Source organism: Polaribacter sp. Z022, assembly GCF_023555495.1.
GTDB lineage: Bacteria > Bacteroidota > Bacteroidia > Flavobacteriales > Flavobacteriaceae > Polaribacter.
Window position 1 is genome coordinate 1 of the sequence record NZ_JALCZO010000004.1, and the last position, 57,671, is coordinate 57,671.

52 protein-coding genes (1 of these 52 running past the window's edge) are annotated in these 57,671 nt (G+C 28.2%); 15 read left to right on the forward strand and 37 right to left on the reverse strand.

Going from position 1 to position 57,671, the window contains the following annotated elements:
• Positions 1–513 precede the first annotated feature (513 nt).
• Together MPF13_RS09755 and MPF13_RS09760 are read right to left on the reverse strand one after the other, a co-directional pair.
• On the reverse strand, positions 514–1,827 hold the full coding sequence (locus tag MPF13_RS09755; protein ID WP_249982330.1) for a DEAD/DEAH box helicase: 1,314 nt from the start codon (positions 1,825–1,827) through the stop codon (positions 514–516).
• Between the two features lie 27 nt (positions 1,828–1,854).
• Positions 1,855–3,180, reverse strand: a complete 1,326-nt coding sequence (locus MPF13_RS09760; RefSeq protein ID WP_249982331.1) for a DEAD/DEAH box helicase — start codon at positions 3,178–3,180, stop codon at positions 1,855–1,857.
• 343 nt (positions 3,181–3,523) lie between these two features.
• Between MPF13_RS09760 and MPF13_RS09765 the strand changes: the two genes are divergently transcribed.
• The 3 genes from MPF13_RS09765 to MPF13_RS09775 all read left to right on the forward strand — a co-directional run bounded on the left by MPF13_RS09765 (position 3,524) and on the right by MPF13_RS09775 (position 6,541).
• On the forward strand, positions 3,524–4,366 hold the full coding sequence (locus tag MPF13_RS09765; RefSeq protein WP_249982332.1) for an outer membrane beta-barrel protein: 843 nt from the start codon (positions 3,524–3,526) through the stop codon (positions 4,364–4,366).
• A 219-nt stretch (positions 4,367–4,585) separates the two neighbouring features.
• Positions 4,586–5,488 carry an EamA family transporter gene (locus MPF13_RS09770; RefSeq protein WP_249982333.1) on the forward strand — a complete coding sequence of 301 codons (903 nt, stop codon included), beginning with the start codon at positions 4,586–4,588 and terminating at the stop codon, positions 5,486–5,488.
• 84 nt (positions 5,489–5,572) lie between these two features.
• Positions 5,573–6,541, forward strand: a complete 969-nt coding sequence (locus MPF13_RS09775) for a sugar phosphate isomerase/epimerase family protein (RefSeq protein WP_249982334.1) — start codon at positions 5,573–5,575, stop codon at positions 6,539–6,541.
• Between the two features lie 80 nt (positions 6,542–6,621).
• Here the strand turns inward: MPF13_RS09775 and fabG are convergent, their stop codons facing one another.
• The 9 genes from fabG to MPF13_RS09820 all read right to left on the reverse strand — a co-directional run bounded on the left by fabG (position 6,622) and on the right by MPF13_RS09820 (position 17,457).
• Positions 6,622–7,365 carry a 3-oxoacyl-[acyl-carrier-protein] reductase gene (fabG, locus tag MPF13_RS09780; protein WP_249982335.1) on the reverse strand — a complete coding sequence of 248 codons (744 nt, stop codon included), beginning with the start codon at positions 7,363–7,365 and terminating at the stop codon, positions 6,622–6,624.
• A gap of 97 nt (positions 7,366–7,462) precedes the next feature.
• Complete coding sequence (locus tag MPF13_RS09785) at positions 7,463–10,426, reverse strand: M16 family metallopeptidase (protein ID WP_249982336.1); 2,964 nt, start codon at positions 10,424–10,426, stop codon at positions 7,463–7,465.
• Positions 10,427–10,530: 104 nt separating this feature from the next.
• A complete protein-coding gene (gene sucD, locus MPF13_RS09790; RefSeq protein WP_249982337.1) occupies positions 10,531–11,403 on the reverse strand; it encodes a succinate--CoA ligase subunit alpha in 873 nt (290 codons plus the stop codon).
• A gap of 62 nt (positions 11,404–11,465) precedes the next feature.
• Positions 11,466–12,392 (reverse strand): UDP-3-O-(3-hydroxymyristoyl)glucosamine N-acyltransferase, encoded by a 927-nt coding sequence (locus MPF13_RS09795; protein WP_249982338.1) that lies wholly within the window; start codon positions 12,390–12,392, stop codon positions 11,466–11,468.
• A gap of 2 nt (positions 12,393–12,394) precedes the next feature.
• Complete coding sequence (gene efp, locus MPF13_RS09800) at positions 12,395–12,961, reverse strand: elongation factor P (protein WP_249982339.1); 567 nt, start codon at positions 12,959–12,961, stop codon at positions 12,395–12,397.
• 10 nt (positions 12,962–12,971) lie between these two features.
• Positions 12,972–13,757: an acyl-ACP--UDP-N-acetylglucosamine O-acyltransferase gene (lpxA, locus tag MPF13_RS09805; RefSeq protein WP_249982340.1), complete on the reverse strand. Its 786-nt coding sequence runs from the start codon at positions 13,755–13,757 to the stop codon at positions 12,972–12,974.
• Between the two features lie 2 nt (positions 13,758–13,759).
• Positions 13,760–15,151 (reverse strand): bifunctional UDP-3-O-[3-hydroxymyristoyl] N-acetylglucosamine deacetylase/3-hydroxyacyl-ACP dehydratase, encoded by a 1,392-nt coding sequence (locus MPF13_RS09810; protein WP_249982341.1) that lies wholly within the window; start codon positions 15,149–15,151, stop codon positions 13,760–13,762.
• Complete coding sequence (gene lpxD, locus MPF13_RS09815; RefSeq protein WP_249982342.1) at positions 15,144–16,187, reverse strand: UDP-3-O-(3-hydroxymyristoyl)glucosamine N-acyltransferase; 1,044 nt, start codon at positions 16,185–16,187, stop codon at positions 15,144–15,146. Before lpxD ends, MPF13_RS09810 begins: the two co-directional genes overlap by 8 nt.
• Positions 16,188–16,221: 34 nt before the next feature.
• The gene (locus MPF13_RS09820; RefSeq protein WP_249982343.1) at positions 16,222–17,457 is read right to left on the reverse strand and encodes an HD domain-containing protein; all 1,236 of its coding nucleotides are present in this window, start codon (positions 17,455–17,457) and stop codon (positions 16,222–16,224) included.
• 221 nt (positions 17,458–17,678) lie between these two features.
• Between MPF13_RS09820 and porX the strand changes: the two genes are divergently transcribed.
• The 5 genes from porX (at position 17,679) to MPF13_RS09845 (ending at position 21,930) form a co-directional block, all read left to right on the forward strand.
• Positions 17,679–19,226, forward strand: coding sequence for a T9SS response regulator signal transducer PorX (gene porX / locus MPF13_RS09825; RefSeq protein WP_249982344.1), 1,548 nt, complete (start codon positions 17,679–17,681; stop codon positions 19,224–19,226).
• A 114-nt stretch (positions 19,227–19,340) separates the two neighbouring features.
• Positions 19,341–19,880, forward strand: coding sequence for a DUF1287 domain-containing protein (locus MPF13_RS09830; RefSeq protein WP_502924398.1), 540 nt, complete (start codon positions 19,341–19,343; stop codon positions 19,878–19,880).
• Between the two features lie 22 nt (positions 19,881–19,902).
• On the forward strand, positions 19,903–20,310 hold the full coding sequence (gene tsaE / locus MPF13_RS09835) for a tRNA (adenosine(37)-N6)-threonylcarbamoyltransferase complex ATPase subunit type 1 TsaE (RefSeq protein WP_249982346.1): 408 nt from the start codon (positions 19,903–19,905) through the stop codon (positions 20,308–20,310).
• Positions 20,311–20,316: 6 nt separating this feature from the next.
• The gene (locus tag MPF13_RS09840) at positions 20,317–21,513 is read left to right on the forward strand and encodes an alanine dehydrogenase (protein ID WP_249982347.1); all 1,197 of its coding nucleotides are present in this window, start codon (positions 20,317–20,319) and stop codon (positions 21,511–21,513) included.
• 48 nt (positions 21,514–21,561) lie between these two features.
• Positions 21,562–21,930 (forward strand): DUF4258 domain-containing protein, encoded by a 369-nt coding sequence (locus MPF13_RS09845; RefSeq protein WP_249982348.1) that lies wholly within the window; start codon positions 21,562–21,564, stop codon positions 21,928–21,930.
• Here MPF13_RS09845 and MPF13_RS09850 read toward each other — a convergent pair.
• Both MPF13_RS09850 and MPF13_RS09855 read right to left on the reverse strand, forming a co-directional pair.
• A complete protein-coding gene (locus MPF13_RS09850) occupies positions 21,927–22,520 on the reverse strand; it encodes a YdeI/OmpD-associated family protein (protein WP_249982349.1) in 594 nt (197 codons plus the stop codon). The two genes, MPF13_RS09845 and MPF13_RS09850, sit on opposite strands and share 4 nt — an antisense overlap.
• Positions 22,510–23,196, reverse strand: coding sequence for a TrmH family RNA methyltransferase (locus MPF13_RS09855; protein WP_249982350.1), 687 nt, complete (start codon positions 23,194–23,196; stop codon positions 22,510–22,512). The genes MPF13_RS09850 and MPF13_RS09855 overlap by 11 nt, the downstream gene beginning before the upstream one ends.
• Before the next feature lie 70 nt (positions 23,197–23,266).
• Between MPF13_RS09855 and MPF13_RS09860 the strand changes: the two genes are divergently transcribed.
• Positions 23,267–23,950, forward strand: coding sequence for an SIR2 family NAD-dependent protein deacylase (locus tag MPF13_RS09860; RefSeq protein WP_249982351.1), 684 nt, complete (start codon positions 23,267–23,269; stop codon positions 23,948–23,950).
• Between the two features lie 2 nt (positions 23,951–23,952).
• Here MPF13_RS09860 and manA read toward each other — a convergent pair whose 3' ends face one another.
• Together manA and MPF13_RS09870 are read right to left on the reverse strand one after the other, a co-directional pair.
• A complete protein-coding gene (gene manA, locus MPF13_RS09865; RefSeq protein WP_249982352.1) occupies positions 23,953–25,170 on the reverse strand; it encodes a mannose-6-phosphate isomerase, class I in 1,218 nt (405 codons plus the stop codon).
• A gap of 61 nt (positions 25,171–25,231) precedes the next feature.
• The gene (locus MPF13_RS09870; RefSeq protein ID WP_249982353.1) at positions 25,232–26,389 is read right to left on the reverse strand and encodes a response regulator; all 1,158 of its coding nucleotides are present in this window, start codon (positions 26,387–26,389) and stop codon (positions 25,232–25,234) included.
• Between the two features lie 179 nt (positions 26,390–26,568).
• Between MPF13_RS09870 and MPF13_RS09875 the strand changes: the two genes are divergently transcribed.
• The 3 genes from MPF13_RS09875 to MPF13_RS09885 are packed head-to-tail and all read left to right on the forward strand — an operon-like array spanning position 26,569 to position 32,386.
• Complete coding sequence (locus MPF13_RS09875) at positions 26,569–29,658, forward strand: putative glycosyltransferase family protein (protein WP_249982354.1); 3,090 nt, start codon at positions 26,569–26,571, stop codon at positions 29,656–29,658.
• Positions 29,658–30,872 (forward strand): hypothetical protein, encoded by a 1,215-nt coding sequence (locus MPF13_RS09880; protein ID WP_249982355.1) that lies wholly within the window; start codon positions 29,658–29,660, stop codon positions 30,870–30,872. The genes MPF13_RS09875 and MPF13_RS09880 overlap by 1 nt, the downstream gene beginning before the upstream one ends.
• A complete protein-coding gene (locus tag MPF13_RS09885) occupies positions 30,869–32,386 on the forward strand; it encodes a glycoside hydrolase family 2 TIM barrel-domain containing protein (RefSeq protein WP_249982356.1) in 1,518 nt (505 codons plus the stop codon). Before MPF13_RS09880 ends, MPF13_RS09885 begins: the two co-directional genes overlap by 4 nt.
• A gap of 1 nt (position 32,387) precedes the next feature.
• Here the strand turns inward: MPF13_RS09885 and MPF13_RS09890 are convergent, their stop codons facing one another.
• Both MPF13_RS09890 and MPF13_RS09895 read right to left on the reverse strand, forming a co-directional pair.
• On the reverse strand, positions 32,388–33,569 hold the full coding sequence (locus tag MPF13_RS09890; protein ID WP_249982357.1) for a glycosyltransferase: 1,182 nt from the start codon (positions 33,567–33,569) through the stop codon (positions 32,388–32,390).
• 119 nt (positions 33,570–33,688) lie between these two features.
• Complete coding sequence (locus MPF13_RS09895; protein WP_249982358.1) at positions 33,689–34,954, reverse strand: oligosaccharide flippase family protein; 1,266 nt, start codon at positions 34,952–34,954, stop codon at positions 33,689–33,691.
• Positions 34,955–35,266: 312 nt separating this feature from the next.
• On the opposite strand from MPF13_RS09895, the gene MPF13_RS09900 reads away from it, so the two are divergent.
• On the forward strand, positions 35,267–37,342 hold the full coding sequence (locus MPF13_RS09900) for a tetratricopeptide repeat protein (RefSeq protein ID WP_249982359.1): 2,076 nt from the start codon (positions 35,267–35,269) through the stop codon (positions 37,340–37,342).
• A 53-nt stretch (positions 37,343–37,395) separates the two neighbouring features.
• On the opposite strand, the gene MPF13_RS09905 is transcribed toward MPF13_RS09900, so the two are convergent.
• The 16 genes from MPF13_RS09905 to MPF13_RS09980 form a co-directional block, all read right to left on the reverse strand.
• Positions 37,396–39,834, reverse strand: coding sequence for a DUF4114 domain-containing protein (locus MPF13_RS09905; RefSeq protein WP_249982360.1), 2,439 nt, complete (start codon positions 39,832–39,834; stop codon positions 37,396–37,398).
• 117 nt (positions 39,835–39,951) lie between these two features.
• Positions 39,952–40,665 carry a LytR/AlgR family response regulator transcription factor gene (locus tag MPF13_RS09910; protein WP_249982361.1) on the reverse strand — a complete coding sequence of 238 codons (714 nt, stop codon included), beginning with the start codon at positions 40,663–40,665 and terminating at the stop codon, positions 39,952–39,954.
• 5 nt (positions 40,666–40,670) lie between these two features.
• Complete coding sequence (locus tag MPF13_RS09915; protein WP_249982362.1) at positions 40,671–40,988, reverse strand: Hpt domain-containing protein; 318 nt, start codon at positions 40,986–40,988, stop codon at positions 40,671–40,673.
• A gap of 2 nt (positions 40,989–40,990) precedes the next feature.
• Positions 40,991–42,034: a sensor histidine kinase gene (locus MPF13_RS09920; protein WP_249982363.1), complete on the reverse strand. Its 1,044-nt coding sequence runs from the start codon at positions 42,032–42,034 to the stop codon at positions 40,991–40,993.
• Positions 42,034–43,179, reverse strand: coding sequence for an FIST signal transduction protein (locus tag MPF13_RS09925; RefSeq protein ID WP_249982364.1), 1,146 nt, complete (start codon positions 43,177–43,179; stop codon positions 42,034–42,036). Before MPF13_RS09925 ends, MPF13_RS09920 begins: the two co-directional genes overlap by 1 nt.
• Positions 43,176–45,146 carry a PAS domain-containing sensor histidine kinase gene (locus tag MPF13_RS09930; protein ID WP_249982365.1) on the reverse strand — a complete coding sequence of 657 codons (1,971 nt, stop codon included), beginning with the start codon at positions 45,144–45,146 and terminating at the stop codon, positions 43,176–43,178. The genes MPF13_RS09925 and MPF13_RS09930 overlap by 4 nt, the downstream gene beginning before the upstream one ends.
• On the reverse strand, positions 45,146–45,685 hold the full coding sequence (locus MPF13_RS09935) for a heme NO-binding domain-containing protein (RefSeq protein ID WP_249982366.1): 540 nt from the start codon (positions 45,683–45,685) through the stop codon (positions 45,146–45,148). Before MPF13_RS09935 ends, MPF13_RS09930 begins: the two co-directional genes overlap by 1 nt.
• A 1-nt stretch (position 45,686) precedes the next feature.
• Positions 45,687–46,100, reverse strand: coding sequence for a response regulator (locus MPF13_RS09940; protein WP_249982367.1), 414 nt, complete (start codon positions 46,098–46,100; stop codon positions 45,687–45,689).
• A 137-nt stretch (positions 46,101–46,237) separates the two neighbouring features.
• Entirely contained in the window at positions 46,238–46,705 is a 468-nt protein-coding gene (locus tag MPF13_RS09945) for a DUF6495 family protein (RefSeq protein WP_249982368.1), read from the reverse strand.
• Positions 46,706–46,784: 79 nt separating this feature from the next.
• On the reverse strand, positions 46,785–47,231 hold the full coding sequence (gene rplI / locus MPF13_RS09950) for a 50S ribosomal protein L9 (protein WP_249982369.1): 447 nt from the start codon (positions 47,229–47,231) through the stop codon (positions 46,785–46,787).
• Positions 47,232–47,246: 15 nt separating this feature from the next.
• Positions 47,247–47,543 carry a 30S ribosomal protein S18 gene (gene rpsR / locus MPF13_RS09955; RefSeq protein ID WP_091893627.1) on the reverse strand — a complete coding sequence of 99 codons (297 nt, stop codon included), beginning with the start codon at positions 47,541–47,543 and terminating at the stop codon, positions 47,247–47,249.
• A gap of 3 nt (positions 47,544–47,546) precedes the next feature.
• Positions 47,547–47,888, reverse strand: coding sequence for a 30S ribosomal protein S6 (gene rpsF / locus MPF13_RS09960; protein ID WP_249982370.1), 342 nt, complete (start codon positions 47,886–47,888; stop codon positions 47,547–47,549).
• A gap of 221 nt (positions 47,889–48,109) precedes the next feature.
• Complete coding sequence (ald, locus tag MPF13_RS09965) at positions 48,110–49,210, reverse strand: alanine dehydrogenase (RefSeq protein WP_249982371.1); 1,101 nt, start codon at positions 49,208–49,210, stop codon at positions 48,110–48,112.
• A 206-nt stretch (positions 49,211–49,416) separates the two neighbouring features.
• Positions 49,417–50,535: a hypothetical protein gene (locus tag MPF13_RS09970; protein WP_249982372.1), complete on the reverse strand. Its 1,119-nt coding sequence runs from the start codon at positions 50,533–50,535 to the stop codon at positions 49,417–49,419.
• 30 nt (positions 50,536–50,565) lie between these two features.
• Positions 50,566–51,360 carry a hypothetical protein gene (locus MPF13_RS09975; protein WP_249982373.1) on the reverse strand — a complete coding sequence of 265 codons (795 nt, stop codon included), beginning with the start codon at positions 51,358–51,360 and terminating at the stop codon, positions 50,566–50,568.
• On the reverse strand, positions 51,347–51,907 hold the full coding sequence (locus MPF13_RS09980; RefSeq protein WP_249982374.1) for an RNA polymerase sigma factor: 561 nt from the start codon (positions 51,905–51,907) through the stop codon (positions 51,347–51,349). Before MPF13_RS09980 ends, MPF13_RS09975 begins: the two co-directional genes overlap by 14 nt.
• A gap of 121 nt (positions 51,908–52,028) precedes the next feature.
• Here MPF13_RS09980 and MPF13_RS09985 point away from each other — a divergent pair, with 121 nt between their 5' ends.
• The gene (locus MPF13_RS09985; protein ID WP_249982375.1) at positions 52,029–53,174 is read left to right on the forward strand and encodes an NAD-dependent epimerase/dehydratase family protein; all 1,146 of its coding nucleotides are present in this window, start codon (positions 52,029–52,031) and stop codon (positions 53,172–53,174) included.
• The gene (locus MPF13_RS09990; RefSeq protein WP_249982376.1) at positions 53,174–53,713 is read left to right on the forward strand and encodes a hypothetical protein; all 540 of its coding nucleotides are present in this window, start codon (positions 53,174–53,176) and stop codon (positions 53,711–53,713) included. The genes MPF13_RS09985 and MPF13_RS09990 overlap by 1 nt, the downstream gene beginning before the upstream one ends.
• Before the next feature lie 54 nt (positions 53,714–53,767).
• Here MPF13_RS09990 and MPF13_RS09995 read toward each other — a convergent pair whose 3' ends face one another.
• The 4 genes in view from MPF13_RS09995 to MPF13_RS10010 are tightly spaced (at most 16 nt apart) and all read right to left on the reverse strand, a layout consistent with a single transcriptional unit that may run on beyond the window.
• Positions 53,768–54,880: an efflux RND transporter periplasmic adaptor subunit gene (locus MPF13_RS09995; RefSeq protein ID WP_249982377.1), complete on the reverse strand. Its 1,113-nt coding sequence runs from the start codon at positions 54,878–54,880 to the stop codon at positions 53,768–53,770.
• A gap of 16 nt (positions 54,881–54,896) precedes the next feature.
• Positions 54,897–56,141: an ABC transporter permease gene (locus MPF13_RS10000; RefSeq protein WP_249982378.1), complete on the reverse strand. Its 1,245-nt coding sequence runs from the start codon at positions 56,139–56,141 to the stop codon at positions 54,897–54,899.
• 2 nt (positions 56,142–56,143) lie between these two features.
• Positions 56,144–57,376, reverse strand: coding sequence for an ABC transporter permease (locus MPF13_RS10005; protein ID WP_249982379.1), 1,233 nt, complete (start codon positions 57,374–57,376; stop codon positions 56,144–56,146).
• A gap of 2 nt (positions 57,377–57,378) precedes the next feature.
• Positions 57,379–57,671: the 3' end of an ABC transporter ATP-binding protein gene (locus tag MPF13_RS10010; RefSeq protein WP_249982380.1), read on the reverse strand. 400 nt of this gene lie beyond the right edge of the window; only the last 293 of its 693 coding nucleotides appear in the window; the start codon falls outside the window, past its right edge — the gene reads right to left on this strand; it ends in the stop codon at positions 57,379–57,381.

The window sequence follows — 57,671 nt, forward strand, 5'->3', positions numbered from 1 at the left end:
ATTTCGATGAGTGAAGTATGAACGATTGAGAAATCTATTATTGACAGTGTGTGTTGTTGAGATTGCCACGTCGTTCCTCCTCGCAATGACAATTGGTACGTTAAAGGCAAGTATTATCCTGCATGTCAGTTCGAGTGATTTTTGATAAAAAATTGTATCGAGAACTTGTGATAATGGTTAAAAACCTATTCTCAATACAAATTTTACTCATTACAATCGTTAAATTCACTCGAATTGACAGTATGTGTTTGATTATTATGATAGATTTCTCCACAAGGTCGAAATGACAAATATTTGCTTGTCATTTCGATGAGTGAAGCATGAACGATAGAGAAATCTCTTATTGACAATGTGTGTTTGAGATTACCACGTCGTTCCTCCTCGCAATGACATTAGTATTCGTCATTGGTAGGAAGTATGACGAAGCAGTTTGTAAAAGAGATTGTGTTTGCTTCGTACCTCGCAACAGGCTAAACCTCGCAATGACAATTGGGTGTTGAAAAGCATTAAAAACTACAACAGCGTAACTCTTACTTTCTTTTTCTTTAAACGGCGGTTATTTAATTTAGCAACCAAACCGTCTGCTAAGGCCAAAGGAATGGCTACAAAAGCACAATCTGGTTTTAGCTCAATAACCCCCAGTTCTTCTTTTTTAATGCCTCCTTGCTTTAAAAATAAGCCTGCTATATCTCCTTTTGATATTTTATCCTTTCGTCCTCCAGAAATAAATAAGGTTTCCCAATATTGTGGCTTGTAATGGGCTTTTTTAGCAATAGAAACACCCTTACTTTCTTTTATAAACGCTGGTAAATATTCTTTTTCCCATCTTAAAATATAAGCAGTTCCTTTTTCATTAACTCTGGCTGTTCGTCCGTTTCTATGAATAAATTCTTCTTGATGTTTTGGCAATTCGTAATGAATTATATACTTCATTTCTGGAATATCTATCCCTCTTGCTGCCAAATCAGTTGCTATTAATAACTGACAGGTTCCGTTTCTAAACTTAATCAAAGAGCGTTCTCTGTCTTTTTGCTCCATTCCACCAGAAAAACAAGCATGACTAATGTTTTTGCTTTCTAAAAAATGATGTACTTCTGCAATACTATCTTTAAAATTACAGAACACAATTCCGGGTTCATTCCCAATATGCTGTATCAACTGTAAAAGGGTATTCAGTTTATTTTTACTTGGAGAAACTACCGTTTTAAAACTTAGTTGAGAGGTTCTTTTTTCTTGTAAGAAATTAACCGTTTTAGGATTTTTAAAATTTACAAAATCAGGAATCTCAACTCCTTGTGTTGCAGAGGTTAAAATACGTTTATTTAAAGAAGTAATTTGATTGATAATTCCGCGCATTTCATATTCAAAACCAACCTCTAAAGACTTGTCGAACTCATCTAAAATTAAGGTTTTGATATGGTCTTTAGAAAAACGATTGTTGCTAAAATGATCTGCAATTCTACCTGGTGTTCCTATTAAAATAGCAGGGGTATGTTTCAATTCTATTTTGTCTTTAGACATGGGTCTACCACCATAAACAGCATTGACTTTGTACCCAGATCCCATAGTACGAATTACTTGTTCTATTTGTATGGCCAACTCTCTAGAAGGAACCAATATCAATGCTTGTACTTCTTTAGAATTTGGATTTAAAGTTTGTAACAAAGGCAATGAAAAACCTAAAGTTTTTCCGGTTCCTGTTGGCGACAAAAGCAAGGTATTTTCTGTTTGTTCTATAACCTTTATGGCTTCTTCTTGCATCGGATTCAATGCCTTAATTTGTAGTTTTGCTAATATATCAGCTTGATTTTTAATGGTATTTGCCATAATGCTATGTTTTACAAGATGAATATACTACTTCTTCTTTTTAGTAATTACTTTTGGTTGAGAGGTTTGTGCCAAATAATTTGCCAATACCTTATCTATCAATTCTTCTTTGGTTAAATGATGAAATACCGTTTTTACTTTGGCTTTTACATCTTCTGATATGTTTTTGTTGGGTTTTGTTTTAAAAATTTTCTTAGCCCATAATATTGTATTGTTATCTTCAATACTTTGTGCATCTGCTTTTTTATATTGGGTAAATACCAAACCTAAATCTTCTTCAAACTCTGGTATTTCTTCAACTTCTTCTTGTTGTATTACACTTAACGATAGTCCGCTTGCTCCTGCCCTTGCAGTTCTACCACTTCTATGAATATAGGTTTCGTATTTATCTGGTAAATGGTAATTTACCACATACGAAACTTCTTTTACATCGATACCCCTAGCAGCTAAATCTGTAGCTACCAATATGTTGATGTTGCCTTCTCTAAATTGCCCCATTACACGATCTCTAATTCCTTGAGACAAGCTACCATGTATAGCACCAGATGAAAATTTGTTGATGGCTAAGTTTTTTGCCAATTTATTTACTGCAGCTTTGGTTTTACAAAAAATAATACCACGTTCTCTTTCTTTGGTACTTAAAAAATGCATTAAAACATTCAATTTTTCTATAGCCTCCACTACCACATATTGATGCTCAATACCTTTATGCCCCATCGTATCCATATCGGTTTCAATATATTCAATATGTTTAGACATGTAGTTTTGTACCAATTGCTTAATAGTACCTGGCATGGTGGCAGTAAACAGCAAGGTTCTTCTGTTTTCTGGAATTTCTTTGATGATGGTTGCAACTTCTTCTTTTAAAGCAGTCATCATTTCATCGGCTTCATCTAAGATAAAATACTGTATTTTTTGAATGTCTATGGCTTTTCTTTCTATAAAATCTACCAAACGACCCGGAGTTGCTACCACAATATTAGGCTGCTTCTTAAGACTTTCTAACTGTGTTTTTATAGGTGCTCCCCCACATAAAGCTACTATTTTATCTTGTTGTTCTTCTGAAGCAAAAGAAATTAAATTCTCATAAATTTGACGCCCTAACTCTCTTGTAGGTGCTAAAATTAAGACTTGTACAGTAGCACTGTTTACATCTATTTTTTGCAACATAGGCAAACCAAAAGCCGCTGTTTTACCAGTTCCTGTTTTGGCTAAAACCACCATGTCTTTCTTTTTAAACAATGCAAAAGGAATGGTTTTTTCTTGCACCTGTGTAGGTTGAGTAATCTCTAATTTAGCTAAACGAGTTACGGTTTCTTTAGAAATACCTAAATCTGAAAATGTTTTTGACATCTATTCTTAATTTTATGCAAAGGTAGTTATAAACCTTCTTGTAACTTCTACAAATAGTAAACAGTATCTTATTATTTAGATGTGTATTTTTTTCAGCTTTTAAAAGTCTTTTTTTAATGAATAAAACACGTCGTTTTAAAAGGTTAAAAAAGAGTCCTTTTTGGGGATGTAAATAGGTTGAATACGTAGTGTTTAACAGAGTTAAATTATAATGATTTTAAATTAGCTTTTTTAACACAAAAACGGTTTAAAAACGAACCTAAAAACATCCTTTAAACTCTTTAATAGATTACCTTTATAGTGATTTTTAAACAAAATAAATTACATTATAAATTAAACAACTATGAAACAATTATTTACGTTCATTTGTATGCTTGTTTTAACAACAATAACTTATGGTCAATTTCAGGTTTCTGTAAGTACAGGGTATGCTTTAGAAAGTGCTGGTATGAAATTAGGTGAAACGATAAATATTACAGAAACTAAAAACACTTATGGAAGTTATGGAGAAGGTGTTAATTTTCAACTAAGAGGAACTTACTTTTTTAATGAAACGTTTGGGCTGGATGTTGGAATTGGGTATTTAAACGGTTCAAATCAAACTGTTTCTAAAGTTTCTTTTCCAGGTACTGAAATAGACGCCATTGCCAGAGCACGTGCTTTTGGAGCTTCTACTTCTGTGGTTTATAAATTTACAAATAACATTTACGGACGTTTTGGTGCTTTAATTAAAGTAGGAGGAAAAACTGAAGCTGTTGTTTATAAAAAATCGGTTTTTTCTAATGCAGAAGCGACTGCTTTAGGACTGCCAAATGGCGCTTATTCTGAAACAAACTATATAGAAGATTATCATGGTCATTTTCCTTTAGGATTTGTTGGTGCTTTAGGTTATAAATACGATTTAAACTCAAATTTTAGTCTTTTTGTAGAAGCTGAATATTTTGGAATTAGCTTAAAAAGAAAAGATTCTGAAATTACTGAGTTTAACACAAATATTGTTTTACAAGATGGTACAGTTGCCATAGAAGGCTTTTATTCTTTAGATAATTTACCAAGTGATGTGGTATTAAAAACAACGTATGAAGATGAATTATCGAATACGAATACAGACAGTACTAAAAAACTATCTCAAAAAGTACCTTATTCTTCTTTTGGATTTAATTTTGGAGTAACTTATCTTTTTTAAGGACTCCAAAAAGCACAAAAACTCTATTCAATTTTAGAAAGCCACAATTATATTGTGGCTTTTTTTCTGTTTTAAAAACACTCAAAACCTAAAGTAAAACACTTAAAACAAATCATTTAACTATAACTAAACCCAATAATACATTCAATTAATAGGGTCGAAAAAAATCATATTTTTTTCTGTTGCTATTTTTTCGATTAGAGTATCTTCGCGCGCATTATGTGGATGTACTTAGGACTTTTAGCGGCATTATTTTTAGGATTACACAACTTATGTAAAAAACATGCAGTACAAGGCAATGAAGTGTTTCCTGTACTCTTAGGAACTATTTCTGCTGGTTTTTTATTTTTACTCCCACTCTATTTGGGTTCGCTTTGGTATCCAGAGAAAATGCAAGCAATGGGTTTGATGATAAAAGACATCTCATTAAAAACACATGGATTTATCATTATAAAATCGATGATTATGGCATCTTCATGGGTATTGGCGTATCAAGCATTAAAACATTTGCCAATAACTATTGTAACTCCCATACGTTCTGCAGGGCCTTTTTTTACCTTTATAGGAGCTATTGTAATTTATAAAGAAAGTCCTAATTTTTGGCAATGGATTGGTTTCTTTTTGATTATTCTTTCTGTGCTTTTATATTCTAAAATAGGAAAAAAAGAAGGCATCAATTTTAAAAGAAACAAATGGATTTTTGCCATTATTGGCGCTACATTTTTAGGTGCTTCTAGTGGTTTGTATGATAAGTTTTTAATTCAGCAATTAACCTTGAATCCGCAAACATTACAGTTTTGGTTTTGCTTTTACACCATTGTTATATTGCTAATTATATTAGCCATAACTTGGTTTCCTTATCCTGCCAAAAGAAAAGCCTTTACCTTTAGATGGTCTATACCCGCAGTTGGTGTTTTGTTGCAAGCTGCAGATTATTTTTACTTTAAGGCTTTAGAAGACCCTGAAGCATTAATCATGTTACTTTCTGCCATAAAAAGAAGTCAAATTTTAATTGCAGTTGTGTTAGGTGGTTTGTTATTTAAAGAACAAAATAAACGCAAGAAATTAGTGCCCTTATTTGGAATCTTATTAGGCGTATTTTTAATCTTGTATACTAACTAATTATATTTTATTCTCTTTAAATTAGGTTGATTTAGATAGAAAAGAGCCTTATCTTTGGTTTACTTCATTTAAAACTAGGAAATCATGTCAGAAAAAAGTTCAAAACTATCAAGAAGAGATTTTACCAAGTTGTCTGCTACAGCACTTGCCTCAATTCCATTTTTATCTTTTCAAAATCCGTTCTTATCAACCTTAAATGAAAGTTCTAATGAATTGAGTGTGCATCTTTTTTCGAAGCATTTGCAGTTTTTAAATTACAATGATATGGCAGAAGCAGCAGCCAACATTGGTTTTAATGGGTTGGATTTAACTGTTAGAAGAAAAGGACATGTATTACCAAATAATGTAGAAGAAGATTTGCCAAAAGCTGTGGAAGCTATGAATAATTTTGGGTTACCACCAGTAATGATGAGTACAAATATTTGGGATGCCAATAAAAAGTTAAATGATACTGTTTTAAAAACAGCGAGCCAATTAGGTTTTACACATTATAGAACAGATTGGTTAAAATATGCAGAAGATAAAACCATTGTAGAAGCTCAGAAAGAATATGCACAACAAGCAGTAGCATTAGAAGAGCTCAATAAAAAATATGGTTTAATTGGTGGATATCAAAACCATGCTGGAAAACACGTAGGTGCTCCTGTTTGGGATTTGCTACCTATTTTAACACCTACTAAAGGTAAAAATATAGGTGCCCAATATGATATTAGACACGCTGTTGTTGAAGGTGGAGAAAGTTGGGAATTAGGGTTAAAAAGGGTTAAACCTTACATCAATTCTATTGTAATTAAAGATTTTAAATGGGGAAAAGTCAATGGTAAGTGGAAACCCGTAAATGTGCCTTTAGGTGAAGGAATGGTAGACTTTAAAAGATATTTTACTTTGCTTAAAAAATATAAAATTAATGTACCTGTATCTTTACATATAGAACATGATTTAGGAGGTGCTGAAAAGGGAAAAAACAAAATTACCATCCCTCAAAAAGAAGTATTTACTAAAATGAAAAACGATTTAACATTTTTAAGAAATGCATGGAAAAATATAGAATAACAGTAATTTCTAAAAAGAAATACAATAAAAAAGAGCTTACTAATTAGTAAGCTCTTTTTTATTGTATATATACGTAATGATTAGTTCATTCCTCCATCTACAGATAATGTTTGTCCTGTAATATAAGCAGACATATCTGATGCTAAAAACACACAAGCATTGGCAATATCAATTGGCTGTCCTCCTCTTTTTAAAGGAATTCCATCTCTCCAACTTTGTACGGTTGCTTCATCTAATTTTGCTGTCATTTCAGTTTCTATAAAACCAGGAGCAACTACGTTACTTCTAATATTTCTAGAACCTAACTCTAAAGCAACTGATTTAGAAAAACCAATAATACCAGATTTAGAAGCTGCATAGTTAGTTTGACCTGCATTTCCTTTAATTCCTACTACAGAACTCATGTTAATAATAGAACCCGCTCTTTGTTTCATCATTGGACGAATTACGGCTTTGGTTAAATTAAAAACAGATTTTAAGTTTACTTCAATAACTTTATCGAAATCATCTTCTGAAATTCGCATTAGTAAATTATCTTTTGTAATACCTGCATTGTTTATTAAAATATCGATAGCACCAAACTCTTTTAAAACGTCTTTTGCTAATTCTTGAGCAGCATCAAAATCAGCAGCATTAGATTGATATCCTTTAGCAGAAACACCAAACGCTTTTAATTCTTCTTCTAAAGCTTTGGCAGCATCTACAGAAGAACTGTAAGTAAAAGCAACATTTGCTCCTTGTTTGGCAAATTCAATTGCAATTCCACGACCAATACCTCTTGTAGCACCCGTAATTATTGCTGATTTATTTTCTAATAATTTCATGTTTTGTAGTTGTTTTAAGGCCACAAAGATACTAAAATAAAAAAACTCGTAAAACAAAATTGCTTTACGAGTTTTAGGCTTTTAAAAGGATTAACTATTAAAGCTTTACCTCTTTTTTATCTACATAATTAAATAAGTAATCGATATCTAATTCCTTGATTTTTCCAAGTTTTTGTAAAGATTTTACATCTAAATCTTTTTTGTTACCAATAACCATAACATTGTAAGACTCTCCTTTAATATTTTTATTAAAGAACTCTTTTAAATCTTTCATAGTCATTCCTTTAATGGTATTGTACATTAACTCTCTATTGTCATTATCAATTCCTAATTTTTGCAATCTTTCATAAGACCAAAAGATATTAGACTTTGTAATTCTTTGAGCTGCTAATTTTTTTAAGGTTGCTTCTTTGGCTGCATTAAACTGCTTTTCTGCCTCTGGCATATTGTTCATTAACTCCATCATTGCATCTACAGCTTGTTCTAATTTGTTAGCTTGTGTACCTACATAAGCCATTACATAATTTGGAGAGTCTTTTTTTGATGCTCCTTGATAAGAAGCAAAAGCAGAATATGCTAAAGATTTAGATTCTCTAATTTCTTGAAAAACTATAGATGATAATCCACTACCAAAATACGTATTGAATAAAGTTGAAGCTGCCATGTTTTCTGGCTTAAAAGGGGCTCCTTTTGCTAAAAACATTAATTCGGTTTGCACCATATCATAATTAGTAAAGAATACATTACCTCCTGTTTCTGTTTCTTTGTATTCTTTTGCAACAGGATATTCTTTTAATTCTCCAAATATTTTATGATGCGTATTTAATGAAGAAACAGCAGTAGAAACATCTTTTCCATAATAGAAAACACGTTGTTTGTAGTTTTTCATGTCTTTTACCAATGCTACTAAATCTTCTGGATTTATAGCTTTTAATTCATCTATTTGCATGATGTCTCTTAAAGGAGAGTTTTCACCATATTTACCATAATTCATTAAACCATTCCAAAGAATATTTCCTTTTTGGGTTTTTCCATCTTGACGCCCTTTGTAGATTTTTTCTACATATTTAGCATATGCTTCTTTATCTGCTTTGGCATTGTCCCATAAATGCTCTAACAACTCTAATCCTTTAGGTAAGTTTTCTTTTAATCCGTTTAAACCTACATAAGTTTTTTCTTTTGCAGTACTTACATAATAAGAGATCCCTAACTTGTAAAACTCTTTTTTTAATGCTTCGTTTGTATATTTATCAGTACCTACATACTCTAAATATCCTGCAGCTAAAGATAATTTTTTATCATTATCACTACCCATATCAAAAATGATATTCATATCAAATAAATCATTCTTTTCATTTAAAACATAAGAAACTTTAATTCCGTTTTCTGTAGTAGTTTCTTTAATAGCTGTTTTATAATCTACAAATTTTGGTTGTAAAGGTTTAGATTGTTTTTTGTTAAACTCGTTAATATAATCTGAACTTTTATCTCTATTTAAGTTTACTGGAGTAATACCAGGATTAGCCACTTTTACAATATTTTTATCTACACCTTTTCTTTTGTAGGTAATCACATAATTATTCTGATAAAAATCGTTTGCAAATTTTACCAACTGTTCTTTAGATATTTTCTTTAAATCGTCTAAAAACGTTACTCTTTCTACCCAGTTTTGTTGGTAAATAAAAGCATTTACATAGGTATCTGCCAAAGCAGAATTGTTTTCATACTGACGTGTTTGACTCAATTTTAAATCATTAACAACAGCAGTAATCATCCAATCTTCAAACTCACCATTTTTTAATTTTTCTATTTGTGCTAATAATAATTCTTTAACTTCATCTAATGTTTGCCCCGATTTTGGAGAACCTGTAAAAGAATGATATCCATAATCATTTAAAAAAGTAGGTGAACAACTAGCTCTTTGTACCAATTGCTTCTGATTTAAGTTTAAATCGATAATACCTGCATTACCATTGGCCATTATCATATCACATAAAGTAACAAACTTTTCTTCTTCTGTATTTACTCCTGCAGATCTAAATGCAATAGAAACGGACTCTGATGTAGGTCCAAAAACCTCATTTACAACAGGTGCAGTAATCTTATCTTCTTTTGGTAAAGTTGGATGGGTTAAATCTTTTCTTTTAAATTTACCAAAAGTATCATTCACCTTTTTAATAGTAGGTTCAAACTCAAAATCACCAACTAAAATTACAGCCATATTATTAGGCACATAATACTTATTAAAATAGTTATGAATATCTACCATAGAAGGATTTTTTAAATGCTCTCCTGTACCAATGGTAGTTTGTTGTCCATAAGGATGCTTTGGAAATAAACCATCTAACATTGCAGCATAACGTTTTCTAAAATCGTTATCCTGTCCTCTATTAAATTCTTCAAAAACAGCTTCTAACTCTGTATGAAATAAACGCAATACCAAAGTACTAAAACGTTCTGCTTCTAAATCTACCCATTTTTCAAATTCATTTGCAGGAATTTTATTAGTGTAAACTGTTTGCTCAAACCATGTATATGCATTTGTACCTGTTGCTCCTAAAGAAGCCGTCATTTTATCGTATTCGTTGGCAATAGAATAATTAGAAGCTTCTAAAGAAACCTTATCTATTTCTTTGTACAATGCTAATTTTTTATCAGCATCTTTTTCTGCTCTGTGTTGCTCGTATAAAGATGAAATTTTATCTAAATACGTTTTTTCTTTTTCCCAATTTGCAGTACCTACTTTATGAGTACCTTTAAAAACCATGTGCTCTAAGTAATGTGCCAATCCTGTAGATTCTTTAGGATCGTAGTTAGAACCTGCCCTTACTGCAATATAGGTTTGTATTTTTGGTTCATCCGAATTTTGACTTAAATATACTTTTAAACCATTGTCTAATGTATATAAACGCAACCCTGTTGGATCGTTTTCTACAGTTTCAAACGTTAATCCATTTGAATCATTTTGTGAAGTAACTTTGTAGCTTGTTTCTTTATCGGTTTTACAACTTATAGCTGTAATCAACAAAAAGCTAATACATAGTATTTTAAATTGTTTCATAATTATTATTTTGGTTGATATAAAAAATCCGTTGAATTTACGAATTCAACGGATTTTATGTATAATAATTATAAAACTTTAACAGTTTTTTAAAAATATCCTTTTTATTTTAAAACTTCTGCAATCATTTCTCCAATTTTAGCTGGCGAACTTACAACGTGTACTCCATTTTCTGCTAAAATTTTCATTTTTGCTTGTGCAGTATCATCTGCTCCTCCAACAATAGCTCCTGCATGTCCCATTGTTCTACCTGCTGGTGCTGTTTGACCTGCAATAAAACCAACAACAGGTTTTCTGTTTCCATCAGCTTTAATCCATTGAGCAGCTTCTGCTTCTAAATTACCACCAATTTCACCAATCATTACAATTGCTTCTGTATCTTCATCATTCATTAATAACTCTACAGCTTCTTTAGTTGTAGTTCCAATAATAGGGTCTCCTCCAATACCAATTGCAGTAGTAATACCATAACCTTGTTTTACAACTTGATCTGCAGCTTCATAAGTTAAAGTACCTGATTTTGATACAATACCTACTCTACCTTTTTTAAAGATAAATCCTGGCATAATACCAACTTTAGCTTCATCTGGAGTAATTACACCTGGACAGTTAGGACCTACTAAAGTACAGTCTTTATTGTCGATATAAGCTTTAACTTTTACCATGTCTGCAGTAGGAATTCCTTCTGTAATACAAATTATTACTTTAATTCCTGCATCTGCAGATTCCATAATTGCATCAGCAGCAAAAGCTGGTGGCACAAAAATAATAGAAGTATCTGCTCCTACTTTATCTACAGATTCTTTTACAGTATTAAAAACAGGCTTTCCTAAGTGTTCTTGACCACCTTTACCAGGAGTAACACCTCCAACAACATTGGTTCCATAATCAATCATTTGACCTGCGTGAAAAGTCCCTTCACTTCCTGTAAATCCTTGAACGATAATTTTTGAATTTTTGTTTACTAAAACACTCATTTGCTTGTTTTTTTTAATGTTATGCAAAAATAGTTTATAGATTCTTTAAAAAAAAAGTTTTTTTATGAATTCTTTCTATCTTTTAAAAAACGTTTTATTTCTGCTAATTCTTTTAATTTTTCTCTTGATTCTGAAATTGGTGTTCCAAAATAACTTTTTCCACCAGAAACAGATTTTGTTACACCAGTTTGACCTAGTATTACAGCTCCCTTACCTATTGTAATTCCGCTATTTGTACCAACTTGTCCCCAAATTGTAACTTCATCTTCAATAATTACACAACCAGCAATACCTGTTTGTGAAGCTATTAAACATTTTTTTCCAATAATTGTATCATGTCCAACATGAACTTGATTGTCTATTTTTGTTCCTTCTCCAATTGTTGTATCTCCAGTTACACCTTTGTCTATTGTACAAGAAGCTCCTAAATCTACATTATCTTTTAAAACAACTCTACCTCCAGAAATTAATTTATCAAATCCTTCTGGTCTGTTCTTATAATAAAAAGCATCTGCACCAAGTACAGTATTTGCATGAATAGTAACATTATTACCTATAACAGCATTGTCATAAATAGCAACATTAGGATGTATTACACAATTATTACCAATAGTTACATTGTTTCCTATAAAAACATTGGGTTGTATAATTGTATTTTCTCCAATAACAGCTGTTTCTGAAACACTAACTTTTGAAGCTATAAAAGGATTGAAATGTTTTGTAATTTTATTAAAATCACGAAAAGGATCATCAGAAATTAACAAAGCTTTTCCTTCTGGACAATCAACTTTTTTATTTATTAAAATAGTTGTTGCTGCAGAATTTAAAGCTTTATCATAATATTTAGGATGATCTACAAAAACAATATCACCTTTTTCTACTACGTGAATTTCATTGATTCCAGAAATTTCAAAATTTTTATCACCAATAAAATCTACTTCTAAAAGAGATGCAATTTGTTCTAATGTTTGGGTACTAGAAAACTTCAAGCTTATTCTTTTATACGTTCTTGGTAAGTTCCTTTTGTAGTTTCAACTTTAATTTTATCACCTTCATTAATAAATAAAGGAACATTAACAGTTGCACCGCTTTCTACAGTTGCAGGTTTTGTTGCATTTGTAGCTGTATTACCTTTTACTCCTGGTTCTGTATGAGTTACCTCTAAAATAACACTTGCAGGCATATCTACAGATAATGGCATATCATCTTCAGAATTGATAATAATGGTAACAATTTCTCCTTCTTTCATTAAATCTGGACTGTCTAAAGCCGTTTTTTCTAATTGAATTTGAGAATAATCTTGCTCGTTCATAAAGTGATAGGTTTCACCTTCGTTATATAAATATTGAAATTTATGTGTTTCTACACGAACGTCATCAATTTTTCTACCTGCAGGAAACGTATTATCTACTACTTTACCATTGGTAACACTTTTTAATTTAGTTCTAACAAAAGCTGGACCTTTACCAGGTTTTACGTGTAAAAATTCTACAATTTTATAAATATCGTTGTTATATTTAATACACAATCCGTTTCTAATATCTGATGTTGTTGCCATTTTAACTTTTTTAATTTGCTTTATAATATCCTTTCATAATTCCTCTATGCGAATCTTTGATAAATTGTACTATTTCATCACGTTCTGGAGTTGCTGCCATTTCAGCTTCAATAATATCTATCGCTTGAGAATTATTATAATTTTTTTGAAATAAAATTCTATATATGTTTTGAATTTCTCTAATTTTTTCTGTTGAAAAACCTCTTCTACGTAAACCAACAGAGTTTATACCCACATAAGATAGTGGTTCTCTTGCTGCTTTTACATAAGGAGGTACATCTTTTCTTACCAAAGAACCTCCTGTAACAAATGCATGATTACCCACAGAAGCAAATTGATGAATTGCAACCATACCTGCAAGTACAACATTGTCTCCAATAGTTACATGGCCTGCTAAAGTTGTATTGTTAGAAAATATACAATTGTTACCAACAAAAGAATCATGTGCAACATGACAATAAGCCATAATTAAACAATTGTTTCCAATTTTGGTTTTCATTCTATCTGTAGTACCTCTATTAATGGTTACACATTCTCTAATGGTAACATTATCACCAATTTCTACGATAGTTTCTTCATCATCATATTTTAAATCTTGAGGTATTGCAGATATTACTGCTCCTGGAAAAATTCTACAATTTTTTCCAATTCTTGCACCTTCCATTATAGTAACATTAGATCCAATCCATGTTCCAGAACCAATTGTAACATTATTATGAATAGTGGTAAAAGGTTCAATTACCACATTTCTGGCAATTTTAGCCTGTGGATGAACATACGCTAATGGTTGATTCATAGTTATTTTATTTTTGAAATTTGTGCCATTAATTCTGCTTCTGCAACAATTTTTCCATTTGCATAAGCATAGGCTTGCATATGACAAATTCCTCTTCTAATAGGTGTAATTAATTCACATTTAAAAATAATGGTATCTCCTGGTAAAACTTTTTGTTTAAACTTAACCTTATCCATTTTCATAAAATACGTTAAGTAATTTTCTGGATCTGGTACTGTGTTTAAAACTAATACTCCACCACATTGTGCCATTGCTTCTACTTGTAAAACTCCTGGCATTACAGGTGCTCCTGGAAAGTGACCTACAAAGAAATTTTCATTCATTGTAACGTTTTTCATTCCAACTACATGTTTATCAGATAACTCTAAAATTCTATCAATTAATAAAAATGGTGGTCTATGAGGAAGAATATCCATAATTTGATGGATATCTAATAATGGTGGCTGATTTAAATCGAATTGAGGAACATTGTTTCTCTTTTCTTGCTTGATTATTTTTGCCAATTTCTTAGCAAATTGAGTGTTAATTAAATGCCCAGGCTTATTAGCTATTACCTTACCTCTAATTCTTGTACCTACTAAAGCCAAATCTCCAACAACATCTAATAGTTTATGTCTTGCTGCTTCATTTGCCCAATGTAAAGTTAGGTTGTCTAAAATACCATTAGATTTTACAGTAATATCTTCTTTATTAAATGCTTTTTTTAATTTAGCCATTGTACTTTCTGATAATTCTTTATCAACATATACAATTGCATTGTTTAAATCTCCACCTTTAATTAAATCATTTTCTAAAAGCATTTCTATTTCATGCAAAAAGCTAAATGTTCTTGCTGCTGCTATTTCTTCTTTAAAATCTGAAATTTGCTCTAAATTTGCATTTTGAGTACCTAAAATTTTAGTACCAAAATCTACCATTGCTGTAACCTGATACTCATCAGAAGGCATTAAAATAATTTCACTACCTGTTACTTCATCTTTATAAGAAATAATTTCTTTAACTACATACTCTTCTATTTCTGCATCTTGCTCTTCTATACCAGCTTCTTCTAAAGCTTGTACAAAATATTTAGAAGAACCATCCATAATTGGTGGCTCAGAAGAGTCAATTTCTATTAAAAGATTGTCTATATCTAAACCAACAGCTGCTGCTAAAACATGCTCTGAAGTTTGAATTTGAACCCCATTTTTTTCTAAGTTAGTTCCTCTTTGAGTATTTACAACATATTCTGCTTTTGCAGCAATAATAGGAGCTCCTTCTAAATCTACTCTGCTAAATGCAAAACCATGATTTACAGGTGCTGGTTTAATAGTCATATTTACTGTTTTACCTGTATGTATTCCTACACCAGATAAACTAACTTCTTTCTGAATTGTTTTTTGCTTCTTACTCATTTATGGCAGATTTTTGAGTCTTCAACTCTTTTTCTAAATTATTAACTTTTGATATGATTTTTGGTAAATTTTTAAAGTACACATAACTTTTATTAAAGTCTTGCACTTTAAAAGCTGGTGTACCATTTACCATTTCATTATCTTTTATACTTTTTGAAATACCAGCTTGTGCTAATATTTTAACGTTATTTCCTATTTTAATATGACCAGAAATACCAACTTGTCCTCCAATCATACAATTTTCTCCAATTTTAGTAGAACCTGCTATACCTGTTTGAGAGGCTATAACAGTGTTTTTACCAATTTCAACATTATGAGCAACTTGAATTTGATTGTCTAATTTTACTCCTTTTCTAATAATGGTAGATCCCATTGTGGCTCTATCTATAGTACATGCAGAACCTATATCTACATTATCTTCTATAAGCACATTACCAATTTGTGGAATGGCTTTGTATTCTCCATTTTCATCTGGAGCAAATCCAAATCCGTCAGAACCTATAATTGCACCTGAATGAATTTTACAATTATTTCCTATTACTGTTTCTGAATATATTTTAACGCCTGAAAATATTACAGTATTATCTCCAATTGTAGCATTATCTCCAATAAAAGTATTTGGATAAATTTTTACATTTTCTCCAATAACAACATTTTCTCCAATATAAGAGAAAGCTCCTACATATATATTAGTTCCTTTTTTAGAAGATTCTGCAATAAAATTGGGTTGTTCTATACCAACTTTATTGTTTTTTACTTCGTTGTAAAATTCTAATAATTTAGAAAAAGATTTATATGCATTTTCTACTTTAATTAATGTAGTATTTATTTCTTTTTCGGGTATAAAAGTTTTGTTTACAATTGCTACAGAAGAATTTGTAGTATATAAATAATGATTGTATTTTGGATTAGAAAGAAAGGTTAAAGAACCTTTTTCTCCTTCTTCAATTTTAGATAATTTAGAAACTTCTTCATTAGGATTCCCTACAATATCACCTTCTAAAATATCTGCTATTTGTTGTGCTGTAAATTTCATTAAACGCAAAAATATAAAATTTATAGTGATTTGGCTAATTTAAGATGCTCTTTGGATAACAAATAAAATGTTTAATTACAGGATTTGTTAGTGCTTGTATATTTAATTGATCTGAAGCTTTAGCAATATCTTTAAGATCTCCTTCTTTATTTAAAATAAATATAGGCTTATCTTGTTGATAAGCATGGTTTTTTATCTTTTTAGAGAAAACAAAAAACTGAGCTTCTTTTTCTGAAAGTGCTATTTTTTTAGAAACATCTTTAATTCTATTATCAATATAAGAATCTTTAAATTCTTTTTCTTGAATTTCTATTCGCAATAACTTTCTATTGATAATCATTTTAGACAATAATGACAGTACTTTATCTTTATGATTAGACCATTCTTTAATAGCAGATAAAACATCATAATCATCTAAAGCAGCAAACATTTCTAAAGTTTTATCATTAAAATTATCTTCAGAAATAGGATTATAAAGAAAATAATTTAAAGAAGAACTTGCATACAGTTCTACTCCTTCATCTGCCAATTCTTTTGCTCTTTTTAAAACATTTACCAACATATTTTCTGCAACCAAACCTGTTTTATGCAAATACACTTGCCAATACATTAAACGTCTTGCAATTAAGAATTTTTCTACAGAGTAAATTCCTTTTTCTTCAATTACCAATTCGTCATTTTTAACATTCATCATTGCAATTAATCTGTCTGATGAAATGTTTCCTTCTGTTACACCTGTATAAAAACTATCTCTTTTTAAATAATCTAATCTATCAATATCTAACTGACTAGAAATTAGTTGATATAAAAATTTACGAGGATTATTTCCTTCAAAAATTTCGATTGCTAAATCTAATTGTCCATTAAATTCTGCATTTAATTTCTTCATAAATTTTAAAGAAATCTCTTCATGAGAAATGCCATTTACAATACTATGTTCTAATGCATGAGAAAATGCTCCATGACCAATATCGTGTAACAAAATAGCAACATATAAAGCGTTTTCTTCCTCATTAGATATTGCTACTTGTTTTAGCCTTAAAACCCTAACTGCTTTTTGCATTAAATGTATGCAACCAATTGCATGATGAAAACGTGTATGATTAGCACCTGGATACACCAAATTAGAAAAACCCATTTGAGTAATTCTTCTTAAACGTTGAAAATAAGGGTGCTCTATAATATCAAAAATTAAAGTATTTGGTATTTGTATAAATCCATAAATAGGATCATTTAAAATCTTTAATTTATTCGGTTTTTTTGTATTCAAAAGAAAGTTTTTATCAATCTATGGCAAAGTACAAATTAATGCTACTAAATAACAAATTATAAAAGTTGATTTTAATGTTTTCTATAAAATTCTATTTCTTTACCCTACTTTTTTAGATTCTAAATTTAATTCAGATTTTGGCAATATTTTATCATTTATAAAAGCAATTAAGCATAACAATTAATTACTTTTATCGTTAAATGTTAAAATAAAAAACAAATATGAGCGGTATGCAAATTTTATGGGTAGATGATGAGATAGAATTATTAAAACCACACATTCTTTTTTTAGAGCGTAAAAATTACAAAGTAATTACATGTACAAATGGTGCTGATGCTATTGATTTGGTTGATGAAGAAAATTTTGACATCGTATTTTTAGATGAAAACATGCCAGGTTTAACTGGTTTAGATACACTTGCAGAAATTAAACAAAAACAAGCAAACTTGCCTGTTGTAATGATTACAAAAAGCGAGGAAGAATATATAATGGAAGAAGCCATAGGCTCTAAAATTGCAGACTATTTAATAAAACCTGTAAATCCAAGTCAAATTCTTTTAAGTTTAAAAAAGAACTTAGACCATTCTCGTTTAGTATCAGAAAAAACAACGTCTAGCTATCAGCAAGAATTTAGAAAAATATCTATGGATTTGGCTATGGTTAATTCTTATGAAGAATGGATAGATCTTTATAAAAAGCTAATTCACTGGGAATTAGAACTAGAAAATATAAGCGATCCAGGAATGTTGGGTATTTTAGAAAGTCAGAAACAAGAAGCTAATAGTCAGTTTTTTAAGTTTATTAAAAAGAACTATGAAGACTTTTTAACAGCAAACGACAAACCTACTTTTTCGCATACATTATTTAAAGATTATGTTGTGCCAGAATTAAGTAAAGATCAAGGAGTATTATGGGTTGTTATAGATAATTTACGTTACGATCAATACCGTATTTTAGAACCATTAATTAACAATTATTACAAAAAGGACGAAGAATATTCTTATTTTTCTATCTTACCTACTGCTACACAGTATGCTAGAAACGCTATTTTTTCTGGTTTAATGCCTTCTGAAATGGAAAAACGTCATCCAAATTTTTGGAAAAACGATACTGATGAAGGAGGAATGAACATGTATGAAAACGAGTTTTTATCTGCACAAATAAAACGTTTAAGCTTAGACATTAAGTATGAATATTATAAAATTACCAATTTAAAAAATGGTAAAGATTTAGCTGATAACTACAATGGAACTAAACAAAACGATTTAACTGCTGTTGTTTATAATTTTGTAGATATGCTTTCTCATTCTAAGACAGAAATGGAAGTGATTAAAGAATTAGCTGGAGATGATAAAGCTTACAGAAGTTTAACCTTAAGTTGGTTTAAGAACTCACCTTTGTTTGAAATTATTCAGAAAGCACAAAAATTAGGTCAAAAGTTAATTATAACTACAGACCATGGAACTATTAATTGCAAGCATCCTACTAAAGTAATTGGCGATAAAAATATTAGTGCAAACTTGCGTTATAAAACTGGTAAAAGTTTATCATATCAAGAAAAAAATGTATTTGCTGTTAGAAATCCGAAAGACATTTTTTTACCAACAATTACTATGAACAGTCCTTTTATTTTTGCTAAAGAAGATTTGTTTTTTGCCTATCCAAACAACTTTAATCATTTTGTAAAATATTATAAAAACACATATCAACATGGAGGTGTATCTTTAGAAGAAGTAATTATTCCTTGTTCAGTTTATAGTCCTAAATAGTTTTTAGTAGGCATTTTTCAGTCGCAGTAAAACAGTAAAAAAAAGTATTCTCTGTATAACTATGGGTTAACAAATTTTAAGGTGAAAAAATTATATATATTATTATTTCTTTTTATATCTGTTTTAAGTAGTTATTCTCAAGAAGATAAACTATCTACTGCTGCAATAGAGTTAACAAAAGACAAAGTTGTTTACGACCCAAGTTATTTTTCTATTGATTATCCTAATGGAGATGTGCCAAAAGGTAAAGGTGTTTGTACAGATGTTATAATTAGAGCATACAGAAAGTTAGGTATAGACTTGCAAAAAGAAGTTCATGAAGATATGAAGAATAACTTCAATATGTATCCAAAAAATTGGGGATTAAAAAAAACAGACAAGAATATAGATCACAGAAGAGGTCCTAATTTAATGACATTTTTCTCAAGAAAAGGAATCGTAAAACCAATTACTAAGAATTCTGAAGATTTTTTTCCTGGTGATATTGTTTGTTGGAATTTAGGTGGCGCAATTACGCATACAGGTATTGTTGTAAACAAAAAATCTAAAGACAATAAACGTTATTTAATTGTGCACAATATTGGAGCTGGACAAGTTATAGAAGATTGCTTGTTTCGTTTTAAAATCATTGGTCATTATAGATATAAAAACTAATTTCTTCACTATTTTTGTTTTTATGAACAAAAACTATTCTTTAGAAGATTTATCAATAATTGCTTCAGAAGTAATTTCATCAGCAAAAAACAAAACCTTATTGTTTTATGGGCAAATGGGTGTTGGTAAAACCACTTTAATAAAAGAAATCTGTAAACAACTAGAAGTTTTAGATAACATCTCCTCTCCTACTTTTTCATTGGTAAATGAATATCATACAAAAAATAAAGGCAAAGTATTTCATTTTGATTTTTATAGAATTGAAGATGAAAACGAAGCTTTAGACATAGGAATTGAAGAATATTTTGATAATAATGCTTGGTGTTTGGTAGAATGGCCAGAAAATATCGAAAATTTACTACCTTTAGATGCTGTTGAAATTCATTTAAGCATTTTAGACAATCAGCAAAGAAATATTCTAATTAAATAACCAACTATGAGTTCATTTTCTCCTTTTAGTAAAGAAGAGTTGCTTCCGCAAGAAGAAATGTTAGAAATTAAAAAGCAAAAAGGTGAGTTATTTATTGGCTTACCCAAAGAAACTTATTTAGGTGAAAAACGTGTGTGTTTAACTCCAGATGCTGTTTCTGCACTTTGTGCTCATGGACATAGAATTGTTATTGAAACTGGTGCAGGTGACAATGCTAATTATTCTGATAAAGAATACTCTGAAGCAGGTGCAAAAATATCTTATGATATAGAAGAAGCTTTTAAATGTAATATAGTTTTAAAAGTTGCTCCACCAACAGAAAAAGAAATAGATTACATGAACCCACAAACAGTTCTTATTTCTTCTTTACAATTAAAAACTCAAAATAAATCTTATTTCGAAAATTTAGCAAAAAAACGTATTACAGCAGTTGCTTTTGATTATATAAAAGATGAACACAACACATATCCTATTGTTAAATCTTTAAGTGAAATTGCAGGTACAGCATCTGTTCTTATTGCTTCAGAATTAATGAGTGGAACAAACAAAGGAAATGGGTTGCTGTTAGGAAATATTGCAGGTGTTCCTCCTTCTAGTGTTGTAATTTTTGGAGCTGGAACTGTTGGTGAATATGCTGCAAGAACTGCCTTAGGCTTAGGTGCTAGAGTAAAAGTTTTTGACAACTCGCTTAGTAAATTAAGAAAATTACAGCACTCTTTAAATGCACCTATTTATACCTCTACTTTACAACCAAAATCTATAGCAAAAGCATTAATGCGTGCAGATGTTGCTATTGGAGCAATAAGAGGTAAAAATAGATCTCCAATATGTGGTACAGAAGAAATGATAGAAACCATGAAAGAAGGTGCTGTTATTATAGATGTTAGTATAGATAGAGGTGGTTGTTTTGAAACTTCTAACGTTACTACACATACTACACCCACTTTTGTAAAACATGGTGTAGTACATTATTGTGTGCCAAATATTCCTGCACGTTATGCAAGAACTGCATCTTTATCTATTAGTAATATTTTTACACCATATTTACTAAATATTGCAGAAGAAGGTGGGTTTGAAAACGCAGCTCGTTTTGACAAAAGTCTTAGAAACGGTATGTATTTTTATCACGGAATTTTAACCAATAGAACTGTTGCAGATTGGTTTGACATTCCTTTTAGAGATATTAATTTATTGATTTTATAATTCTTATAATCAATACAAAAAAGTACATTTGCATTTCAAAATTTTAGCATGTTAATTAAAAGAATAGGATATTATTTAGTAGGATTATCAATAGGTTGTATTGGTGTTTACTTTTTTTGGCAAAAAAAACAAGCAACTTTTGATTACGGAATGGATGCTAGAACACTTAAAACAATTAGGATTAAAGAGCGTTTATTTTCTAATAATGCTAAGAATTCGATGTTACAACACAATATAGACACTTTAAAAATATCTACAATTTTGTACACTGGCGATGTTGATTTTGGTAAAAGCAAACCTAGACAAAAACCTTGTGCAGAATACTTTATTACTGGTAAAAAAGATTTAAAAAATGTAAGTCTTTATGTTAAACGTTGCGATTCTACTGCTACAATAGAAAAAGTAATTGTTGATTAACAATTCTTATATTTATCATGTAGTCCTACTCCATTTAAAATCATTGGAATAATTTTTTCTAACCTTTTTATTTTTGTTGCATCTCTTTTTGCTTCAGAAATGTAATCTGCATACTCTCTTTGTTTACCATTTGTTAATGCTTCAAATTTTGATTTTAATTCGGAATTTGAATTTAATTGAGCAGCAAATTCAGTAGGTATAATTAATTCTTTTTTACTTCTATTTGGTTTTATTTCTTTACCCTCTTTTACATTATCAATAGCCTCTAAAACATAGGCTTTAATTAAATCTGTATTGATTTCTTCTAAAGTATAAAAGCGCCATTGTAACATGGCTTTAGTTTTACCTTCTTGTGCATTTATAAATACTTTTTGTTTGTCTTTTAACAAGGCTCCCTGAAAAAACCACAAACCACAATAGTTTTTAAAAGCTGCTAAACCTAAAACATTTTTTCCGTTAAAAACATAAGTTGGAGCTCCCCATTTAATAGTTTCTTCTAAAGGTAATTCTGTTAAAACTGAACGTAGTTTTTCTAGTTCGTTTCTCCATGGTTCTTTTTTCGAAATATATTCATCAACTTTAGGATTCATCTGTTTGCTTTAAATTGTTATAATAATGAGCTTCTATTTTATCTACATTTTTAATGGTTTTCTTTACCCAATCAAAATACAAAATATCTTTTTCTTCTTTAGTTAATTGCCAATTAACATCTGATTTTCTTAATTTAGTAGTAACATCTTGCAAAATAATAGCTGCAGCAACAGAAATATTTAAACTCTCTGTAAAACCTACCATTGGTATTTTTAAAAAACCATCTGCTTGTTCTTTAACATAATCTGAAACCCCTTCTGCTTCTACTCCAAATACAAATGCCGATTTTTTTGTGATATCAAAATCTTGCAATAAACAAGAATCATTATGAGGTGTTGTAGCAACAATTTGATACCCCTTTTTACGTAAGTTATCTAAACATTCTTTGGTATTATTTCCATCAGATTTGTAACGTTTAGAAGTAATCCACTTTTGTGATCCTTTAGCTACATGCCTAGATACTTTGTTGGTATACTTATTTTCAATTGCATGTACATCTTGCACGCCAAAAATATCTGCAGTTCTTACTACAGCACTTGCATTGTGTGGTTGAAAAATATCTTCTAAAACCACAGCAAAATGCCTTGTTCTATCCTCTAAAACCTTTTTAAATAGATTTTTCCTTTTCTCAGTTAAATATCCTTCAAAATATGCTAATAAATTTTTATCAATCATAACTACAAACTTATCAATTTATTCTTATTTTTAACTTAATTGTAATTATTAAAAAATTGAAACTTAAAAAATGAAAAAACTGGTAGTATTAACAGGAGCTGGAATTTCTGCTGAAAGCGGAATAAAAACTTTTAGAGATTCTAACGGTTTATGGGAAGGACATGATGTAATGGAAGTAGCTTCTCCTGAAGGATTTAAAGCAAATCCGGAATTGGTTTTAGATTTTTACAATCAACGAAGAAAGCAATTGTTTGAAGTAAGCCCAAATAAAGGACATTATAATTTAGTAGCCTTAGAAAAATACTTTGATGTAGAAATTGTTACTCAAAATGTAGATGATTTGCATGAACGTGCAGGAAGCAAAAATGTAACGCATTTACATGGTGAACTTTTAAAAGCGAGAAGTATTGTTGATGAAAATGTAGTTTTAGATTGGAATAACAATCTTGTTTTAGGTGATAAATGTCCAAAAGGAAATCAACTAAGACCACATATAGTATGGTTTGGAGAAATGGTACCTATGTTAGAAAAAGCAATAGAAATTACTCAAAAGGCTGATATTTTAGTAATTATAGGCACATCAATGCAAGTATATCCTGCTGCAAGTTTGGTTAATTATATAAAACCAAAAACTCCAATTTATTTTATAGATCCAAAACCATCTGTATCTAAAAATCAATTCCTAAACTTAACAATAATTGACGAAATTGCTAGTTTAGGAACTGACACATTATTAAAAAAAATTAAACCTTAGTACTACTCTATTTTTGGAACACTTGCTTTATAAATTTCTACTTTTGTAGAAGTTTTTACAGTATAATTTGTATTTGCTTTAATTAATACTGATTCTCCTTTATTTATAGTTAAAGTTTCGTCATTATTAATAATAGTTGCTTCACCTTCTAATGCAATTAATATTTCTATAGAACTAGAAGTTGAATTATTAATAATATCTTTTGATAATTCAATTTTACTTAACTCAAAATCTTTAGCTTTGGTTTTAAAAACAGTTTCACCATTTGCTAGGTTTTTATTTCCATTTAAAACCTCTGGAATTGTTTCTTCGAATTTTGTGTTTTTTATTAACTCCTCAACATCAATATGCTTACTTGTTAAACCACCTCTTAAAACGTTATCTGAATTGGCCATTAACTCCATATTTAAACCTTGTAAATATGCATGTGGCACACCAGCATCTTGAAAAACAGCTTCTCCTTTAGAAACATTTAAAATATTAAAAAAGTAAATCGAAAAAATTCCTCTATCAATGTCTTCAGAATCTTTATTTACCAAAGATTTTGCAGACCAATATTCTGGTGTAGATTTATCAAATTCGTTATTTAAATATTTAGGGTAAATTCTATCTATCAAAGGTTTTAAAACATTATTAACCTCATTCTGAGTATACTCCATTACTTTTTTATAAAGACCTAAATAACCTTCATTTTTAAAAGTATCTAGCAAAAAGTTTAATTCTGGAGTATCTGTTAAATTTTTAATTAGTTTAGATGCTTCTAAAAAACCATGCAACAACCAAAAATCACTTAAAGCAACCATTAACTCTGGTTTATGGTTTTTGTCTTTATAATTTCTGTTTTTTGCTGTTAATGAAATTCCTAATTCATTTTCTTTTTCATACCCTATTATTGCAGCTTCTATTGATGGATGAACCTGAATAGAAAGCATTTTTTTTACATCTAAAACTTTAAATAAATAGGGTAATTTCCCAAAATTAGAAGCAACAGTTTTACCAAGATTTTCTATAGGATTATTTTCTACAAATTTATCTAAAGAGATCTCTTCTTTAGCTGTAATTATGCTAGAAGGCGCTTTTAAATGTGCACCTAGCCAATATTCTGCATAGGTTTCATTTTCTTTAATTTCTTGAGAAACTAAATTAGGAATATAACTTTCTCCACCCCAATCATAGTTTTGGACTTTTCCTTTTATTCTATATATTGATTTCTCTTTCATTCTAATAATAATATTGGCAATTTTAAGAATTATAAATTAATCTTAAAGAATTTATTTATAATTATTTTTTGTACTTACTTTTTCTATAATGAACGGCAATTTGACCTAACTGAAAAACAATTTTAACAGAGTCTTTCATCGATAATTTAGAACCATCTGCATGAATCCACCTTTTTATAGGGTGCTCACATAACATTTGCTTTGCTTTGTCTAAACCATAATGAAGTGTAATTCTTCTAAAAATTTCAACATCAAAAATCCATTGAGTAACAAACTTTTTACCAAAAGAAACATCAATTACATCTTTATGGAATATTTTAGCTCCACATTGTGTGTCTTTAAAATCCATTTTTAAGATTTTTCTGATAATATAATTAATAGTCATACTAATTATTTTTCTAGCAGATTCTTTAGTAATATTTGCACCCATTCTACTAATTCTAGAACCACTTACAATTTTATAATTTGCATTATTTTCTATAGTAGTTACTAAATCATCAAAATCGGCTAAATCTGTAGATAAATCTGCATCTAAAAAACCTATATAATCTAAATCTTCTTGTTTAGCCATATATAACATTCCTTGTCTTACAGCTTCAGCTTTACCACCGTTTTTCTCACAATCATAAACAGTTATAAAGTCTTCTTTTCCTTTTTGAATATCTTTTAAAACCTGGAGAGTATTATCTTTACTTCCATCATTTACAAAACATAAATGATACCCAGAGTTTTTAGCAATATAATCTGTAAATTCTTTACTAGATAATCTTTCTTCTTCATTATAACAAGGTATAACAACACCAACACATCTTTGTTGTATAATGGTATTTTTAAAATTGGTTGTTGCTTCTACATTTTCTGGAGTACCTATTAATCTTTTTGTTCTTAAAATAACCTCTGTTAAACTTAAAGGTTTTTTCATATAATCATTAACACCTAGTTCAAAACCTTTCGTTATCATTTCATCACCTGTATTACCAGATAAAATCATAATTGGTGTATCAGGTTTTTTACTTTCTCTTATATGTTTAACAACTTCTAATCCAGAAATTGTAGGCATATGAATATCTACTATTACTAAATCTGGTTCAAAAGAGTCATACAACTCAATACCTTTTACAGCATCTGTTTCTGTAATTACTTCATATCCCATTTCCTTTAATTTACTTTCTAATGGGATTAATACTAATTTCTGATCGTCAATTGCTAATACTTTCATCTTTTTGGGGTTTATTTTTTTTTTTTTAATACTTAAATTTACTAAGTTTTAGTATCTTATTTTTTTATTAGACATGAAATGTCATTTAATTTCGATTAAAGGTAGTTAACTATAGATAAATAAAAAATATTACTTAAAAATCTTTATATTTACTCTACAAAAGAGAGAGAAATTAGTTAATGAAAGAAAAATCTAATAAATACTTAATTACTGCAATTTTACTTGCTTTAACTTTTCATGGTTCTACAATCTTTTTTACTCTAGAAACTACTTATGACGCTTTAATTCATTTATTTTTTGCAGAACATTATGCTTCTAATTGGTTTGAACCTTGGAACTATAAATGGTATACAGGTTTTACTGTACAAAGTTATCCTCCATTAGTACATCAAACAATTGGAGCTTTATCTTTAATTGGTGGTGTAAAATTTGGTTTATTTACTCTAGCTATTATAGCCATAATATTATTTGTAACAGGTTCTTACAGGTATTCTCTATTAATTACAGCCAATAGAACTGTTGCAGGTTATGCAGCTGTTTTAGCTGTATTTTCATCATCTTTTGTAGAAACCTTACATATTTTTGGACAACTCCCCAGCATCATTGGAGTTTCTATATTAATGCACTCTTTACCTGAAATTTATTTATGGTTAAAAACTGGTAAATATAAATTCTTTTTTACCTCTCTTTCATTAATTTCTGTTACTGTAACCTCACATCATGTTACTCCTATTTTTGGAATGTTATTTTTTATCTTCCCATTAATTGGTACAGTAATTATGGATGTTGCAAGAGAAGAAGTAAATTCTTTTAAAGAAGTAACTTTTATGTTATTCTTAAAAACTTTTTTTAAGCAACTAAAAAAGAATTTAGCTTTCGGGTTTTCTGCATTATTTCTTATTGTTTTTTGTATTTTTCCTTACTGGTTAAATTCTAAAAAAAACCCAATAACTCAAGTACCTATTCCTCATGGTTCTAGAGATAGTTTTATAGAAGTAACTTCTTCTGGTTTGGTGTTTTTTACCATTCCTTGGGGTTTGTTACTGTTTATTTTGCCTTATATTTTTTATAGATATTATAGTAAAAGATATATCTTTTTTGGACTTTCATTTACAATGTTAGTTATTTTAGGTACTGGTGGTACAACTCCTATTCCTAAATTAATATTAGGAGAAACTGCATTTAATATTTTAACGCTAGATAGGTTTACTCTATGGGGTTCTATTATGTCTATTCCTATATTTGGAGAATTCATTTACAGATTTGTAGAAGGTGATTTAAAAGAATTAATTCAAAAAAGATTTGGTGCAATATATCATAGATTATTAGGTGGAATTTTAGCTGCTCTCTATGTTGGAATGGTTGTTTTTACAATGAGTTTGGGGTACTTTAGACCATCTCAACCTCAAAAAATAAAAATGTTACCTATTGTTAATTTCTTGAGTCAAGATTCTCATGATCATTGGAGACATTTAACATTAGGTTTTGGAGATCAAATGGCGTGGTTAGCTGCACAAACTAAAGCAATGAGTGTGGATGGTAATTATCATTCTGCAAGACGTTTACCAGAACTAACAACAAGACCAATTGAAAGATTAGAAAACTCTAAGTTTAAAGGTGTAGCAGGTATAGGGTCACTTCAACAATTTTTAACAACTCCAGAAAAGTACAACTTAAAATATATTTTTTCTAATGATAAATTTTATGACCCTGTTTTATTTTTCTGTGGTTGGCAACGTTTATCTCAATTAGAAAACGGAATTATGGTTTGGGAAAAATTAAACGTCCCTCCTGTTTCTTCAATATTACCAAAAGAAGACGTACCTGCTTGGGTTAAACTAATGTGGGGAATTATACCTTTTTTAACTGTAATTATTGCTTTTACTTTTAATGTACAATCAATATTTGTGAATAGTTTAAAAACTAAAATTAAAGCAAAACCAGATTTCTTTAAATTTCAAAATGATTATTCTAAATTTTCTAGACCTGTTTTAAAAGCATTTCATATTTGGGCAGTTGTATTATCAATTGCTATAGGTTACGCCTGCTATATGTTTTATATAAAAAATGACACACAAAGATCTCCAGAAAATGTAATTAAAGCTTATTATGATGCTGTAGATTTTAAAGAATTAAATAAAAGTTTTACATACATAGATCCTGAAGATGAACTTACTAGAGATCAATACTTATTAGAAATTTCTGTAACAGATGGTTTGTTGAGTTCTTACGCAAAATTAGATGCTATTACTACAGAAATAAAAAAACAAACAGATAGTTTAGCTACTCTAAAAGTAGAAACCAAATGGATAACACCGCTAGAAAAACTATCTAAAGTAGAATATAGAACAACAGTTAAAAGAGGACGAAAATGGTACTTAAAACCAACTAGAAAATCTATTGATTTACCTCCAGACCAATTGTATTCTAAAAATACTACTGGTTATTTTAATCAAGGAAGAAGAAGAATTACAACAGAACAAACGCATCATGAAGATGTTTTAAAACAACCTGTTTTAGAAATTGTTTCTGCTAAATTGATAAAATTTAACAAACGTTATTCAATTATTGGTGAAGTACAAAATATAGACAATGTACCCTCTGATGTAGTTTTAAAAGGTACATTATACAATGATGATGATAAAGAATTAGCAACCTATAATGCAAAACATATAATTAAACATAAATTAATGCCTAAAGAAATTAGTGCTTTTAGAATTAATTTTGAAGGTATTGCATGGTCTAAAACAAAAGATTCTATTCCTAAAACTTTTAATCCAGATGAGTTTACACCAATAGAATTAAGCGAGCAACCAACAAAATTTAATTTACAAGCTGCTGGGAACACCTCAAATTCAGATTTATATAAAGACATTGTTTTAAGCGAAATTAATATTACACCAAACAATATAAGCGGAACTTTATTTAATAGTGGTATACAAGAAATTACCATTCCTCAAGTAATTTTTACTTTTTATAATAAAGACAAAGAAATGATTTGGGTAGATAACTTGTTTTTAAAAGAAGGAATAAGACAAGAAAGAAAATTACGATTTAACTACTCTTTTCCTTTAAGACCAAGTATAAGAACTATTAGCGATGATATGAGTTTTTGTTTTGTAAATGGTTTGCCTAATAAAAATATTGCTTTTAAAATAGTACCAAATAGAATTAACAACCATACAATTGGAAAACTACAAAAAGTAGATCATCCTCTTTTTGGTTATGTTAGAATTGAATTAAACATTTATGTAGGAAATCCAAAATAATGAAGTTTAAAAAAAGAATTTTATTAATAATAATTCAGCTTCTAGTTGTTTCTTTTCTTGCCCAAGAAAAAACAACAAAGCAATCTCCTATCTCTATTTTATCCTTACAAAAAGAATTTATTGTTGGTGATGAAATTGTTTTAGAATTTAATGTAAAAAAAGACACATTATACAGTTTATATTGCACAAATAGTTATGGTTCTACTCTCATAGAATCTAAAGCAGTTAAAAATAAAGTAACATTTAAAATCCCTAGTTTTTTATCCAAAAAAAGAGGCGTTTTATCTTGGAAAGCAATAAATTATGAAAAAACAACATTTGGAGAAATTTTAATTTCATCTCAACAACAACCTACTAGTATAGAAACCTATTTAGGACCACCAAGTATAGATGCTGGTGGATTAGATTATACAATGTTGGTGGTAATACCAACAGATAGTTTAGATAACCCAATACTAGATAACAGTAAAGTTGATGTAAAATATCAATTCTTAAAATCTGAAGAAAAAGTAAATATTTTAACTGATAAATTAATTGGTCATAAAAATATTTTTTCCCCTAATAAAAGTGGAAGAATGATAATTTCTTCTGAATCTTATGGGTTAAATTCAAAAGAGTTTGATGTAAATATTATGCCTGCTATAGCCTCAAATTTTGAAATTTTTATGCATAGAAATCATGATTATGCAGATGGTAATCAAATAACAACGCTTTATACTTCAACAATAAAAGATAAAAACCAAAATATTATAAGCGATGGTAGTTATATAGAATTTTATATTAAAAATAAAGAAGGAGGAATATTAAAAACTGCTGCAACCACTATAAATGGAGTTGCACATGCTAAAATTGTTCATCCAGATTTTGAAGATGTTTGGACTGTAAAAGCTTATTTTATTGGTATATCAGAAAGCAATACCATTACTATTAAGTATAAAAAAGTTATAGAAGATTTTAATGTAGTTTTTGAAGATAATAATAGAACAATTACAGTAGGTCCTTTAGAAAGTTTTATGGGGCAAATAATTCCAGATGGATTGTATGTAAAACTATCTTTATATAAAAACAAAAAATTTATTAACGCATTATTTAAAGAATCTAATAATGGCTTTGCCACATTTTATTTAGATCCTAATATTTATGAAAATGATGTTTATAATTTTGTTATTGAGTCTGCAGGTATTAAAAAAGAATTTAAAGGTTTTAAATTATGAAAAAAACTAGCAAAAGAATTCTTAGAATAACTTTAATGTTAACTTATATTATAATAATAGGAATATTATTATTTTTAGTTAGTTCTATTTTTAGTTTTTTAAATACGGGTGCAGACAGAAGTAAAATGTTGCATACAGAAGTAAAAAAAATTGAGCAATATTTACCAAAAATTACTTGGAAAAATGATGGGAATGAAGGAAGAGAAATAAGTAAACAAAAAATTAGTGCAATAAAAAATGATTATATAGATGCTTGGTATGTAAAGCATATTGCATATAAAACAAACACAAGAGTTGGTATAGAAGACTACTTTACAGAAAGTGCAAGAAAAAACATTTATAATATCTTAGACTACAACAAGAAAAACAATATTACTATAGAGTCTACAACTTTAGAACATAATTTAGATATAGAATTTTTTAGTGAAGATGGTCAATTATTAGTTTTAAAAGATAATGATGCAGTAGAATATAAAAAAGTTTTTAAAGACAACGTTTTAGTTTTAGAAACTACAGAAGTAAATACTTACAGATATGTTTTATTATTAGAAGACGGTTTTTGGCGTATAAGACATATGGTTAAAGAATCTTCAGAAAAATATAAAAGTAAACTAATTAAAACACCAATAGAATTTACAAATATTAAAGGTATTAACTATTATCCTCAAGAAACTCCTTGGAATATGTATGGAGAGGAATTTAACATCAACATCATTAAAAACGATTTTAGAATCATTAAAAAAGCAGGATTAAATTCGATTAGAATTTTTGTACCTTATGAAGATTTTGGTAAAGCAAATGTAAATTATAAAAAAATAGAGAAACTTAAAAAAGTATTAGATACTGCTCTAGAATTAGATATTAAAGTAGTTATTACTTTGTTTGATTTTTATGGTAATTATGATGTTTTAGATTGGACTTTAAACCACAGACATACAGAAAAAATTGTAAATACTTTTAAAGATCATAAAGCAGTTTTAGCTTGGGATGTAAAAAATGAACCAAATTTAGATTTTGATTCTAGAGGAAAAGTTAATGTAACAGCTTGGTTAGATTTTATGATTTCATTAATTAAATCAATAGATAAAAATCACCCAGTTACTATAGGTTGGTCTAATGTAGAAAGTGCTACCATTTTAAAAGATAAAGTAGATGTAATTTCTTTTCATTATTATGAAAATCTTGCAGAATTTGAAAAAGAATATTTAACGTTAAAAGAAAAGATTGAAAATAAACCTATTATACTACAAGAATTTGGTGTTTCTTCTTATGGTGGTATGTGGAGGCCTTTTGCTAGTTCAGATGAAAAACAAGCTAACTATTATAAAGATATACAAAAAGTCCTGACAAAAAATGAAATTCCTTTTATGTCATGGACTTTATATGATTTTGATAACGTACCTAAGGAAGTCTTAGGGAGACTTCCTTGGCGAACAAATCCTCAGAAAAAATTCGGATTCATTTCTAATACTGGTGCTAAAAAATTATCTTTTAAATATATTTCTTCAGAATAAATTATTTCTTTTTATCAATAATTTTATTAAATTCTTCTAAGTAAATATCTGTAATTCTTTCCATTGGAAAAGCAGTTGCTGCTTTATAATTAGCTTCTCCTAATTCTATTCTATAATCATTATTAGTAACAATCGCTTTAATTGCATTTGCTAAACTTTCTACACTTTCTGGTTCAAAAAATTCTCCTCTATAACCTTCATCTACAATTAAAGTTGCTAAATCACCTAAGTTAGGCATAACCACTGCTCTACCATAACTACCTGCTTGATGCAATACTCCAGAACTACCTGTTGTAGATGTGTAAGGAAATACCACTACAGCACTTTCTGTAAATAAAGGCTCTACTTCTACTTCTTCTACATATCCTGTAAAATGAAGTTGAGGTACATGTTTGTATGTTTCTTTTGCATTTGCTAAATAACCTGGTACATTAGGATTGTCTGTTCCTGCAATTACTATTTCTAAATCTAAACCTGTTTCTTTTCTTACAATTTCTACAGCTTCTATCATAGACTCAACCTTCTTATAAGTACCAAATTTACCAAATGTCATTACTTTTAAAGGACCTTCTGGTAATTCTTGAGTTGGACTATCAGGAATTTCAAATGTTCCATGAGGAATCATTTTAACATTATCTACTTTGTATTTATCTACTAAAGTAGTTACATATTTTTCCATAGTTACTGCAACTAAATCTGATTTTAAAATTAATTTAGTTAAAGTAGTACCAATAAAATTGTACACTTTTTGAGCTAATTTATTGGTGGTAAAACCTGCACTACCTAAATCTACTTGTTCTAAAATATTATGCAATAAAACAATAGTTGGTATTCCTTTTCTTTTACACAATAAAGGTAACATTAAACCTAATGCAGCTACAACTTTCTTGTCTCCAAACTTCATAAATTGTAAGTTAAACAAGATTGCATCTGGCTTTGTTTGGTTTACTGCTTTTAAAACTTTAGTTGTATTAGAGTAGCTGTTAAACTTCCAACACTCTTTTATTGTTATTTTACATCCATCTTCTTCAAATTGAATATCTTTTTCACCTGAAGTAACATCTGTTAAAAGAATTAATTCGGTTACTTTTTCTTTAAGTCTAAAACTTTTTACTAAATGATAAGCATATTCGTTTAAAGTTACTTTGCTTGGGGGGTAGGCTGTTACTATTGCTAATTTCATCTTTTTTTTTTTTTTAATGTTACTATAAATTTCGGTCTTTATCTTTTATTTTATTAAAGAACAAAGTTCAAATGCAAATAAGTATAGATGATTGGAAAATTATTAAAGATATTTTACCTTTAATTAGTACTTTTTTTAATTTTAGATTTTTTAGAATCTTTAAAAAAGAAAAAACTTAACTGTACAATTAATAATAAAACCATAGCTATTATTTGTACATGAACTACTTGTTCTAAAGATTCATGAAAAAGAACGACTAATACTATTTGTAACATCCCAAAAATTCCAGAAAGTACTACAGGAACGTATTTATCTAAAGACAAATAGTAATAAGCAAATATGTTTGAAATTGCAAAAATACCGGTAGCAGAAGCATATTTCCATAATAATTGAGATATTCCTAAATACTCACTACCAAATAATATTTTAATAATTTCATCAGGAAAAAAGAAACAACTTACCACAATAGAGGTTGCTATAAAAGCTATATAAGCAACATATTTTAATAAAATTGGCAAGGTATCTTTTCCATCTTTTTTAAGTTGCACTACAGTAGGTAAAAGCAACATAACAAACATCCAAGCAATAAAATAAACTACTCTACCAATTAATGCTAAAGAAGCATACAAACCAGCTTCATAAGATTCAAAATAATGCTTCACTAATAAAATATCGCTATTATTAATAATAATTTGAGTTAACTCATAAAATGCTGTTATTATAAAAAACTTTTTTACTAATTTTTTGTTAGCTTCTTCTAACTCTAGTGGTTTAAAAAGAGAAAAACTATTCTTTTTAAAAGGAATTAATCCAAAGGCAAAAGAACAAAAAATACCTATTGCTATAATTAAAGACGAGTCTATATCTAATAAATATAATAAAGCAAATGTTAGTATTAAACGACTTATCATTTCTGATTGATAAGTAATCGATAAAGAAAGTAATTGCTGTTTTCCTTGAAAAATACCTCTATTTACACTCATTAAAAAATACAAGGGCACACCAATACCAAAAATAACAAACATTGTAGACGAAGTTGTTTTAAAAAAAATTTGCAATTGTGATGAGAAAACAACAATTGCAATTCCTAAAACAACACCTGTTATAGATGCATTTTTATATATTTTAGATATAAAGCCACTAAAAACAGAATCTTCAAAAATAACTGAAAACTTAGCAGTTACAAGCTGAAAAGTCATTGCTACAAAAGAAAGTACTAATAAAAAAGTTATAAGAATTGCTGCATCTGCAAACTTCTCTGGACCTAAAACTCTACCTAATACTAAATTATATATGTAATTTCCACCATTAACTAGCAAAACACTTAACATAAATAGTTGTTCTGGCTTAATGGTTTTTTTTATAAAACTTATAACTCCTTTCATGCTTTTTCTTATTCTTTTTTAGGGTTCAATTTTTTTCTTGATAATCCACATAAATATAGATAAAATTATAATTCATTTAAAATAACTTTATCAAATTTCAAGATTTACTTCAACCAAATATAACACTAAAGCTTCTTTATAAATTTGATTTTTATCATATTAATTTAAACTATTTTGGTCTATTTTTATGAACTTAAATCAAATTTGCTAATAAAAAGGATCTATTTTAATCATAAAAAAAATGCAATTAAAATAACAATAACACATACTTTATAATTCTATTCCTTAAATTGCAATTGAAAAAAAATTAATATGAAATCAATAAGTTTATCCCTACTATTCTTTTTATTGTTTAGCATTCAGTGTTTTGGTCAAGATATGAAAGAAGGTTTCACCTATCTAGAAACAGGAAAATATCAAAAAGCAGAAGTTTTTTTTAAAAAAATATTAAAAGATTACCCAACTAATAAAACTGCTATACTTTGTTATGGTAGAGCTGTTGGTTTAAATGGAAATGCAGCAAAAGCTGTTAAAATATTTATTGGTCTATTAAAAGATTATCCAGATTCTTTTGAAGTTAAATTAAATTATGCAGAATCTTTATTGTGGGGTAAAAACTATCCAGATGCTAAAGTATATTATGAAAAACTATTAAAAGAAGACAGTAAAAGTTTTGCTGCCTTATTAGGGTATGCAAATACTTTATCTAACTTAAAAGAATACGAAAATGCTATAATTAATGTAAACAAAGCTTTAGAAGTTTTACCTGGCAATCCAAATGCATTAGTTTCTAAAAAATATATGAGACTTGGTTTAGCCAATAAAAAAATTAAGTATCAAAAATATGATGAAGCAGAAAAATATTTAAAAGAAAACTTAATTACTTTTAAAAACGATAAAGAAACACTTTTAAACTTAGCAAACTTATATTTAATTTCTAAACAAACAGATAAAGCAAAAGCTACTTATGAAATTATAGGAAAAAACCCTAAAGATAAACTTACTTCATTAAACGGAATTGCTTTATCCTATCATTTGGCAGGTGATGAAAAAACTGCTTTAAGTTATTCTAAAAAAGCTTTAGCTAGTATTTCAGAAGATTCTCCTAAAATTCAAAAAAATCAAACTATAGAACGATATATACAAGCATTAATTTGGTCTAAAAAGTTTTCTGATGCTGATATTGAAATAAAAAAATTATTAGACAACAATGATAATCCTGATAATTGGATGCTTTCATTAAGAGCTACTTTAAATGTTTATAAAAGCGATTTTAAAAAGAGTTTAGCTGATTACAATTTAATTCTAAAAAAAGACAGTGCTTCTTTTGATGGAAACCTTGGTAAAGCTAACGTATTAAAAGCTTTAGGTTATTATAAAGGAGCTTATAAAAGTGCAGAAAACACATTAACTTTTTATGATGAACAAAAAGATGCTAAGAATTTTATTAAGCAATTAGACTTAAGTTATACACCTGTAACAGAAACTAAAGTTTCTTATTCTTTTGATAATGGAAATAATGAAGCCAAAGCTTTAGATTTTAAAACAGAAGTCCCTTTATCTATTAAATTTAAACTTTTAGCAAATTATAATTTAAGAACAACTTCAAATACAACTACAGGCTTAAAAGCTACTACTAATAATTTACTTTTAGGTGCCTCTTATCAATTATTAAATAACTTAACTTTAAAGGCAAATTTTGGTGTTACTTCTTCAGAATCTGAAACAAGTAGTTATAAAAAACTTTTAACAGACATTTCTTTTAGCACAAAACCTTTTAAACTTCAAAACTTAGAAATTGGTTACAAAAGAGATATTCAAAATTTTAATGCTGCCCTATTAAACGAACAAATTGTACAAAATAACCTTATCTTAAATTATAGTGTAAGTACAAACTTTAACTTAGGTTGGTTTACTCAGTATTATTATACTTTTCAAAGTGATGACAATGCTAGAAACCTATTGTTTACATCTTTATATTATAATATTTTAGCTAAACCATCCATGAAAGCTGGTATAAATTACCAAAACCTTTCCTTTAAAAACCAAGTACCTACAGTTTATTTTAGTCCTAGTAAATTTAATGCAGTAGAAGTATTTGTAAACCTTATAAAAGATGAAAGTGCTGCTAAAAATAAAGAATTGTTTTATGGTTTAACAGCAGCAACTGGTTTACAATACATTGAAGATGATGATAGTTTAAGTACTTACAGAATTGATGCTAAATTTGGTTACAGATTTTCTGAATATGCTTTATTAAATATTTACGGATTGCAAAGTAATATAGCTTCAGCTGTGGCAACTTCTGGTTCTACTGGCTTTACTTATACTGAGTTTGGGTTACGTTTTAAATGGATTATCTTAAAGAAACCTATCTATAAAAGATAAGGCAAAAGATTTCTCTTTTGCCTTTAAACATAAATTGATTATTAACGAACAGATTAATTTATGATAAAAGTTCCTGAATGTTGATTATTTGCATCATCTATAATTCTATATTTATACATACCCTTTTTTAATTGAGGTGCATTGTATTGAATTTTATTAGATGAATTAGTGTTTAAAATTTGATAATCTACTACTCTACCAATTGTATCATAAACTTGAATTTTTACAGTTTGAGAAATTGTTGGTAATTGAATTGTTGTTGTAGTAGAAAATGGATTAGGATAATTAAAAGCTTTTGTATTTATTGCTTCATTAAAAGTTTCTACAGACAAAACATCATTTTTACTAAAAGATAGATTTTTAACATCAATTTGAAAAGGTATATAGTTTGTATAGTCTCCAATTATAGAAAAAACAACTGTTTTTATATTATTAATTTCTGCTGAATTTCCATTTGCATCTACAAAATCAGAAAAAGATAAATTCATAGTTCTTTCTTCTTTATTACTAGGAATTGTATAACGCAATCTGTTTTCCCATTCTCTATCATCTTCAGACATGATTACAACTTCTACTGGTTCATTATTTGTAATATTAAAGTTTATAAAACCATAATCTGTAACATTTAATGTTTGATCTCCAGGTAAAATATGTCTAAATAAATTTACATTTCCTTTAACTTCTCCAACTGCACTTACACTTCTATCAACTTCATAAAAATCATCTTTATATTCTCTATTAGTTGTAGAGACCTCAAAATTAGCAACAGTTACATAATCATTTAAGTAATCTAATCCCCAAGGTCCGTCAGCTAAATAAAGTGCATCTTTTTGTGGTGATGATGCTGTTTCTAAAGAAAAACCAATATCAAACAAAACACCTGTTTGTATAGATAATACTTCATTATAATCTCCAGAAAGTGTAAAATTATTTGAAACTTGAACATGATTAGATACTTCTGTTTCTGCAATATTACCAACAAATTTTACAGATGTTTCTTGCGTTCTATTTACAATATTTAAGTTTATTACTCCATTAGAATAACTACCAGACTTTACAAAAACATTAGGCAAAACAGTTTCTACAGTTGTGCTATTCAATCCATTTAAATTTGTATGTTCATCAATTATAAAATTAGCAATTGAAAATACTTGTGAAAAAGAACTTCCCCAAATTTGATAGTTTTGGTAGTTTCCAGAAGGATATTGATCTATATTCCAAAAACTAAATAACTCATCTTCTTTTGCATCCATTTTAATAGAAAAACTTAATGTATATTCTATTTGTCCTGATGCTCTTTTAATTTTAGAACTTATAATTTGATGACCTCTTGTTTCAACTGTTCTTACATCTTCTAAACTAGAACTATTTAATCTATCGCAAATAACTTTTGAATGATCGTAAATAGAACCAATAGTTTTAGTAGCTAATACTGCAGATACTCTTTCTTCTCCTTGATAATAATCTACAGAAAATATTTCTTGAGCATTTGTTACTCCTAATAAATCTTCTGGACTAGAAACATTAGCTACTTCTGTTTTGTACATACCTGTTTCTGGCAAAAAGTCTATTAAAGAAACTGTATTACTTTTACTTTTTAATGCAGTTTTATTAAACTTTTTCTGAAATTTTTTCTGAAAACTATTATTGCCTTCTTTAATTCTTTTAAAATTTCTTTTTGCAATTAAGTTTGCTAAAGAGCCATTACTTTCTAAACCTCCATTATTAGCAGATGAAACATTGTTTATTTCTGTTACTTCTGCATAATTAGTTGTTGTAATTGCTTCATATGGATTTGCTGTTACATAAAAAATAGCATCGTTAAAATCGTTATCACAACTGCTGTAATCTCTTCTTATATCTTCAAAACCTAAAATAATTCTTTCATTATTAGGATCTGCTAATAATACATTATGATATCTTAAACTTTGATTAGCTTCTGGATTATAATCTGGATTTGAATACAAATTCCAAAGAGAATTACCAACTGACTGACTAGTAGAGCTCCAAGCATTTGCTAATAAAACCCAACCTATTCCTGTTCCTTTTTTAAAAGTTCCAATTTTAACTTTATCTCCTACTTGTAATCCTCCTCCACTACCAAGAGCTGAAACATTTGGAAAAATAATTGTAATATCTTCTTTACTTGGTTTTGTATTTGTTGGGTTATTTAAATCATAAGTATAAAAACCTAATACATTTTTATAACCTGCTCCTTCACTTACAAAAGTTACCCATACATCTGCATCTTTTTCTAATTTTACATCAGTATCATAACCAGAAGTTATGTATTGAGGGTTATAATCTGGCACAGGGTATCTTTCTGGAAGAGAATTGTTTATCATTCTTTGGGTCTCTACAGAAACAACATCACTTGGATTCTCTAAATACAAAGGAGTTCCATTAGAAGTATAATTTCCTAAGTACTGATAAGTTTGTGCACTTAAAGATGTTATAACTGTTGATAATAAAAGAAGTAATATTTTTTTCATGACATAATTAATTTATGCCGCGAAATTAGGAACTCAATAAAGTAAAAATTATAGATTTTCGTCTTTGACACTTTAACTATAGACGAATTGTATAAAGTGTTTAGATAAAATTAAAAATTACAGTAAGTCTAACCTTTTCATTAATTCTGGTCTTTTAGACCTACTTACTGGTATAACATCTTTCTTAATTAAAACACTATTATCTTCAATATCAATAATTTTTTTGATGTTGATAATATAAGAACGATGTATTTTTAGAAACAATGAATCTGGTAGTTTTTCTTCTATCTTTTTTAGGGTAGAATGAACAGTATAATCTTTAGTTTCTGTTTTAATTTTAATATAGTCTCCTTTTGCTTCTATTAAATAAATAGTTGGCAAATCAATTTTAATTAACCTTCTATCTATATTAATATAAAAGTCATTTTCTATATCATTTTTTTTAGCTGTAGTTTTTTGATCAGTATTAGTAGATACTAATTGTTTTTGTTTTGCTCTTTCTATTGCTTTTGTAAAACGAGGTAATTCTATTGGTTTTAATAAATAATCAACAATAAAATCATACTCAAAAGCTTCGATTGCAAATTTAGGATCTGCAGTAGTAAAAATAATTTTTGGAGGGTCTTTAAGGGTTTTTATAAAATCTAAACCACTAAAACCAGGCATATGAATATCTAAAAAAATTAAATCTACACTATTTTCTATCAAATATTTCATAGCATCAATTGCGTTAGAAAATTCTTTTAAAATATTAATAGATTTAAATTCATTGCATAGAGTTTTTAGTATGACTCTAGCCATTTTTTCATCATCAATAATAATACAATTCATAAAAATTATATAGTTTCAATATAATCTGAAATTGCTGTTAAAATTTGATCAAATTCTTTTTGTCCTTCTAAACTTTGTTCTCTAAGGTTGTGTTCAAACTCGTTAGCAGCTTCATAACTCTTTTCAAGTCCTAAAATACTAATTTTATGTTTAATTGTATGAACATTTTCTTCAATTTTTTTAAATACCTTATTTTCTAAATTATTTAGGTATTCTTTTTTTTCTTCTGGAAACTCAGTTTTTATTACTTCTATTAACTCATTTTTAATAGATTCATCTCCTCTTGCTAGTTGATTTATATAATCTAAATTTGGCTTTTCCATTATTATTTTTTTATACTAAAATAAAAAGTAGAACCTACATTTGGTTCAGATTCTAAGTATATTTCTCCTTTGTAAACTTCAATTATTTTCTTTACAATAGATAATCCAATACCAGAAGATTTATAATTATCTTCTAATTTTTGAAAAGCTACAAATATTTTATCAAAGTATTTTTTTTCTATACCTACACCATTGTCTTTTATATAAAAATTCCAATAGTCAGAATCTTCTTTAAAACCAATTTCAATACTAACTTCTTTTTTATTGTTAAAATTTATTGCATTACTAATTAAATGTTGAAATAATTGTTCTAACCTATAAGTATCACCTTTTATAACTGGTAGTTTTTTAGGTATTATAAATGTTATATTTTCTTGTTTAGAAAAAGTTTTTATAATATCATTTACTAAAGAGTCTAAACTTATATTGTATAACTCTTTTTCTATTTTACCTATGGTAGAATATTGTAAAATTCCTTTTACAAGGGTATCCATTTTCTCAACATTTTCTCTAATTAGTTGTAAAGTTTCTTTACCAGATACATCTAAAACCCCAGAATAATCTTCTAAAACCCATGCAGTTAAAGCCTCTATACTTTGTAAAGGCGATTTTAAATCATGAGATACCATGTGGGCATAATCATTTAATTCTTGGTTTTGACGTTCTAAACTTTGTACTAATTTATCTTTTTGTTGATTTATTTTAATGATTTCTTTAGTTTGATTATCAATAAAATCTACTAATTTTAATGAATCTGAACTTTCATCTGGTCTTACGTTTTCTAAATCGTAAAACTGTAATTTATCTATTACGCTTTCTAATTTTTTTATAATTCTTTTTTGAGAAATTGTTTCATCTCTCAATTGTTTATTTGCACCAAAAAGTTCTTCAGAACTAATTGTAGTAGCTCTTTGAAGCATACCAAATTGTTCTTCTGAAGTATTATAGGATCTATCTATTGCGTCTAAAAATTTTTCTAAATCTGTATTAGACTGTAATTCTTTTGGTAGATATTTTCTTATTTGTCTTTTTAGTAAAGAATTCATTATTCGCTTATTAACGTAATTGTCATTGTTTGGTTATGTAATTGGCAATTATTTTCTCCTATAAAGGGTGCTATTTCTCCATAAGAATATAACCCTGTAATTGTTGTATCTTCTCCAACAACTTCCATAACTTCTTCTACTTCTTCTTCTACTCTTTGGTCTAAAACTAATTTTCTACCAATACAACTCACTAAAATTGCTAATTCTGGTTTATTTTCTCTAGCTTCTACTGCATTTATTGCTGCTTTTTCTGCTGCATTAACAATGTTATCTACATTGGTCATCATTAATTGTACATTAGAGTCTTTAAAAATATCTCCAGCTAAAATCATTGAGTTTTCTTTTTCATCTATATTTAAAATAGTTCTAACTGTATAGTTTTCTCCATCTATAGATTTTACATTTAAAGGATAAAGTAATGCAGCTCCTGGTAATTCTTTAGCTTTTTCACCTAAATATTTTTTATATAAATCTAATGCAGGTAAGTTATCTAACTCGTACAAAATATTGTCTTTAGATTTAGTTACAGCTCTTTCAGGACCAAAAGGTGTCCAACCTCCATTAATAGAAAACGTAACTTCTAATGTTTCTCCATATAAACCAATAGCAACTATTTCTCCAGATTTAGGGTTTTCATTATAAGATGAAATTGTTTTTTCAAATCTTGCTCCATCACCACATAATGCACCAGTTATTGTTAAATTATCATCTGTTGCAGCACTCATTCCTTTAGTTAATTGACTTCCGTTAATAAAACTACCTTCAGATACTACAAAAACATGTTTTAATCCTTCTTCTGGTAATTGATTTATTAATTCTTTACCTACATTAAAACTATTTATTGAATCATCATTATTTGCTTCTAAAACATTAGTTGTTTTTATTATAAAACTACTTTTTTCAAATTCTATTGCTGTAATTGTTATAGTTTCGTCTGTTACAGAATGTGCAGAAATGTCTCCAGAAGCAGAGCCAAATACAATATGTCCATCATTAAAGATTGATTTTATTTCTTCAAAAATAGTTTCACTTTCTAACATAAATCTATTTCCAAAAACTAAAACTAAAGGTTCTTTTAATTCTAATTTATCTGATAAATATTCCCAATCTGAATTTTTGTTTTTTCTTAATTGTACTGTTTTCATTTTGCTTCTTTTTTAAATGTGAAATAAAAAGTTGTTCCTAAATTAGGTTTACTTTCTAACCAAATTCTACCTCCATATAATTCTATAATTTTTTTAATTATAGATAAACCAATACCTGTAGAATCTTTTCTTTTGTTTAATGAATGGAATACTTTAAAAATCTTATCATGATATTTTTCTTCTATTCCAATACCATTGTCTTTTATTGAAAACTGATGGTATTCTCCATCATCAACATAATCTATATCTATTATACCAACTTCTTTATCACAAAATTTAATTGCATTACTCATAAAATTTTGAAATACTTGTTGAAACTTGGTTTTATCACCTTTTACAATTGGTAATTTATTTAAAATATTTATTGATATATTTTCTGGAACGTATAAAAAGTTTTTTAATACGTTAACTGTGTTATTTAAATCAACCTCTTCTTCTTCTGCTATTGTAGCACCTGCACTAGAGTATTCTAACACGTTAGAAATCAATGTTTCCATTGTTTCTACTGTATTTTCAATGAGATCAAAATTTTGAAGAGTCATATCATCAAATTTATCTTGATTATCAGATTTAATCCAAGAAACTAAAGCATCTATACTTCTTAATGGAGATTTTAAATCATGAGAAACTATATGAGCATATTCATATAATTCTTGATTTCTATCTTCTAACTCTTTTAATATTTTTTCTTTTTGTAACTGTAGTTTTTTAAGTTCTGTTATATCTAAATGAATACCTATTGCACCTATAACTTCACCCTTTATATTATAGTTAGGAGCATTACTAACTAACCAATGTCTATATTCTCCTCTACCACATTTTGTTTTAATTTCGTAAGTACTAGATTCTCCAATTTGATTAATGTTTAAATCACTAGAATCTACTTTTTTAGAAGTGTTTTCTACAGGAAAAACTTCTCTTTCAACTTTACCTATTAAATCTTCTTCTTCATAACCAGACATTTCTAAGAAACTCTGATTTACCATTAAAATTTCTTCATTAGTATTAATTTCTACTAATCCTAAATTCATGTTGGCAATTATGCTACTATACTTTTCTTTTTCTGCCTCTATACTTAAATTATAATTCTTTTCTAGAGTAACATCTCTAAAAGTCCATAAGAAGCCATTTATTTTACCTTCTACAATTATTGGTGTATAGTTTCTTTCTAGAATTTTACCATCAACCATTTCTAATTGATCTCCAAAAACTGCTATTTTGTTTTCAACAATTTCATTCATTCTCATAACAAATGAATCGGGGTTTTTAAATTTAACCTTATTCATTTCAGAGGCAACACCACAATCCATTCCTATTAAATCTTGTGGTTGAGCATCTACATTAAGTAATTCGCAAAATTTTGTATTAGATAAAACTATTTTACGGTTTTCATCTTCTAGAATGATACCACTATTAAGGTTTAAAACTAAAGCAGAAAGTCTATTTTTAGCTTCTATAACTAGATTTCTAGATTCTTTATCTTTGGTAATATCTCTAATTATTCCTTGTGCAGCAATAGGTTTTTTATTTTTATCGTATACAATTGTAGCATTTATTTGTATCCATCTAATATCTTTACTTTTAGTGTAAATTCTAGCAGTAAAATCATTAAAAAAACCTTTTTCATATAAATTAGTAAAAGACTTATAAGTATATTCTACATCTTTTTCATAAATTATATCAGTAACATTAAATTTTTCTTTTCTTATATCATAACCAAATAACTCAACAGCAACATCGTTCATCTTTAAAACATTCCCAAAGAGATCCATGGCAACATAGGCATCATTAATGTTTTCAAAAATACCTTTAAGTGTAGAAGACTTTTCATCTAAAAGATCTTTTAATTCTTGAGAAATTTCATATAACTCTCTTGACTTTTCTTCAAGAATTCTTTCAGCAGATTTCCTTGCAGCTTTTTCACGCTTTAGGGCACGCTGTAATATTTCTACTTGGTTCTGACTCATTAGTTTTTGTTTACAATAAACTTAACTTCTGTTCCGTCTTCTTTTATTTTTTCAAGAACAATAGATGCTGTACTATTAAAATGCTCGAAAGTTTTATTCATTAAACCTAGTCCAAAATGGTGCATTGCTCTACTAGATTTATAAATCATTATTAAAGAATTTTCTGTTTGTTTTTCTATAATAAAAGTAGGCAATTCTGCATCTGGATATATTTTTTGCACTTCTACATGGATATGGTTTTCTATGGAAGCCAACATTTCTATAGGATCATTATAAGTTGCTAATAACCCTGGATAACTAGTTTCTATAACAGAAAAAAAGTGTTCTGCATAAACTAATAATAAATCATCTGTAGAAATACCTGTATTGTTACTTAAGTTTGTAAGCAATTGAAGCATTTCTGAAAAACTATATGTACCAATAGATGTGTAAATTCCTTCTGATTCTAATTTAGATTGAGAAATAATTTTATCAACCATTTCTAACCCAAATTTTTCTTCGACTAAATCTAAAAATTCTGTAAAAACAATTCCTTTCATTTTAAACCTTTTTTAACTCAATTAAACTCCAGTAATTTAAAACTGCTTCAATTTTTTTAACATAATCATCATATTTCAAAGGTTTTAAAACATAACCAGAAATACCAATTCTATAACACTCTAAAAGATCTTTTTGGTTATCAGAAGTAGTTAAAATAATTATTGGAATATGCTTAAATTCATCTGTATCTTTTATGATAGTTAAAAACTCGATACCACTCATTTTAGGCATGTTTAAATCTAATAAAATTATATCAGGATATTTAGATTTATCTTCTAAAATTTTTAATGCCTCTTCACCATTTTTCGCTTCCTGCATTGTATGATCTAATTTTAAAAATGAAATGGTTCTTTTCATTTTCATAATTTCAATTAGATTGTCTTCAATTAACAATACTTTTAAGTTTTTAGCCATTTTGTTAGGTTTTACTATTTAATTTTACACTAAAATAAGTCATTAAAAAGCATTGAAAATACCTACGTGTTTAACTAAATGAAAAGTGTAGGTGAAAAGCGATAAAGTGTAGACGAATGGAAATGGAAAAAAGTATATTATGAGATTAATTTATTAAAATATTCGAAGATTTCTCCTTTAGATAAAGAGCTTCCCTTTTCCAACAAATCAAAGATTTCTAAATTTCTTTCAGAGGTATATGGTTTAGAACCTTTAAAAATATCTACAGAATTATCCATTGGATTTTTCATTAACCATTCAAATCCATTTTGTTCTAATAAATTAATATCCCAATTAATTTTTATAGCAATTCTATGTATTTCAATTTCATCAAATTTAAATAGGTTTACAGAAGTTTTTGAGAAATGTTCTACATATTTAGTCTTGGTAAGTACATCATCCCAAACAACATCAGAAAATACATTCATAACATCTTCTGCAACTTTGTTATTTTCTTTTTTAATTTGTGTCCATTCATTTACATCTATACTTTGCGTTGCTAAAAAACGAGCAAATTCTTCATGCAAACTTTCAAATTGTTCTTTGGTAAGTTGTCTATATTTCATTTTGTTTTATTTCGATATCAAAAATAAAAAAGCTCGTTATTTCTAACGAGCTTTTTATAAAAATTTTAAAAGTTAATTACTATTCAGCAATTACTTCAAAAGAAATTTCAGCAACTACAGATCTGTGTAATCTTACAGATGCATCATATTTACCTAATCTTTTTACATTACCACCTGTAACTTTGATAAATTTCTTATCAATTTCTGTACCTGCTTTAGATAATGCTGCAGCTAAATCAATGTTGTTAACAGAACCAAACAATTTGTCTCCTGAACCTGTTTTAGATGCAATTTTAATTTCATATCCTTTAATTGTTTCTGCAATTGCATTTGCATCTTCAATTAATTTTGCTTCTTTGTAAGCACGTTGTTTTAAGTTCTCTGCTAAAACTTTCTTTGCAGATGAAGTAGCTAAAACTGCTTGTCCTGTAGGGATTAAAAAGTTTCTACCATAACCATTTTTTACAGTTACAACATCATCTTTAAATCCTAAATTTTCTACGTCTTGTCTTAATATCAATTCCATGTCTCTACCTCTTTATTATTTTAACATATCTCCAACGTAAGGCATTAACGCTAAATGACGCGCTCTTTTAATTGCTTGCGCAACTTTACGTTGATATTTTAATGAAGTTCCTGTTAAACGTCTTGGTAAAATTTTACCTTGCTCGTTTACTAAATACATTAAGAAATCTGCATCTTTATAATCGATATATTTAATATCTTTCTTTTTAAATCTACAGTATTTTGCTTCTTTTTTAGTATCTATATCTAATGGCGTTAAATATCTAACGTCAGCAGATTTACCTCCTTTTGCTTGTTGTTCTATTGATGCCATTTTTTATTTTTTTGAAGATTTAACACGTTCACTTCTTACTTTAGCCCAAGCTGCAGCATGTTTGTCTAATTTAACAGAAAGGTAACGCATAACGCTATCATCTCTTCTAAATTCTAATTCAAACGCAGAAATTTCTTCTCCAGCAACTTTGTACTCTAATAAATGGTAAAAACCACTTTTTTTCTTTTGGATTGGGTAAGCTAATTTTTTTAAGCCCCAGTCCTCTTTTGAGATCATTTCAGCTCCTTTAGAAACTAAATAATCTTCGAACTTTTGTACTGTCTCCTTTATCTGAGTATCAGATAAAACGGGATTCAAAATGAAAACAGTTTCGTAATGATTCATAATTAAATATTTATTGTTTATTTTAAAGGCTGCAAATATAATAACTTTTTTACATTTTGAACCATCTTTTTTACATTAAAATAATTTTGATAAAAAAGTTAAAACAAACAGTTAACTTACTGATAAGCAATTATTTTACAAATAAAAAAACCTCCAGATTGGAAACACAACAACCCTGGAGGCAAAATCAAATGATTTAAATTTACTTGTAAAGAAGCTAATTAAGCTTCAAAGGCCTCTAAATGAAAGGCTTCACTAATTTCTTTATAAACAATTTTTCCATTAACAATATTTACTCCTTTTGCAAGAGATTTATCTTTAGAACAAGCTTCTTCCCAACCGTTATTGGCTAAGTTTAAAATATAAGGTAATGTTACATTTGTTAATGCTATTGTTGATGTATATGGTACAGCTCCTGGCATATTTGCTACACAATAATGTACTACATCATCTATAATATAAGTTGGGTTTTCATGAGTTGTTGCTTTTGTTGTTTCAAAACATCCTCCTTGATCTACAGCTACATCTACCACTACTGTACCTGGTCTCATGTCTTTTAACATATCTTTTGTTATTAATTTTGGAGCTTTTCCTCCTTTAACTAATACTCCTCCAATTATTAAATCATGAGTTTTTATATGTTGTTTTATACTGTATTCACTAGAAAAAGCTGTAACAACATGATTTGGTAAAACATCATTTACATATCGTAAACGTTTCATGTTTATATCCATAATTGTTACATGAGCACCTAAACCTGCTGCCATTTTTGCAGCCTGTACACCTACTACTCCAGCTCCTAAAACCAATACTTTACCTGGTGCAACTCCTGGAACACCTCCTAGTAAAATTCCTCTTCCTTTAATTGGTTTTTCTAAATATTTTGCTCCTTGTTGTATAGCCATTCTACCAGCTACTTCAGACATAGGTGTTAATAAAGGTAATGTTCCTTCTTCATCTTCTACAGTTTCATAAGCTATACAAACAGCTTTACTTTCTATCATTGCTTTAGTTAAAGGCTCACTTGATGCAAAATGGAAATATGTAAAAACAATTTGGTTTTCTTTAATTAATGGATATTCAGATGCAATAGGCTCTTTTACTTTTACAATCATTTCACTTTGATTGTAAACATCTTCTATTGTAGGTAAAATAGTTGCTCCTACTTTAATGTAATCTGCATCAAAAAAACCACTTCCTTCTCCTGCAGTGGCTTGTACATATACAGTATGGTTGTTTTTTATTAAAGAGTATACACCTGCTGGTGTCATACCAACTCTACTCTCATTATTCTTAATTTCTTTAGGAATTCCAATTTTCATTTTTGCTTTAATTTAGATATTTTAAGCAAGTAAATTTAAAACCTTTTTGTTGAGAATTTAACAAAAAGGCTTTAAATTGTTATTTTTATGAAAATAGTATTTTCTTGAATTTTTATTGATTATTTAAAATTATAAATAAGTTTAATTATCATATTATAAAAAAAGAAAGAAAACTTTAACATTTAGCAAAATTTATAATATTGTATTTAATTTAAATCTAAACGAATTCCTATAGAAATGTTTCTAGTTTCTGTATTTTTAAACAAAGGATTTAAATCATACTTTACATATAAACTTGTAGATCTATATCCTAAATACGTACTTAATCCGTAATTAATAGTATTCATGTTATAGTTGTCTTTTTGAACTTCTTTAACATCTACTCCATTTATATCTTTATATTCTAAATATTGTCTTGTTCCTAATTTAAAACCAACAAAACCACCTACACCAAATCTAACTGACTTGTTTGTTCTGTCTTTAACATAATTATCGCTGTAAGTTTTATTTTTTGATAAATCCCACTCAAAATGTACAGGAAAATTCATTTGTACATGACGTAATCTACTTTCATCTAAAGGATTTGGAAATGTTTGTATTTCTGTCATATCACCATTTTTCACATGGTATTTATTATTATCTAATCGTAAGTTATTCCATAGAAATGAAACTCCATATTTAAAATAAAAAATACCTGGATTTTTATTCATTCTAGATTTCCATGTCCAACCAACTTCATAAAAATGAGATTGCCAAAGTTTATAATCAGAATCATTTAAAGATTCTATTTGTCCATATTCTAAAACATTATTTACCCCCATTGCAAAAACAAACTGACTTGTTGTTCTTCTACTTCTTCTATTAAAGTTTTTCTTTTTAGAATTGTTATGAATAACATTCTCATTTTCATTATCATTATCACCATTTAAGGTAAATCGAAAAGTTTTATTTCCAATAGTAAACGTACTTTCATCATCATCTTTGGTAGTGTCTACTTCTTCTGTACTAGCAATTTTTCCATTTGTTTTATCTTGAACTAATAATTGTAATAATTTTTCTTGTTCTCCAACCAACTTTTCAATTCTTCTTGCATGATAAGCTGCTACTTCTTTTTTGAAGTTATCTGCAGTTTCTTTAGTAATTTCTCCTTTTTCTAGTTTCTTATCAATTGAAATTACTTTTAATTTTAATGAATCTTTTTGTGTTTTTGTTATGTATTCTATTCTTTTAGAAATTTTTGAAACTTCTTTTTCAAATGTTTTTTTCTCTTGAGATAAGGCAATAGTGGTGCTAAACAACACTAATATTAGTAGTATTCTTTTCATTTTGTATGTTTTTAAAATTGTGTTTTTGTTTTAATTATTTCTACTTGCAAGGGCAGTTGCAATATTTGAGACTCTTTTCTTAATAGATTTCATAAAGTTATTTTGAAAATCTTCTTCACCAATAGTACGTTCTACTTCTGCTAAAATTGAATTTGGATTTACTTTAATGTTCGATTTTTTGAGTTCACTTTCTATGGTTTTCAAAACATCGTTTCTTGTTAAATTATTATTAGCATAATATTCTTCTACTTGCTTTGGAGAATGTGTTACCGCGAATAACAAATCTTCACTATTAATTTTAATTCTACTATTAGGATCTTGTTTTTGTATTTTTATTACTCTATCCTTAACTGGTGTCACATTTATACTATGCGTAATTTTAGTTTCTTTTTTTTCTACTTGAGCAACTAATGTATTTTTTTTACTTAATACTGGTTGTTTTAATTTCTTTGCTATAACTCTATTATCGTTAACTTTTATTGACTTTTCTTCTACTTTTTCAACTTTTACAAGCGCTTCTTCAACAGGAACTTCATTTATAAATTCTTTAATTTTATGGTCTATTAAAACAGTATCTATTGGGTTATCTACTATTATAACATTTGGAGTTAATATTTCTTTATTAGAAGAAAAAATCTTAACTCCTATAGCAACCAATAATAAAATACTTGCAGCTGCACCTATATAAAAAAACCAACCTCTTTTCTTTTGCTGTGGTTGCTCATCTAATTGAATTGATAAACGTTCCCAAGCAGAAGCTGAAGGCTTAAAAGTTCTGTTTTGTAACTTTTCTTTTATGTTATTGTCTAACTTATTTGTTTTCATGAATTGTTTTATTCATTTTATAATAATTTTCTTGCAATATTTTTCGTGCTTTAAATAATTGCGATTTTGATGTACTTACAGAAATACCTAATTGTTCAGCAATTTCTGAATGTTTATAACCTTCAATGGCAAATAAATTAAACACCATTTTGTATCCTTCTGGTAACTTATCTATTAATTTTTGAATATCCTCTACAGTTGTATTTTCTAAGCTTTCTGTAGCAGAATCATTAAAAACAAAATCTTCATCAGATAAATCTACCAAGTTTTTTTTACGGAGATAAGAAATGCAAGTATTTACCATAATTCTACGAATCCAACCTTCAAAACTACCTTCGTGTTTAAACTTATGTAAATTGGTAAAAACCTTTAAAAAACCAGATAATAATAAATCTTCTGCATGATGCATGTCTTTTACATATTGCCTACAAACTCCCAACATTTTAGGAGAGTGCAACTCAAACAATTGTTGTTGCGCTTCTCTATTGTTGTTAATCGCTTTTTTAATAAGCGATTTTTGTTGGTTATGCAAGTTTATAATTTTCAAGCCTCTTATTCTGTTTTTACTGCCTTACAAATATATAGACTACCAAAGTTTTAAAAAGGTTGTCTCAAAAAATATTTTTATTTAATTATATTAGCTAAAGTTATCAAAATCAACTAAAAACATGTCTAACTCTAGAAGAAAATTTATTAAAAAAAGTATTTTACTAAGTGCAAGTATCCCTATAATTAGTAGTGGATTATTATCTTGTAACAATAATAATGATAAGCCTTTATCAATATTAATTCTAGGTGGTACAAGTTTTTTGGGACCTCATCAAATAAAATATGCATTAGCAAGAGGACATAAAGTTTCTATTTTTACAAGAGGAAAAACAAAACCAAATGTAAATGTTGCTGTTTTTAATAAGGTAGAACATTTAATTGGTGATAGAGAACATAATTTATCTGCCCTAGAAAACAGAAAATGGGATGTTGTTATTGATAATTCTGGAAGAAATGTTGAGTGGACAAAAAAAACCGCTCAACTTTTAAAAGATAATTGCCAACTTTATGTTTATACTTCATCTACAGGTGTTTATTTTCCTTATAAAACTGCAGACATAAAAGAATCTCAAAAAGTTTTGCATAAAATGCCTGATAATATTGATGATGAATTTTTAAAAATGGAATATGGTTATGGTGTTATGAAGGCTAATTCAGAACAAGAAACCATAAAAGCTTTTGGCAAAGAACGCTCTATAATTGTAAGACCAACTTATATGTTTGGTCCAGGTGATAAAACTGATAGATTTATGCATTGGCCTGTACGTTTAGCAAAAGGAGGAGAAATTTTAGTTCCTGGTAAAACAGAAGATCCTGTACAGTACATTGATGTTAGAGATGTTGCAGAATTTATGATTCGTTTAGCAGAACAAAAAGCTGCTGGAATTTATAATGCTGTTGGTCCTTCTAATAAGGAAACCATGTTAAATTTTGTAACCAAAACTCAAAATATATTTGATGTAGAATCTACTTTAATACAAATTGATGATTACGAATTTTTGAAAGAACATAAAGTATATTATTTAGTTCCTTGGATTCCTATTGATGAATTATCTTATGGTTCTGCTAGAGTTAGTAATAATTTTTCTATTAAAAATGGATTGACTTTTAGAGAAACCAAAACCTCTATAAAAGAAACTCATAATTGGTGGTATTCTGATAATTTAACTGATGAAAGACGTGCTAAATTTGAACAAAAAGAAAATTCGGTATTGATGAAAGAGAAAGAAATTATTGCTGCTTGGAAAAAGAAAACTAAAATTTAATGAAAAACTTACTAATAAAATTAAAGTTAATTGATTATTTAAACACAGAATTAAAAATTTCTAAAAGTGAATTTTTAAGAAAACTAAATTTGATAGTTGATGAGGGAAGCACAAATTCTTTAACAGATATTTTTGATGTATTTTCATCTAGCAAAAATGAATATAAAGGAAAAGTAGATTTTTCAAAATTTGAAATAAAAAGAAAAAGGAAGTTTTTTGATATTAATTTTAATTTCCCTTTAGCAAAAGGTACTGTAAATCAAAAAGGCGAATTACTTTATATAAATACTGAAATTAATGCTTTTAAAGGCTTAATAGTATTCTTCTTTATTATTTTACTTATTTTTTATTCAATATTCTTAATTACATTGATATTTGGAGGTATAAACGAAGGAAAAGAATCTTTAATTATAATTCCATTTATATTAATTCATGGTTCTTTAATGATGGGAATACCATACTTATTTTTAAGAAAAAGTGTTGAACGTTTTAAATATAATTTTGAAAGAGAACTTTTTTATTTAACTAAAGAAACATAAAAAAAAGGAACTCAATTTTGAGTTCCTTTTTATAAAATATATTATTAAATATTTTTAGTCTTCTTTTTTCTTGTCACTTTTAGAAGCTTTATTCCATATTTTAATTTCATCTTCTGCAGTAACTCCATCAAGTATTTCTACATTTACACCATCAGAAGTTCCTAATTTTAAAGTTTTCTTTTCAAATTCTCCTTCTCCAGTTTTAACCTCTACATAAGGCTCTTCGGTTTTTTTATCAAACTTTAATAATGCTTCTTTTATAGATAAAACACTGTCTTTCTTTTCTAAAACTATATCAGCATTTGCACTGTAACCTGCTCTAATAAAGAATTTATCATCTAAAGAAACATCTGCTTTAATTTTAAATTGTACAGCTCCATTTTCTTCAGTTCCTTTAGGTGCAATAAAGTTTAATTTAGCTGGAAATTTCTTACCTGCAATTGCTCCAATTGAAACTTCTATATCACTTCCATTAATTAATTTTCCAACTTCAGATTCATCAACCTTACCTTCAAAAATCATTTTATTCATATCTGCAATAGATGCAATAGTAGTTCCTGCATTAAAATTGTTAGACTGTATTACTTGATCTCCTTCTTTTACAGGAATTTCTAAAATTGTACCAGACATTTGTGCTACAATATTTGTATTTGCAGATGCTCCAGAACCAGAAGATCCTTTTTTAATAATTTGATAATTATTTTGAGCATTTTTTAAATCTTGTTTTGCTTGGTTGTAAGTTAATTCTACAGCTTCATATTCTGCTCTAGAAATTACACCTTTTTCAAATAAGTTTTTGTTTCTCTTATAAGAAATTTCTGCATTACTTAACCTAATTTTAATATTATCTACAGTTCCTTTTGCACTAATTAAAGATTGCTCATTAGGTACAACTCTAACAGTTGCAATTAAATCTCCTTTTTTAACTTTGGCCCCCTCTAAAAGCATAATCTTATCAATAATACCCGTAATTTGTGGTTTAATATCAATTTCTTCTAATGGAGTAACCTTACCTGTTGCTACTGTTTTCTTAACAATAGTAGTTTTAAAAGGTGTTTCAGTTTCGTATTCTACAATACTCTTTTTGTTCTTTTTACCGAACCAAATAAGTGCAGCTATAAATAATACTGCTATTACTATTAAAATAATTTTTGCTCTTTTGCTCATAATCTTGTTGATTGATTTATTCTTCTCTTAATGCTTCTATTGGTTTTACTATTGTTGCCATATGGGCAGGAATTAATCCTATTAATGTTCCTAAAATAATTAAAGTTACAAATGCTATTAATATAATTGGAATATTTACGGTTGGATTTATTAATGCTGCATCTGGTCCTTGACCAAAATTAGTATCAATAATATATAAAATTAAACCTCCAAATACGATACCCAACATACCTGCAATGGTTGTTAAAAACACAGACTCTAATATAATTTGTTGCCTTATGCTTTTTGGAGTAGCTCCTAAAGCTCTTCTAATTCCTATTTCTTTTGTTCTTTCTTTTACAGTAATTAAAAGAATATTACCAATTGCAAATACTCCTGCAATTAAAGTTGCAATACCAACAAACCATGTAAGAAATTGCATTCCTGTTAAAAACCCAGTTACTTTACCTATTTCTTTACCTAAGTTTGCACTTCCAAAAGCTCTTTTATCTTCTGGATGCACTTTATGTAAGTTTTTAAGCGTTAAAAGAATATCTCTTTCCATTTGCTCAATATCTGTACCTTCATTTGCAGTAATCATCATCCAATCTATCTTATCTGCGGTATTGTATACTTTTTTGAACGTTGTAAACGGAATATATGCTGTATCTCCATCAAAATCTATAGTATTTGATGGTTCATAAACCCCAATTACTTTATAATTTATAGCATTAATTTTAATATACTCACCTATAGGCATTGCATCTTTATCAAAAAGTTGTTTGTACATATCTTCTGATATTACTGCAACTTTTGCTGATGATAACATATCGTTTTCATTTAAAAAACGACCATATATTAATTTTTTCTTCTGAATTTGATCTAATACAGGATAATCTCCACTAACATTAAAATTACCAGATTTAAACTCATGAGTTACCAAGTTATTTGTTTGATTTCTTGGTGCTAATAATTTAATTTCTTTAGAATATTCTGATGTTAAAGCTTCAATATCATTCGTAGTTAAACTAAATCTTCTTCCTTTTTGAAAACCTTTAAAAGGTGTATCTGTAGATTGTGTCCAAACAAAAACACTGTTTGTTGCAAAGTTTCCAAATAATTTATTAAAACCATTTTCCATTCCTCTTGCAGCTCCTAATAAAACTACTAATAAGAAAATACCCCACAAAACACCAATAATAGTAATTACTGTTCTTATTTTGTTTTTACGGATACTACCGTAAATTTCTTGCCATGTATCTGAATCGAATAAAAACTTCATAATTAATCTGCTCTTAGTGCTACAATAGGTTTAATATTCGCTGCTTTTTTTGCTGGTAAATATCCTGCAATTAATCCTGAAATAATTAATACAATAGTTGCTCCTATTACAATACCAGGACTAACACTTGGGTCTTTAATAAAATAATCTTCTTCTAAACTATCTCCAATAAAACTTAAAATATAAGTTCCTAATGATAAGCCTAAATAACCTGCAATTGTTGTAATTAAAACAGATTCTTGTACAACCATACCTACAATAGAACCAGGTTTTGCACCTAAAGCTTTTCTAATTCCGAATTCTTTTGTTCTTTCTTTTATTACAAAAATCATAATATTAGAAATACCTATTATACCTGCAATTAAAGTTCCTGAACCTACAAAAACAACAATTAAATATAAAACAAACATAAACTGACCCACACCTTTGTTAGCTTCTGCCATATTTCTTACAGAAAGTGCACTTTGATCATCTGGATGAATGTTCATTTTTTTACGCAAATCACGCTCCATTTTATTACCAAAAGCTATGGCTGCATCTAAACTTAAGTTTGGATTGTATCCTAAATTAATTTGACTAATATAATCGTTATTACCATACATCATTTGTGCTGTACTAACAGGCATGTATGCTTGTCTTTCTTCATTATCTCCTCCCTCATCAGAAAAAACACCAATAATTAAAAAAGAACTTCCGTTTACATTTACTCTTTTATTTAAAGCAGGTTTATTACCAAATAAATCTTCTTTAATTAATCTACCAATTACAAGAACTTTAGATTTTTCTTTAATATCTCTTTCATTTAAATAACGTCCTTCATCTATAATCGTTTTTTCTAAAAATTGATGATCTGGATGTACTGCTCTTAAACGATAATTATCTGCTTTACTCTTATATTTAATAGCAACACTTTTATAAATTCTTGCAGATTGATATTGAATTTTATTTGCATACTCATCACCTACATAATCATATTCTTTATTGGTAAGTTGTACTCTTCTACCAGTTTGCAAGCCTTTGTATGGTTTAGAGGTTTTCCAAACACGAACAAACATTGCATTTTGAGCATCATCATTAAATGCACTTTTAAAAGAGTTACTTAAACCACTAACAATACCGAAAAGTAGGGTAAATAATAAAATAGCAAAAGCTACTGTAAAACCAGACATTACAGAACGTAATCTGTTTTTATTAATGCTTTGAAATATTTCTCTCCAACGATCTAAATCAAACATAATTAAACGGCTTTAGATGCTTTTGTATACTCATCACTAATTATAATACCGTCTTTTAAACGTACAACTCTTTTGGTTTGTTCTGCAACTTCTTCTTCGTGCGTAATTACAAAAACTGTCATTCCTTCATCATTAATGTCTTTTAATAAATCCATAACAGAATCTGTAGTTGTAGAGTCTAATGCTCCTGTTGGTTCATCAGCTAAAACAACTTTTGGTTTTGTTACCAATGCTCTTGCAATTGCAACACGTTGTTTTTGACCTCCAGAAAGTTCGTTTGGTAAATGGTTTGCCC

What these genes read in the sequence shown, in the direction of transcription:
- MPF13_RS09915 (WP_249982362.1), bottom strand. Translation starts at nt 40,988, where the DNA reads ATGGAAAAGCCAAATTTAGATTATATAAATCAACTAGCAAGAGGAGAT.
- MPF13_RS09945 (WP_249982368.1), bottom strand. Translation starts at nt 46,705, where the DNA reads ATGAAATATAGACAACTTACCAAAGAACAATTTGAAAGTTTGCATGAA.
- MPF13_RS09775 (WP_249982334.1), top strand. Translation starts at nt 5,573, where the DNA reads ATGTCAGAAAAAAGTTCAAAACTATCAAGAAGAGATTTTACCAAGTTG.
- rpsR (WP_091893627.1), bottom strand. Translation starts at nt 47,543, where the DNA reads ATGGCATCAATAGAACAACAAGCAAAAGGAGGTAAATCTGCTGACGTT.
- sucD (WP_249982337.1), bottom strand. Translation starts at nt 11,403, where the DNA reads ATGAGTGTTTTAGTAAACAAAAATTCAAAAATTATCGTTCAAGGATTT.
- MPF13_RS09925 (WP_249982364.1), bottom strand. Translation starts at nt 43,179, where the DNA reads ATGAAAACAGTACAATTAAGAAAAAACAAAAATTCAGATTGGGAATAT.
- lpxA (WP_249982340.1), bottom strand. Translation starts at nt 13,757, where the DNA reads ATGAATCAACCATTAGCGTATGTTCATCCACAGGCTAAAATTGCCAGA.
- manA (WP_249982352.1), bottom strand. Translation starts at nt 25,170, where the DNA reads ATGAAAGAGAAATCAATATATAGAATAAAAGGAAAAGTCCAAAACTAT.
- MPF13_RS09970 (WP_249982372.1), bottom strand. Translation starts at nt 50,535, where the DNA reads ATGAAAAGAATACTACTAATATTAGTGTTGTTTAGCACCACTATTGCC.
- rpsF (WP_249982370.1), bottom strand. Translation starts at nt 47,888, where the DNA reads ATGAATCATTACGAAACTGTTTTCATTTTGAATCCCGTTTTATCTGAT.
- fabG (WP_249982335.1), bottom strand. Translation starts at nt 7,365, where the DNA reads ATGAAATTATTAGAAAATAAATCAGCAATAATTACGGGTGCTACAAGA.
- MPF13_RS09895 (WP_249982358.1), bottom strand. Translation starts at nt 34,954, where the DNA reads ATGAAAGGAGTTATAAGTTTTATAAAAAAAACCATTAAGCCAGAACAA.
- MPF13_RS09875 (WP_249982354.1), top strand. Translation starts at nt 26,569, where the DNA reads ATGAAAGAAAAATCTAATAAATACTTAATTACTGCAATTTTACTTGCT.
- MPF13_RS09880 (WP_249982355.1), top strand. Translation starts at nt 29,658, where the DNA reads ATGAAGTTTAAAAAAAGAATTTTATTAATAATAATTCAGCTTCTAGTT.
- efp (WP_249982339.1), bottom strand. Translation starts at nt 12,961, where the DNA reads ATGGCAACAACATCAGATATTAGAAACGGATTGTGTATTAAATATAAC.
- MPF13_RS09910 (WP_249982361.1), bottom strand. Translation starts at nt 40,665, where the DNA reads ATGAATTGTATTATTATTGATGATGAAAAAATGGCTAGAGTCATACTA.
- MPF13_RS09755 (WP_249982330.1), bottom strand. Translation starts at nt 1,827, where the DNA reads ATGGCAAATACCATTAAAAATCAAGCTGATATATTAGCAAAACTACAA.
- rplI (WP_249982369.1), bottom strand. Translation starts at nt 47,231, where the DNA reads ATGGAATTGATATTAAGACAAGACGTAGAAAATTTAGGATTTAAAGAT.
- MPF13_RS09930 (WP_249982365.1), bottom strand. Translation starts at nt 45,146, where the DNA reads ATGAGTCAGAACCAAGTAGAAATATTACAGCGTGCCCTAAAGCGTGAA.
- MPF13_RS09770 (WP_249982333.1), top strand. Translation starts at nt 4,586, where the DNA reads ATGTGGATGTACTTAGGACTTTTAGCGGCATTATTTTTAGGATTACAC.
- MPF13_RS09850 (WP_249982349.1), bottom strand. Translation starts at nt 22,520, where the DNA reads ATGAATCCTAAAGTTGATGAATATATTTCGAAAAAAGAACCATGGAGA.
- MPF13_RS10000 (WP_249982378.1), bottom strand. Translation starts at nt 56,141, where the DNA reads ATGAAGTTTTTATTCGATTCAGATACATGGCAAGAAATTTACGGTAGT.
- MPF13_RS10005 (WP_249982379.1), bottom strand. Translation starts at nt 57,376, where the DNA reads ATGTTTGATTTAGATCGTTGGAGAGAAATATTTCAAAGCATTAATAAA.
- MPF13_RS09855 (WP_249982350.1), bottom strand. Translation starts at nt 23,196, where the DNA reads ATGATTGATAAAAATTTATTAGCATATTTTGAAGGATATTTAACTGAG.
- MPF13_RS09940 (WP_249982367.1), bottom strand. Translation starts at nt 46,100, where the DNA reads ATGGCTAAAAACTTAAAAGTATTGTTAATTGAAGACAATCTAATTGAA.
- MPF13_RS09870 (WP_249982353.1), bottom strand. Translation starts at nt 26,389, where the DNA reads ATGAAAGTATTAGCAATTGACGATCAGAAATTAGTATTAATCCCATTA.
- tsaE (WP_249982346.1), top strand. Translation starts at nt 19,903, where the DNA reads ATGAACAAAAACTATTCTTTAGAAGATTTATCAATAATTGCTTCAGAA.
- MPF13_RS09840 (WP_249982347.1), top strand. Translation starts at nt 20,317, where the DNA reads ATGAGTTCATTTTCTCCTTTTAGTAAAGAAGAGTTGCTTCCGCAAGAA.
- MPF13_RS09890 (WP_249982357.1), bottom strand. Translation starts at nt 33,569, where the DNA reads ATGAAATTAGCAATAGTAACAGCCTACCCCCCAAGCAAAGTAACTTTA.
- MPF13_RS09990 (WP_249982376.1), top strand. Translation starts at nt 53,174, where the DNA reads ATGAAAAACTTACTAATAAAATTAAAGTTAATTGATTATTTAAACACA.
- MPF13_RS09935 (WP_249982366.1), bottom strand. Translation starts at nt 45,685, where the DNA reads ATGAAAGGAATTGTTTTTACAGAATTTTTAGATTTAGTCGAAGAAAAA.
- MPF13_RS09985 (WP_249982375.1), top strand. Translation starts at nt 52,029, where the DNA reads ATGTCTAACTCTAGAAGAAAATTTATTAAAAAAAGTATTTTACTAAGT.
- lpxD (WP_249982342.1), bottom strand. Translation starts at nt 16,187, where the DNA reads ATGAAATTTACAGCACAACAAATAGCAGATATTTTAGAAGGTGATATT.
- MPF13_RS09885 (WP_249982356.1), top strand. Translation starts at nt 30,869, where the DNA reads ATGAAAAAAACTAGCAAAAGAATTCTTAGAATAACTTTAATGTTAACT.
- MPF13_RS09785 (WP_249982336.1), bottom strand. Translation starts at nt 10,426, where the DNA reads ATGAAACAATTTAAAATACTATGTATTAGCTTTTTGTTGATTACAGCT.
- MPF13_RS09765 (WP_249982332.1), top strand. Translation starts at nt 3,524, where the DNA reads ATGAAACAATTATTTACGTTCATTTGTATGCTTGTTTTAACAACAATA.
- MPF13_RS09995 (WP_249982377.1), bottom strand. Translation starts at nt 54,880, where the DNA reads ATGAGCAAAAGAGCAAAAATTATTTTAATAGTAATAGCAGTATTATTT.
- MPF13_RS09845 (WP_249982348.1), top strand. Translation starts at nt 21,562, where the DNA reads ATGTTAATTAAAAGAATAGGATATTATTTAGTAGGATTATCAATAGGT.
- ald (WP_249982371.1), bottom strand. Translation starts at nt 49,210, where the DNA reads ATGAAAATTGGAATTCCTAAAGAAATTAAGAATAATGAGAGTAGAGTT.
- MPF13_RS09860 (WP_249982351.1), top strand. Translation starts at nt 23,267, where the DNA reads ATGAAAAAACTGGTAGTATTAACAGGAGCTGGAATTTCTGCTGAAAGC.
- MPF13_RS09900 (WP_249982359.1), top strand. Translation starts at nt 35,267, where the DNA reads ATGAAATCAATAAGTTTATCCCTACTATTCTTTTTATTGTTTAGCATT.
- MPF13_RS09810 (WP_249982341.1), bottom strand. Translation starts at nt 15,151, where the DNA reads ATGAGTAAGAAGCAAAAAACAATTCAGAAAGAAGTTAGTTTATCTGGT.
- MPF13_RS09920 (WP_249982363.1), bottom strand. Translation starts at nt 42,034, where the DNA reads ATGAATTCTTTACTAAAAAGACAAATAAGAAAATATCTACCAAAAGAA.
- MPF13_RS09760 (WP_249982331.1), bottom strand. Translation starts at nt 3,180, where the DNA reads ATGTCAAAAACATTTTCAGATTTAGGTATTTCTAAAGAAACCGTAACT.
- porX (WP_249982344.1), top strand. Translation starts at nt 17,679, where the DNA reads ATGAGCGGTATGCAAATTTTATGGGTAGATGATGAGATAGAATTATTA.
- MPF13_RS09975 (WP_249982373.1), bottom strand. Translation starts at nt 51,360, where the DNA reads ATGAAAACAAATAAGTTAGACAATAACATAAAAGAAAAGTTACAAAAC.
- MPF13_RS09905 (WP_249982360.1), bottom strand. Translation starts at nt 39,834, where the DNA reads ATGAAAAAAATATTACTTCTTTTATTATCAACAGTTATAACATCTTTA.